This window comes from Micromonospora sp. NPDC047465, from assembly GCF_040643125.1.
Lineage (GTDB): Bacteria > Actinomycetota > Actinomycetes > Mycobacteriales > Micromonosporaceae > Micromonospora.
The window spans coordinates 1-57,671 of sequence record NZ_JBEYTP010000040.1 but is presented as its reverse complement, the minus strand read 5'-3'; the positions used below and the strand labels follow the sequence as shown (position 1 = coordinate 57,671).

40 protein-coding genes (1 of these 40 running past the window's edge) are annotated in these 57,671 nt (G+C 75.3%); 16 read left to right on the top strand and 24 right to left on the bottom strand.

The genetic code is table 11. The features are described from left to right. Positions 1-410: the start of a BTAD domain-containing putative transcriptional regulator gene (locus ABZ793_RS27800; protein ID WP_357462157.1), read on the bottom strand. Its footprint begins 3,052 nt before the window's first position; only the first 410 of its 3,462 coding nucleotides appear in the window; its start codon is at positions 408-410; the stop codon falls past the left edge of the window. 171 nt (positions 411-581) lie between these two features. On the opposite strand from ABZ793_RS27800, the gene ABZ793_RS27795 reads away from it, so the two are divergent. Beyond that, on the top strand, positions 582-1,460 hold the full coding sequence (locus ABZ793_RS27795; RefSeq protein ID WP_357462156.1) for an alpha/beta hydrolase: 879 nt from the start codon (positions 582-584) through the stop codon (positions 1,458-1,460). Positions 1,461-1,570: 110 nt separating this feature from the next. Here ABZ793_RS27795 and ABZ793_RS27790 read toward each other — a convergent pair whose 3' ends face one another. The 6 genes from ABZ793_RS27790 to ABZ793_RS27765 all read right to left on the bottom strand — a co-directional run bounded on the left by ABZ793_RS27790 (position 1,571) and on the right by ABZ793_RS27765 (position 6,906). Next, the gene (locus tag ABZ793_RS27790) at positions 1,571-3,127 is read right to left on the bottom strand and encodes a protein kinase (RefSeq protein WP_357462155.1); all 1,557 of its coding nucleotides are present in this window, start codon (positions 3,125-3,127) and stop codon (positions 1,571-1,573) included. 133 nt (positions 3,128-3,260) lie between these two features. Continuing rightward, positions 3,261-3,464: a hypothetical protein gene (locus tag ABZ793_RS27785; protein ID WP_357462154.1), complete on the bottom strand. Its 204-nt coding sequence runs from the start codon at positions 3,462-3,464 to the stop codon at positions 3,261-3,263. A gap of 2 nt (positions 3,465-3,466) precedes the next feature. Further along, positions 3,467-4,522: a LacI family DNA-binding transcriptional regulator gene (locus tag ABZ793_RS27780; RefSeq protein WP_357462153.1), complete on the bottom strand. Its 1,056-nt coding sequence runs from the start codon at positions 4,520-4,522 to the stop codon at positions 3,467-3,469. 168 nt (positions 4,523-4,690) lie between these two features. Next, positions 4,691-5,539, bottom strand: a complete 849-nt coding sequence (locus ABZ793_RS27775; protein ID WP_357462152.1) for an SAM-dependent methyltransferase — start codon at positions 5,537-5,539, stop codon at positions 4,691-4,693. Between the two features lie 108 nt (positions 5,540-5,647). After that, positions 5,648-6,535 (bottom strand): helix-turn-helix transcriptional regulator, encoded by an 888-nt coding sequence (locus ABZ793_RS27770; RefSeq protein ID WP_357462151.1) that lies wholly within the window; start codon positions 6,533-6,535, stop codon positions 5,648-5,650. A gap of 131 nt (positions 6,536-6,666) precedes the next feature. Then, positions 6,667-6,906 (bottom strand): DUF397 domain-containing protein, encoded by a 240-nt coding sequence (locus ABZ793_RS27765; protein WP_350684094.1) that lies wholly within the window; start codon positions 6,904-6,906, stop codon positions 6,667-6,669. A 266-nt stretch (positions 6,907-7,172) separates the two neighbouring features. Between ABZ793_RS27765 and ABZ793_RS27760 the strand changes: the two genes are divergently transcribed. After that, on the top strand, positions 7,173-7,823 hold the full coding sequence (locus ABZ793_RS27760; RefSeq protein WP_357462150.1) for a GGDEF domain-containing protein: 651 nt from the start codon (positions 7,173-7,175) through the stop codon (positions 7,821-7,823). A gap of 50 nt (positions 7,824-7,873) precedes the next feature. Here ABZ793_RS27760 and ABZ793_RS27755 read toward each other — a convergent pair whose 3' ends face one another. Further along, positions 7,874-8,896 carry a phosphotransferase gene (locus tag ABZ793_RS27755; protein ID WP_357462149.1) on the bottom strand — a complete coding sequence of 341 codons (1,023 nt, stop codon included), beginning with the start codon at positions 8,894-8,896 and terminating at the stop codon, positions 7,874-7,876. Positions 8,897-9,032: 136 nt separating this feature from the next. Between ABZ793_RS27755 and ABZ793_RS27750 the strand changes: the two genes are divergently transcribed. Further along, entirely contained in the window at positions 9,033-9,683 is a 651-nt protein-coding gene (locus ABZ793_RS27750) for an NAD(P)H-dependent oxidoreductase (protein WP_357462148.1), read from the top strand. A gap of 44 nt (positions 9,684-9,727) precedes the next feature. Here ABZ793_RS27750 and ABZ793_RS27745 read toward each other — a convergent pair whose 3' ends face one another. Next, positions 9,728-10,210 carry a type II toxin-antitoxin system PemK/MazF family toxin gene (locus tag ABZ793_RS27745; RefSeq protein WP_357462147.1) on the bottom strand — a complete coding sequence of 161 codons (483 nt, stop codon included), beginning with the start codon at positions 10,208-10,210 and terminating at the stop codon, positions 9,728-9,730. Positions 10,211-10,298: 88 nt separating this feature from the next. Here ABZ793_RS27745 and ABZ793_RS27740 point away from each other — a divergent pair, with 88 nt between their 5' ends. The 6 genes from ABZ793_RS27740 to ABZ793_RS27715 all read left to right on the top strand — a co-directional run bounded on the left by ABZ793_RS27740 (position 10,299) and on the right by ABZ793_RS27715 (position 16,282). Further along, positions 10,299-10,901, top strand: coding sequence for a DUF4291 domain-containing protein (locus ABZ793_RS27740; RefSeq protein WP_357462146.1), 603 nt, complete (start codon positions 10,299-10,301; stop codon positions 10,899-10,901). A 38-nt stretch (positions 10,902-10,939) separates the two neighbouring features. Continuing rightward, positions 10,940-11,602, top strand: a complete 663-nt coding sequence (locus ABZ793_RS27735) for a hypothetical protein (protein WP_357462145.1) — start codon at positions 10,940-10,942, stop codon at positions 11,600-11,602. A gap of 95 nt (positions 11,603-11,697) precedes the next feature. Then, entirely contained in the window at positions 11,698-12,654 is a 957-nt protein-coding gene (gene blaOXA / locus ABZ793_RS27730; RefSeq protein ID WP_357462144.1) for a class D beta-lactamase, read from the top strand. Positions 12,655-12,788: 134 nt separating this feature from the next. Then, complete coding sequence (locus tag ABZ793_RS27725) at positions 12,789-14,279, top strand: glycerophosphodiester phosphodiesterase family protein (RefSeq protein ID WP_357462143.1); 1,491 nt, start codon at positions 12,789-12,791, stop codon at positions 14,277-14,279. A 92-nt stretch (positions 14,280-14,371) separates the two neighbouring features. Then, a complete protein-coding gene (locus ABZ793_RS27720) occupies positions 14,372-14,887 on the top strand; it encodes an NUDIX domain-containing protein (RefSeq protein ID WP_357462142.1) in 516 nt (171 codons plus the stop codon). A 123-nt stretch (positions 14,888-15,010) separates the two neighbouring features. Beyond that, positions 15,011-16,282, top strand: a complete 1,272-nt coding sequence (locus ABZ793_RS27715; RefSeq protein ID WP_357462141.1) for a hypothetical protein — start codon at positions 15,011-15,013, stop codon at positions 16,280-16,282. A gap of 13 nt (positions 16,283-16,295) precedes the next feature. Here ABZ793_RS27715 and ABZ793_RS27710 read toward each other — a convergent pair whose 3' ends face one another. The 14 genes from ABZ793_RS27710 to ABZ793_RS27645 all read right to left on the bottom strand — a co-directional run bounded on the left by ABZ793_RS27710 (position 16,296) and on the right by ABZ793_RS27645 (position 49,525). Next, the gene (locus tag ABZ793_RS27710) at positions 16,296-17,516 is read right to left on the bottom strand and encodes an RNA-guided endonuclease TnpB family protein (protein ID WP_357462140.1); all 1,221 of its coding nucleotides are present in this window, start codon (positions 17,514-17,516) and stop codon (positions 16,296-16,298) included. Positions 17,517-17,638: 122 nt separating this feature from the next. After that, positions 17,639-23,146 (bottom strand): amino acid adenylation domain-containing protein, encoded by a 5,508-nt coding sequence (locus tag ABZ793_RS27705; RefSeq protein WP_357462139.1) that lies wholly within the window; start codon positions 23,144-23,146, stop codon positions 17,639-17,641. Beyond that, positions 23,146-26,265, bottom strand: coding sequence for an amino acid adenylation domain-containing protein (locus tag ABZ793_RS27700; RefSeq protein WP_357462138.1), 3,120 nt, complete (start codon positions 26,263-26,265; stop codon positions 23,146-23,148). Before ABZ793_RS27700 ends, ABZ793_RS27705 begins: the two co-directional genes overlap by 1 nt. After that, entirely contained in the window at positions 26,262-26,450 is a 189-nt protein-coding gene (locus ABZ793_RS27695) for an MbtH family NRPS accessory protein (protein WP_357462137.1), read from the bottom strand. The genes ABZ793_RS27700 and ABZ793_RS27695 overlap by 4 nt, the downstream gene beginning before the upstream one ends. Beyond that, a complete protein-coding gene (locus tag ABZ793_RS27690) occupies positions 26,450-27,403 on the bottom strand; it encodes a TauD/TfdA family dioxygenase (RefSeq protein WP_357462136.1) in 954 nt (317 codons plus the stop codon). Before ABZ793_RS27690 ends, ABZ793_RS27695 begins: the two co-directional genes overlap by 1 nt. Before the next feature lie 32 nt (positions 27,404-27,435). Continuing rightward, the gene (locus tag ABZ793_RS27685; protein WP_357462135.1) at positions 27,436-32,904 is read right to left on the bottom strand and encodes an SDR family NAD(P)-dependent oxidoreductase; all 5,469 of its coding nucleotides are present in this window, start codon (positions 32,902-32,904) and stop codon (positions 27,436-27,438) included. 14 nt (positions 32,905-32,918) lie between these two features. Beyond that, the gene (locus tag ABZ793_RS27680; RefSeq protein WP_357462134.1) at positions 32,919-36,425 is read right to left on the bottom strand and encodes an amino acid adenylation domain-containing protein; all 3,507 of its coding nucleotides are present in this window, start codon (positions 36,423-36,425) and stop codon (positions 32,919-32,921) included. Then, positions 36,422-38,731 (bottom strand): lantibiotic dehydratase, encoded by a 2,310-nt coding sequence (locus ABZ793_RS27675; protein WP_357462133.1) that lies wholly within the window; start codon positions 38,729-38,731, stop codon positions 36,422-36,424. Before ABZ793_RS27675 ends, ABZ793_RS27680 begins: the two co-directional genes overlap by 4 nt. Further along, on the bottom strand, positions 38,728-41,838 hold the full coding sequence (locus ABZ793_RS27670; protein WP_357462132.1) for a thioesterase domain-containing protein: 3,111 nt from the start codon (positions 41,836-41,838) through the stop codon (positions 38,728-38,730). Before ABZ793_RS27670 ends, ABZ793_RS27675 begins: the two co-directional genes overlap by 4 nt. Beyond that, a complete protein-coding gene (locus ABZ793_RS27665; protein WP_357462131.1) occupies positions 41,835-45,305 on the bottom strand; it encodes an AMP-binding protein in 3,471 nt (1,156 codons plus the stop codon). Before ABZ793_RS27665 ends, ABZ793_RS27670 begins: the two co-directional genes overlap by 4 nt. Before the next feature lie 337 nt (positions 45,306-45,642). Beyond that, positions 45,643-46,047, bottom strand: coding sequence for a DUF2267 domain-containing protein (locus ABZ793_RS27660; RefSeq protein ID WP_357462130.1), 405 nt, complete (start codon positions 46,045-46,047; stop codon positions 45,643-45,645). Positions 46,048-46,284: 237 nt separating this feature from the next. Further along, a complete protein-coding gene (locus ABZ793_RS27655) occupies positions 46,285-47,673 on the bottom strand; it encodes a hypothetical protein (protein WP_357462129.1) in 1,389 nt (462 codons plus the stop codon). Then, positions 47,670-48,488 (bottom strand): sugar phosphate isomerase/epimerase family protein, encoded by an 819-nt coding sequence (locus tag ABZ793_RS27650; RefSeq protein ID WP_357462128.1) that lies wholly within the window; start codon positions 48,486-48,488, stop codon positions 47,670-47,672. Before ABZ793_RS27650 ends, ABZ793_RS27655 begins: the two co-directional genes overlap by 4 nt. Beyond that, entirely contained in the window at positions 48,485-49,525 is a 1,041-nt protein-coding gene (locus tag ABZ793_RS27645) for a zinc-binding alcohol dehydrogenase (protein WP_357462127.1), read from the bottom strand. Before ABZ793_RS27645 ends, ABZ793_RS27650 begins: the two co-directional genes overlap by 4 nt. Before the next feature lie 116 nt (positions 49,526-49,641). Here ABZ793_RS27645 and ABZ793_RS27640 point away from each other — a divergent pair, with 116 nt between their 5' ends. From ABZ793_RS27640 to ABZ793_RS27620, 5 genes are read left to right on the top strand one after another with little or no spacing between them, the layout of a single operon-like run. Continuing rightward, complete coding sequence (locus ABZ793_RS27640; RefSeq protein ID WP_357462126.1) at positions 49,642-51,036, top strand: extracellular solute-binding protein; 1,395 nt, start codon at positions 49,642-49,644, stop codon at positions 51,034-51,036. After that, positions 51,033-51,995, top strand: a complete 963-nt coding sequence (locus tag ABZ793_RS27635) for a sugar ABC transporter permease (RefSeq protein WP_357462125.1) — start codon at positions 51,033-51,035, stop codon at positions 51,993-51,995. Before ABZ793_RS27640 ends, ABZ793_RS27635 begins: the two co-directional genes overlap by 4 nt. Further along, positions 51,995-52,861 (top strand): carbohydrate ABC transporter permease, encoded by an 867-nt coding sequence (locus ABZ793_RS27630; RefSeq protein WP_357462124.1) that lies wholly within the window; start codon positions 51,995-51,997, stop codon positions 52,859-52,861. Before ABZ793_RS27635 ends, ABZ793_RS27630 begins: the two co-directional genes overlap by 1 nt. Positions 52,862-52,909: 48 nt before the next feature. Further along, complete coding sequence (locus tag ABZ793_RS27625) at positions 52,910-53,467, top strand: hypothetical protein (protein WP_357462123.1); 558 nt, start codon at positions 52,910-52,912, stop codon at positions 53,465-53,467. Beyond that, on the top strand, positions 53,443-54,048 hold the full coding sequence (locus ABZ793_RS27620) for a class I SAM-dependent methyltransferase (RefSeq protein WP_357462122.1): 606 nt from the start codon (positions 53,443-53,445) through the stop codon (positions 54,046-54,048). Before ABZ793_RS27625 ends, ABZ793_RS27620 begins: the two co-directional genes overlap by 25 nt. A 72-nt stretch (positions 54,049-54,120) precedes the next feature. Here the strand turns inward: ABZ793_RS27620 and eccB are convergent, their stop codons facing one another. Further along, entirely contained in the window at positions 54,121-55,512 is a 1,392-nt protein-coding gene (eccB, locus tag ABZ793_RS27615) for a type VII secretion protein EccB (protein WP_357462121.1), read from the bottom strand. A gap of 237 nt (positions 55,513-55,749) precedes the next feature. Here eccB and ABZ793_RS27610 point away from each other — a divergent pair, with 237 nt between their 5' ends. Then, entirely contained in the window at positions 55,750-56,019 is a 270-nt protein-coding gene (locus ABZ793_RS27610) for a metal-sensitive transcriptional regulator (RefSeq protein WP_350711866.1), read from the top strand. 137 nt (positions 56,020-56,156) lie between these two features. Then, positions 56,157-57,557 (top strand): MBL fold metallo-hydrolase, encoded by a 1,401-nt coding sequence (locus tag ABZ793_RS27605; RefSeq protein ID WP_357462120.1) that lies wholly within the window; start codon positions 56,157-56,159, stop codon positions 57,555-57,557. Positions 57,558-57,671: the final 114 nt, after the last annotated feature.

Here is a 57,671-nt window from a genome sequence, read left to right as displayed (position 1 = left end):
CAGGCCAGCGCCGGGCCGGGCCCGCCCGCTGCCAGCAGCTCGCCCGCCTCGGCGACCGCCGCCTCGAACCGCCAGGAGTCCACCGCTTCGGGCGCGGCACGCAGCGCGTACCCGGGTGGATCGGTCACCAACAGCCGGGCCGGCTGCCGGGGTGGCCGGCCCGGTTCCAGGGCCCGGCGCAGGTCGGCGACGAACGTCCGGATGGCCCCCACCGCGCCGTCCGAGGGCTCCTCCCACAGGTCACCGACGAGCCGGTCGACCGGCACGACCCGGCCCCGGGCGACGAGCAGGCGGGCCAGCACCGCCCGCTGGCGGGGGCCCTTCAGCGCGACGGGACCGAGTTCGTTCACCGCCTCCACCGGCCCCAGCACCCCGAAGGCCACCGGGGGTGCCGCCGACTGCCTGGTCATGGCACCAAATCTAGGCCCGCCCGGGCGCCGGCTCTCCCACGGCCGGGTCCGCGCCACTCACCCGTTGCTGACCGGTCGCTGACCGGCCCCGGGCAGGCTCGACGCCGGACGACGTGGTCCCCGACGACCACCGCGCCCGCCACCTCACCGGCACCGTAGAGAGGACCACCCGTGAACCCGACCATCAGGGGATTCGACTACCAGCGCGTCACCGTCGCCGACGGCGTCACGCTCAATGCGGCAGTCGCCGGCTCCGGCAGCCCGGTCGTGCTGCTGCACGGCTTCCCACAGACCCACCTCATGTGGCGGCACGTCGCCGCCGACCTCGCCGCCGACCACACCGTGATCTGCCCGGACCTGCGCGGCTACGGCGACAGCGACAAGCCCGCCGACCCCGACGGCACCGCGTACGCGAAGCGGACCATGGCCGCCGACGTCGTCGCGCTGGCCCGCGCGCTGGGGCACGACCGCTTCGCCCTGGCCGGGCACGACCGGGGCGCGCTGGTCGCCGTCCGCGCCGGCCTCGACCATCCGCGGGCGGTCACCCACCTCGCCGCGCTCGACGTGCTGCCGACCCTCGACATGTGGGACGTCCTGCACGGCACGACCGCCGCCGTCGGCTTCCACCTCTACCTGATGGCCCAGCCGCCCGGCCTGCCCGAGCAGCTCATCGGCGCCAGCCCGGACGCCTTCTTCGGCCACTTCCTCGACGCCTGGACCCGGGACCCGGACGCCCTTCCCGCCGACGTGCGGGCCGCGTACCTGCGGGCGTCCCGGGAGGCCGTCACCTCGATCGTCGCCGACTACCGCGCCTCGGCCGGCATCGACGTCGAGCACGACCGGGCCGACCGCGCGGCCGGCAACAGGCTGCGCATGCCGGTGACGGTGCTGCAGCAGGACTGGGGCGCGGCCCTCGGCTACGACGCGGCCGGGCTGTGGCGGGCGTGGGCGCCGGACCTGGAGCACCGCACCGTCTCCTGCGGCCACTTCATGGCCGAGGAGTCGCCCGCCGAGGTCGTCAAGGCCCTGCGCGCCCTCCTGGCCAGGTGACCGGCCGGTAGCCGTACCGGGCTGGGGTGGCCCAGCGCACCCCCGCGCGCCGACGGCCGGCCCGGGTGCGGGACCCGGGTCGGCTGAGCGGGGCGTCGGCTCGGCTCGGCTCAGTCGTCGTCCTCGTCGTCGCCCGGCGACCCGATGTCGACCCGGTCGAGCAGGGCATCGAGGCGGGCCCCCGTGTCGGGCGAGATCCGCCCCTCCTCGACCGCCTCGGCGAGGCGCTCCCGCAGGTCCTCGACCCGCTTCGGCCGGTCCTTCGGCTTGCCGCGGCTCAGGTCGGCGAGCTTGTCCCGCAACTGCTCGACCGTCTTCCGGTCGATCTCGCCCCGGGCCTGCGCCTGCACGAGCGCGGCGGCGAACTCGGCGGCGAGCTGGCGCAGGCCCATCGGGGCCGACTGGGCGGTCGACGGCGGGGCGGAGCGGGTGGCCTCCGGCGTCGGCGACGCGGTGCTCGGCTCCTCGGCCGGCGTGGCCACCGACGGGGCGGCGGTCGGCGGCGGATTCCCGTCGTCGTCGAGGGCGAGCACCCCGACGAGCCCGACGAGCAGCGCGACGCCGGCGGCGACCAGCACCGCGATCGGCCGGTTCCCCGAGGCCCGCGAGCCGGTGGCGGGGACGGGACGCGGGCCGCCGGCGGCCACGGGTCGGCCGCCCGCCGGCGGCACGCCGGCCCGGCCGGCGGTCACCGGGGATCCCGGCCGGCCGGTGGAGGCCGCCGCCGAGGTGGGTAGCGAGCGGTCGACCAGCGTGGGCGGGTGCGCCGGCGGGACCCCGCCCGCCGCCGGGGCGGGCAGGGTCGGCAGGACCGCGGTGTGTGGGTCGGCGGGCGCCGCGCCGGCGAAGCGGGCGGCGAGCTGGGCCGAGGTGGGCCGGCGGGCCGGGTCGGCGGCGAGGCAGGACAGGGTCAGGTCGGCGACGTCGGCGGGCAGGCCGGGGATCCGCAGGGGCGGCACGGGCGTGTGCCCGGCGTGCACCTCCAGCGCGTCCTCCCAGGTCCGCACGGGCAGCGGGGCCCGGCCGGTGAGCGTGCGGTAGAGCAGCGCGCCGAGGGCGTAGACGTCGCTGGCCGGGTTCGGCGGCCCGGGCCGCATCCGCTCCGGCGCGAAGTAGGCGGGCGTGCCCATCAGCAGCTCACCGGTCTGCCCGGCCAGCGGGTGGTCCGGGCCGGCGAGCGCGGCGATGCCGAAGTCGAGCACCTTGGCGCCGGTCTCGGTGAGCATGACGTTGCCCGGCTTGATGTCGCGGTGCACCACGCCGATGCGGTGGGCGGCGGCGAGCGCGGCGGCGACCTGACCGGCCAGCCGGACGGCGTCCGGCCAGGCGAGCGGCCCGTCGGCGAGCCGGTCGGCGAGGTTGCGCCCCTCCACCAGCTCCATCACCAGGTACGGCACGACCGCGCCGCCGGCCAGGCTCGCCTCGCCGTAGTCGTACACCTGGGTCACGTGGGGGTGGGTGAGCCGCGCGGCGGCGCGGGCCTCGCGCTGGATGGTGGCCCGCAGCTGCGGGTCGGTGCCGAACTCCCCGGCGAGGGCCTTGACCGCGACGGGGCGGTGCAGCACCTCGTCGTCGGCGCGCCACACCTCGGACATCCCGCCGAGGCCGATGCGCTCGCGCAGGACGTACCGGTCGTGCAACCGAAGGGTGGGCGAGAACGGCGACATAGCCGTTCAGTCTGCCTGGCCCGCCGGGGCGGCCACCACCCGCCATGCCCGGTTGCGCGCCGGCCGTCCCGATGCTGCCGCGACGACCGGCCGCGCGGGTGGCGCACACCACCCGCGCGGGTCCGGCGGCGGGTCAGGAGCAGCGCTGCGGCGCGGGCAGCGAGGGCGGCTGGATCCGGTCGGCGAGCCGGCGCAGGGCGCCGGCGGCGGCCAGCCGGGTGGGGGCGAGCCGCGCGGTGCGGGTGCGCTCCGCGCGGACCGGTGCGTCCGGCCGGGCGGAGTTGACGTGTCGGGTCACCGCGTCGATGGCGACGACGAAGCCGGTGGGCTGTTCCATGGTCAGCTCCTCGGGACGGGTCCGGTGGAGGTCCGGACGACGAGTGCGGTGGGCAGCAGGACGTGGCCGGCCGCCGGGTCGGCGGGCGGGTCGAGCAGCAGCCGGGCGGCGATGCGCCCCTTCTCCTCGGCGGGTTGCCGCACGGTGGTGAGGCCCGCCGCGGCGGCCTCGGCGATGTCGTCGAAGCCGGTGACCGAGACCGGTGGCGAGCCGGCCTCGGCGAGCGCGTCGAGGACGCCGAGGGCGAGCACGTCCGAGCCGGCCAGCACCGCCGTGGGCGGCTGCGGCGCGGCGAGCGCGGCGGCGACGGCCGCGGCGCCCGCCGACCGGCTGTTGCCGGTGGCGGCGAGCACGGTCAGCTCGGACCAGGCGACGCCGACCTCGGCGAAGGCGTCGGCGAACCCGGCGAGCCGCGCCCGGGTGGTGGGGTGCGCGACGTCGGCCACGTCGGCGAGCCGCACCTCGCCCGGGGCCGCGCCGGGCCGGACGGCGTCGCCGAGCAGGGCGACGCGGCGGTGCCCGAGCCCGGCCACGTGCGCGGCGACGGCGCGGGCGGCGGCGCGCTCGTCGATGCCGACGTAGCGGTCGTCGGGGCCCGCGTCGTCGCGGGGCGCGGTGGTGACGACGGGCAGGCCCCGGTCGCGGAGCACGTCGACGATCCAGCCCTCGTCGCCGACGCAGTAGACGCAGAAGCCGTCGACGGCGGCGTTCTCCACGGCCCGCCGCGCGGCCGTCTCGTCGGCGGGCAGGGGCACGAGCAGCAGGCTGGTGCCGTGCCGCTCGGCCGCCTCGGCGACGCCGGCCAGGAAGCGGACCGCGAAGGGGTCGGTGAAGGCGTACGACAGCTGGGACTCGAAGAGCACCCCGACGGCGCCGACCCAGCCGCGCCGCAGGGACCGGGCCGTGGGGTTGGGACCGGGGTAGCCGAGCTGCCGGGCGGTGTCGAGGATCCGCTGGCGCAGCGCGGCGGAGAGCTGGTCGGGGCGGCTGTAGGCGTTGGAGACGGTGCTGCGGGACACGCCGACGGCGTCCGCGACGGCCTGCAGGGTCGGCTTCACCGCGCGCTCCTCTGTATCGATTCAGTCTGGATCGATACAGAGACTAGTGCCGACGGGCGGCGGCGTCAATGCGCCCCAGCGATCGGCGGCGCCGACACGCCGTGACGGGCGGAGACGAGAACGCCCCGCCCGGTCAGGCCGGGCGGGGCGGCGTCGAGGCAGCGGCGGTCAGGGCTTGCGGGCGACCGCGCCGTACATGCTGACCTCCGCCGCGGTGGGCCGGGGCAGCGGGGCGCCCTCGGCGCGCCACTCGGCGACCGAGGTGACCCCGGGCTCCACCACCTCGAGCCCGTCGAAGAACCGGGTGAACTCCGCCAGGCTCCGCAGACTGATCACGCCGTGCGGGCCGCCGCCCCGGCCGGCGGCCCTCGCCTCCCGCGCGACCTCCGGGGGCAGGTGGTCGTAGGTGGCGTGGGAAGCCGCCAGGTAGCTGCCGGACGGCAGCGCCTCGAGCAGCCGGGCGACCACGGCGTACGGGTCGTCGCCGTCGGGCACGAAGTGCAGGATCGCCACCAGCATCAGCGCCACCGGCCGGGACAGGTCGATGGTGCGCAGCAGGTCGGGGTGCTGGAGGATCTTCTCCGGGTCGCGCAGGTCGGCGTCGATGTAGGCGGTGGCACCCTCCGGCGAACTGCTGAGCAGCGCCCGGGCGTGCGCGAGCACGATCGGATCGTTGTCGACGTAGACCACCCGCGACTCGGGGGCGGCCGCCTGGGCGACCTCGTGGGTGTTGTCGGCGGTCGGGATGCCGGTGCCGATGTCGAGGAACTGCCGGATTCCCGCCTCCCGGGCCAGGTGGCGCACGGCCCGCTGGAGGAAGCGACGGTTCTCCAGGGCGGCGGTGCGGATGGTCGGGAAGGCCGCCGCCATCGCGTCGCCGGAGTCCCGGTCGGCCTGGAAGTTGTCCTTGCCGCCCAGCCAGTAGTTGTACCGGCGCGCCGGGTGGGCCACCGACGTGTCGATGCGGTCGCTCGGGTGGGTGGGGCCGGTCGTCGCGCCCGGGGCGTCGGTAGTCAAGGCAGCCTCCACGACTCTGCGCCAACCGTCACCGGTGGCGTCCGTCCACTGTCGCCGGTCGGCGATCATGGTAGCCGCACCGCCGCCCCGGGCAGGGCCCTCGGCCGGTCACGCCGGGTAGAGGTCGTCCAGGATCCGGCCGAGGATCTCCGGCGTACGCTCCGGCGGCTCGGCCTCGACGCAGAGTCGCTCCATCGCCACCGCGTAGTAGTCGAGGTCGTCGCGCTTGTCGAGGTAGAGCGCGCTGGTGAGCTGTTCGATGTAGACGATGTCCGGCAGGTCCTGGTCGCCGAAGCGCAGGATCGTGAAGGCGCCGCCCGCCGCGGCGTGCCCGCCGGCCGCGAACGGGATGACCTGGAGTCGGATGTGCGGCGACTTGGTCGCCTCGATGAGTGCCGCCACCTGGCCGCGCATCACCTCCCGGCCGCCGATGGGCCGGCGCAGCGCGGCCTCGTCCACCACCGCCCAGAGCAGCGGCGGGTTCTCGCGGCGCAGCAACCGCTGGCGCTGCATGCGCAGGGCGACCCGGCGCTCGATCTCGGCCGGCGCGGCCGCCCCGTGGCCGAGCAGCACCACCGCCCGGGCGTACTCCCGGGTCTGGAGCAGGCCGGGGACGAACTGGACCTCGTAGGAGCGGATGAGTGCCGCGGCGGCCTCCAGGCCGAGGTACGACTGGAACCAGCTCGGCAGCACGTCGCCGTAGCGGTGCCACCAGCCCGGGCTGTTGGCGTCCCGGGCGAGCTTGAGCATCGCCTCGCGTTCCTCGGGCGCGGCGACGCCGTAGAGGGTGAGCAGGTCGGCGACGTCGCGCTCCTTGAAGCCGACCCGGCCCAGCTCCATCCGGCTGATCTTCGACTCGGAGGCCCGGATCTCCCAGCCGGCGCCTTCCCGCGTCACCCCGCTGGACTCGCGGAGACGACGCAACTGGGCGCCGAGCAGCATGCGCAGCACGGTGGGCCCGGTGGCCGGGCCGCCCTCGGCGGGAACCATCGTCACTGCCGACCTCCGCATGCCGGATCGTGTCGGCCGGGAGCCCCAGCCCCGGCCGACGTGTAAGCATGCCATGGACCGTGAGTGAGGAGAACTCCCAGGGAGAGGGCCGTCGGTACCGCAGGCGGGACGAGCGCTCAGCCGATGAGATGGTCGAAGTCGCCGTCGCGGGCCCCGAGCACGAAGGCGGCGATCTCGTCCATCGTGTAGATCAGCGCGGGTCCCTCCGGGTGTCGCGAGTTGCGCAGGGCGATGCCGGCGCCGCCGGGCAGTTGGGCCAGCTCGACGCAGTTGCCGCTCGGGTTGCTCCGGCGGCTCTTCTGCCAGTTGAGCGGGGGCAACTGGTTGGCGGGAACGCCGTTCGGTGGCTGCTGCATGGGGCGTCTTTCTGTCCGCGGGCCGCCGCTGCCGGGCGGGCGGGGCTGCGAAAATTCGCACGGCATCGACGAGAGGGGTTGGCTGCACGTGCATCTGCTCTTGCATCTGCACCGGCCAGCGAGCATGATAACGCACGTGTGCGGTGCCGCCCCGCTCACTCTGCGTCACCAACCGCTGGGCTGCCACCAGCGACGACAGGGCCCCGGGACGGGGCGCGGCACGCCGCGCGCCGGGGCCACGGGGCATCGTGGCGATGGGAGGTCTCGTGCCGGATCCGCTCACCGTCGCGTCCGGCATCTGCGCCGCGGGGGCCCTCGTCACCACCTGGCAGCTACGCAGCCGCGCGCTGCGCGCCGAGGCCGAGATCAGGCACCTCCAGGCCGAGCTGGCCGCCGAACGGCACGCCGCCAGCCACGACCCCCTCACCGGCCTGCCCAACCGCCGCGGGTTCTACCGGATCGCCGCCACGCTGCTCACCGACGCGGCCGGACAGCCGCTGATCGCCGTGGTGCTCGATCTCGACGACTTCAAGCAGATCAACGACCGATACGGGCACGCGGCCGGCGACCAGGTGCTGATCAGCGTGGCCCAGCGGCTCGCCGCGTTCGCCGGGGACAACCTGGTCGCCCGGCTCGGCGGCGACGAGTTCGCCGGGCTGCTCACCAGCCCGACGGTGGACCAGCGATGGATCGAGCACGCCACCCGCCGGCTCTGCGAGAGCCTCGCCGCGCCGATCCCCCTCGGCGGGCTCAGCGTGCGGGTGACCGCGTCCGTCGGGCTGGCCCCGGTCACCGGGCCGGCGCAGCTCACCGAGGCGCTCGACCGGGCCGACGCCGCCATGTACCGGGCCAAGAGCCTCGGGTCGGCGGACCCGCCCCGGCAACTCGTCGACACCGCCCACCTGGCGGAGTGCTGACCCGGCGGAGCCGCCCGGCCAACCGCGGCGACCGGCCCGTCGGGCGTCGGTCAGCGCTGGCGGGTCAGGTCGGCCAGCGCCGCGTCGGCGAGGGTGACCAGACCGTGGGGTGACACCAGCCCTCGCACGATGTCGAGCGCCTGCCGCCGGTCGGCCTCGGCGGAGGCGAGGTCGAGCACCTGGCAGGACCAGTCGCCGATGTCGTCGAGGGCGCGCACGCTCAGGAACCAGGCCAGCCGGGTGGCGTCGACGTCGACCCGGCCGTAGCCGGCGAAGGCGGCGGCCTGCTGCGCGGCGGTGACCGGAGCGAAGGCCAGCACGCCGCCGATGAGGAACATCAGGTCGCACTCGCGCGGGGCGAGCACGGCGTCGTCCCAGTCGATCAGCCACACCCGGCCCCCGGGCCCGAGCAGCAGGTTGCCCAGGTGCGGGTCGCCGTGGCAGACCACCGCCGGCCCGGGCCGGTCGCGCAGCTCGTCGCCGAGCCGCTCCACCCCCCGGGCCAGCGCCGCCACCGTCCCCCGTGCCCCCGACCAGATGCGGGCCAGCTCGTCCACCAGCGGATCGCCCTGCTCGCCCGGCCGGGGAGCGCGCAGCCGGGCGTCGACCCCGCGCGCCGCCGCCACGATCGCCGCGTGCGCGGCGCCGCCCGGAGGCAGCAGCGCGGCCAGGTCGTCGGTCACCGCCACGTCGTGCACCGCCGCCAGCAGTTCGCCGTACGCGCGCCAGTGCTCAGCCGTCATCGCGCCGCCGAGCGCCCGCGCGTCGGAGACCCACGGCACCAGGGACAGCCGGCGCCCGCCCCGGTCGCTCCACAGCCGCCCGTCCCCGGTGCGCAGCGGAACGGCGATGCCCGGCACGCCCCGCGCCCCCAGGTACGCCGACACGACCAGGCCGGCCGGACTGCCGCCGCCGCTCAGCTTGACGGCGTACCGCGTACCGTCGGCGGCCCGGGCTCGCCACAGCCGCGCGTGCCGGTCCGCACCGTGCCCCACCGCCTCGGCCCCGGTGAGGTCCACCCCGAAGTCCTCGCGGACCCAGGCGCGCAGGGCCTCCGGCGCGTCGTCGGTCATCCCGGCACCCTGCCATTCGCCGCACCGCCCGATCCACCCGTTTACGGCGCCGGCAGAACGTGGTTTCGACGTGTCTCGCGCCGCCTGTCGGGTATGCCGACAGGGTCAGCGCAGCGCCGGCGGAGAGGAAACGCTCGTGGCCACCATCCGGGCCCTGGTCCTGAACTGCACGCTGAAGCGGTCACCGGCCCCGTCCAGCGCGGAGGTGCTCGGGCGCGAGGTGCTCGAGGAACTCGCCGAGCAGGGCGTCGAGGGCGAACTGGTCCGGGTCGTCGACCACGACGTGCGGTTCGGGGTCTCCACCGACGAGGGCGACGGGGACGGGTGGCCGGCCATCCGGGCCAAGCTGCTGGCCGCGCAGATCCTCGTCGTCGCCACACCGATCTGGCTCGGCCAGCCGTCGGCCGTGTGCAAGATGGTCCTCGAGCGCCTCGACGCCGAGCTGTCCGAGACCGACGCCGAGGGTCGGCTGCTCACCTACGGCAGGGTGGCCGGCGTCGCCGTCGTCGGCAACGAGGACGGCGCGCACCACACCATCGGCCAGGTGCAGCAGGCCCTCAACGAGGTCGGGTTCACCTGCCCGGCCGCCGGCGCCACCTACTGGGTGGGCGAGGCACTGCACAAGGTCGACTACATCGACGCCCGGCCGAAGCCGGACACCACGGACCGCACCACGAAGGCCCTGGCGCTCAACAGCGCACACCTCGCCCGGCTGCTGGCCGAGCAGCCGTACCCGCCGCCGGACGCGAAGGGCGCCGGGGTCGGGCCCAGCCGGGAGCCGGCCTGACCGTCAGCGCCCAGCGGCCGTCGGCACCGGCTGAAGCCGAGCGGTCAGCGCCAGCCGTAGCCGGCGCGCAGGGCCTGCCCGACCCGGTCGAAGCGGGCCCGGTCCAGCACCGCGCCCTCCCGGCGGATGCTGTCCTCCCGCATGGTCAGCACGCGGTCCAGGCGTACCCAGCTCGGCCGGTTGTCCCGGTCCCACTCGCCCGGGCCGAGCGCGAGCCAGTGCCGCTGGCCGTCGCGCTCGCTCTGGCTGGAGAGCATCAGCCCGAACAGGGTCCGGCTGTGCCGGCCCACCACCAGCACGGGGCGGTCCTTGCCCTGGCGCGGGTCGTCCTCGTACGGCACCCAGGTCCAGACGATCTCGCCCGGGTCGGCGTGCCCGTCGAGCTCCGGCGCGTACGCCAGCACGCGGCGCTGCAGCGCGGCGACCTGGCGGCGCCGGGCGACCTGCGCCGGAGCGGGGCCGGGCCGCCGGGGCGACGGGACGACACCGCCGATGCGCGCCGCGACACTCCTCAGAAGACCTGCCACGAGCGGCAGCCTATCCTCCGCCGCGCGGCCCGGCCGGACCGGGACAATCCGGTGGACCCGGGGCCGGTGGTCGATCAGGATCGGCGGCATGACGGTCCCCGCCCACCAGATCCGCGCCGACTTCACCGCCGACACCGTGACCGTGTACCAGGCGTACCCGCCGGAGATCGCCCGCGCGGCGCTGGCCGCCGGCCGCTTCGTGCCGCCGTTCAAGCGCGAGCGGATGACGTGGATCAAGCCGTCGTTCCGCTGGATGATGTACCGCTGCGGCTGGGCCACGAAGCTCGGTCAGGAACGGGTGCTGGCCGTTGAAATCACCCGGTCGGGCTTCGAGTGGGCCCTGGCCCACTCGTGCCTGAGCAGCTTCGACCGCGACCGCTACCCCGACCGGGAGACCTGGTCGCGGCGGCTGCGCGCCAGCCCGGTGCGGGTCCAGTGGGACCCGGAGCGGTCGCTGCGGCTGGCGCCGCTGCCGCATCGGTCGCTCCAGGTCGGGCTGGCCGGCGAGGCGGTGCGCCGGTACGTCGACGAGTGGTTGGTCGCCCTCACCGACGTGACCCCGACGGCCCGCGCGGTACGCGCGGCACTCGACGCCGGCGACGACTCGGCCGCCGAGGCGCTGCTGCCGCCGGAGCGCCCGTACCCGCTGCCGCCGGACGTGGCCGCCGTCGTCGGCGCGGCGATCCCGTGAGGGTGTTCCGCGTCCGGGCGAGGCGTGGCGCCGATACCGTGCCGGGGCGACCGGCCGCCGCGCGGCCCGTGCCGATGCTCCAGCCGGTGCTGGAGGTGGGTGGCCTCGACGGCTTCACGTTGTGGCCGGTGGCCGAGGTCGGCCCCTGGCTGGCGCTCTCCGGTGCGCTGAGCGCCGCCGAGGTGGGCACCGCCGTGGCGCGGATCGCGGCGTACAACCACGTCGACGACCGCACGGTGTGGCCCGAGGACGACGATCCGCTGACCGCCGTGCTGCCGGTGGCGGCGGCCGGACCGGAGCCGGGTTCCCTCGTGGTGCCGGGCGGCCTGCGCCTCACCGACCCGGGCACGGGGGCGCGGATCGACCCGGGCTGCTGCAGCGGCCTCGAGGACTGGCGCGCGTGGTACGAGATTCCGTCGGGCGCGTCGCCGGACCAGGGCCACGACCCCGACCCCTGGGTGGAGCATCGCGCGGACGGCACGATCCGGGTCTGGGCGGACGAGGAGCGCGGAGCGCATGTGGACGTCCAGGTCGACGAACTGATGCGACTCGTCGACGGCGTCCGGGCGGACCTCGCCGGTTTCCTGTGGGAGCTGCGGGCGTGGGCCGACGAGGTCGTACCCGCCGCCGCCGACGCGTTGGTGGAGGGCCTGGACCGGCACCTCCAGGTCTCGGCACCGGGGGCCGGGGCGGCGCCCTGAGCCGGCCGACGGTGGGTGGGCGGGCGTCGGCCTGCCTCGTGGTGCGGCACGTGCTTAACTGAGGTGTCGATGCCGGTGCATGGAGGCGGTGACAGGTGACCTTCGAGGTGCGGGGCCTGCCCGACGCCCGCCGGTGTGAGCCGTACCGCCCACGAGGTCCGTGGCCGGCTCGCCGCAGGCGGAGCGTCGCGGGCGCGACGGTTCTCGCCCTGGCCCTGCTGGCCGGCGCGGCCGGTTGCGCCGGGAGCGAGCGCCCGCAGCCCCCGCCGACCGGCGGCCCGTCGGCCACCGCCGCGTCGCCCTCGCCGGCCGCCCCGGCGGTCGAGACCCGCGACGACCTGGCGAGCCTGTTCCGGCAGGCCGGCCTCCAGGGCACCTTCGTCCTGTACGACGTGACGGCGGCGCGCGTCGTCATGGTGGACCGCGCCCGGGCCGAGCGCCGGTTCATCCCGGCCTCGACGTTCAAGATCCCGCACAGCTTGATCGCGCTCGAGACCGGCGTGGTGCGCGACGAGCACGAGAAGGTCCCGTACGGCGGCCGGCCCCAGCGCGTCGCGGCCTGGGAGCGGGACATGGGGCTACGTGACGCGGTCCGGGTGTCCAACGTGCCGGTGTTCCAGGAACTGGCCCGGCGGATCGGGCCGGAGCGGGAGCGGGAGTGGCTGCGCCGGCTCGGCTACGGCAACGGCGAGGTCGGCGGTGAGGTGGACGGGTTCTGGCTGCGCGGGCCGCTGACGATCTCGGCCGACGAGCAGGCGCGGTGGCTGGCCCGGCTGGCCCGGGGCGAACTGCCGGCCGGCCGGGGGCACCAGGCGACCGTCCGAGACATCCTGCGCCTGGAACGCACCACCACCCACACCCTCTACGCCAAGACCGGCCAGACGGACGCCACCGAGCCGGGCACCGGGTGGTGGGTCGGCTGGGTCGAGCGCGGCGACCGGCTGTACTGCTTCGCGCTGAACGTGGACATCCGCACGAACGCCGATGCGGACGAGCGGCTGCCGCTCGGCCGGCAACTGCTGCACCGCCTCGGCGCCCTGCCCGCCGCCTGACCGTCCCGCACTCGTTACTCAGCGGCGGCGGCTCGTGGCCGGCTGGTCACAGCGACCGACCTTCACCCGATCGTCAGGCGGCGTCAACGCCCGGTACGCGTAGCGCGCCTGGTCCGGCCCTAGGTTCGGCGATCATGAACCGATCGCCCCTCAACCACGCCGTACGCGTCGCAACCGCGTTCTCCCTTGTCGCTGCCGGCGCTGTCGCCGGAGCAGCGCTCACGACCGGCCGGCAGGCACCCGCCGCCCTCGCCGTCGCCGCCAGCGGCGTCGGCACTCCTCCCCCGGCGCTCCGCTACGGCGGGCCGGGCCGGGGTGGCGGCACGCCGGCCGAGCGCGCCTACCATGACATCCTCGACCACGGTCCGAAGGCCAAGATCCTCACCGCCGCGCACCGCGGCCAGTGGCGTGACGCCCCGGAGAACTCCCTGCCCGCGATCGCGGCTGCCTACGAGGACGGCGCTGAGATCGCCGAGATCGACGTGCGGCTGACCAAGGACGGTGTCCCCGTGCTCATGCACGACACCACCGTCGACCGCACGACGAACGGAACCGGCGCCGTCGCCGACCTCACTCTCGCCCAGGTCAAGGCGCTCCGCCTGAAGCAGGGCCTCGGCGGCGCCCAGGCCGCGGTCACCGACGAGCAGGTCCCGACTCTCGCCGAGGCCATGGAGGTCGCGAAGACGCGTGGTCTCGTCAATCTCGACAAGGGCTGGCCGTTCCGCGAGGAGATCTGGAAGGTGCTCGTCGAGACCGGGACGGTCCGCAACGGGCTCTACAAGAGCGCTGCGCCGGTGGCTGAGGTCCAGCGGTTCCTGGCCGGCCACGAAGGCGCGCTCTACCTACACATGATCGGCGACGCCAATCTCGCCGACGTCGCGGCGTTCGGCGGCGACCAGCCGGTCGGCTACGAGGTCAACTTCGACAGCCAGTACGACGTCGTGGCACGTAAGCCGTTCCTCGACCGGCTGGCGGCGAACAGCAGGGTCTGGCTCAACTCGATGTGGAACGGTCTGGCGGACCACTTCACCGACGAGGCCTCGCTCATCGATCCTCGTCGAGGCTGGGAGGGGCTGGTCACCAGCTTCGGCGCCACCGTCATCCAGACCGACGACGTCGAGAAGCTCGAGCGGTGGCTGCAGACCGGCGACGGCGACCCGGTGCCGAAGGGTAGCGTCCGGGTCCAGGCCGAGGACTTCCTTCCGGGCGAGGGCGTGGGCTACCACGACCTCGACGCCGGTAACCGCGGCGGGCTGCCGATGCGCCCCGGCGAGGACGTGGACATCAGTGACGCCGACGGCAACGTGCGGCTCTCGTGGATGCGCGGCGGCGAGTGGCTGACCTACGCCATCGAGGTGCCGCGTAGCGGCAGGTACGCCGTTTCGGCACGGGTGTCCTCGCCGTACTCCCCGGCCGGCACGTACACGCTGTCGTTCGACGGAGGCCCGGAGAGCGAGCGGGTGGCGGTCCTGAACACCACGAGCCACAACAAGCAGGTGCTCCAGCCCAGTGGCGTCGTCCAGGAACTCGCGGCCGGCCACCACACCGTGCGGGTGAGCCTGCCGGCCGACGCCTACCAGAACTGGAACCTCGACTACCTCCAGTTCGACCCGGTCCGCCCCTGAGGCGGCGGGTGACGTGCGCCGCGGAGGGCGGTGGCGAAGTGTGACCAGCCCGCCCTCCGCCAGCGCGCGTCGTCGCGGGGCATGATGGGCGAATGATCGAACTGCCGCGGGATCTGCCGGTCGTGGAGCGCAGCGCGGTGCGGGTGGTGGTGCTCGACGCCGACGACCGGGTGCTGCTGTTCCACACCCGCGACCCGGACCATCCCCGCCTGGGCACGTGGTGGGAGCTGCCCGGCGGCGGCGCGGACCCCGGTGAGACGTACCTGGACACGGCGGTGCGGGAGCTGCGCGAGGAGACCGGGATCGTCGCCACCGCCGCGCAGATCGGCCCGCCGACGTGGCGGCGGCGGGCCAGCTTCGTGCACCGGCAGCGGCGGCACCTCCAGGACGAGGTGATCGTGCCCGTACGGCTCGCCGGAGCGGGACCGGACGTGGACGAGGCACACCGGCTCGACTACGAGCGGGAGGACTACTTCGGCTTCCGCTGGTGGCCGGTGCCGGAGGTGGTGGCGAGCCGGGAGCGGTTCTACCCGGGCCGGCTGCCGGAGCTGCTGACCCCGTTCCTCGGCGGCGAGGAGATCGAGGAGCCGTTCGAGCTGTGGTCCTGACATGCTCCCCCGCCGCGCCGCGCCGCGCCGCGCCGTGACGCGGGCGGGCCACCGGGCGCGGACCATCGCCGGGCGGGGTCGGCGGGTGGTGACGGCGGCGTCGCGAACGGGCACAGTGGAGCGGTGACGATCGACATCCGCACTCCCCTGGCCCGCTACGCCGACCGACTGCACGCCGTGATCGGCGACGGGCACCACGTCGCCTCCCCGCTCGGCGCGTGGCTGCTGCTGGCGCTCGCCGCGCCGGCGACCACCGACACGACCCGCACGGCGCTGGAGGAGGCGCTCGGCACGGACGCGAAGACGGCCGCCGAGGCGGCCCGCGCCCTGTTGGAGGCGCCGCACCCGCTGGTGCCGTCGGCGACCGCGTTCTGGCACCGGCCGGGGTCCGGGACCGCCGGGCTCGACGGGTGGCGGGCAACCCTGCCCGGGCCGACCGCCACCGGGCCGCTGCCGGAGCAGGCCGGGCTCGACGCGTGGGCCCGCGAGAACACGCTCGACCTCATCGACGCGTTCCCGTTGACGGTCACGCCGGAGGTGCTGCTGATCCTGGCCAGCGCCCTGGCCACCCGGGTCTCCTGGATGGACCCGTTCGAGGTGGTGCCCGCCGACGCCCTCGGTCCGGGCAGCGCCTGGGCCGGCCGGCTGGGCCGGGCGCTGCGCACCCCGGAGTACGGCCACCGGTGCTGGATCACGGACACCGCGCGGGCCGGCACCGTCGCCGTGCACGCCGCCGCCGCCCGGCCGGCGCGGACCGCCGACCGTGTGGCCGGGCTGCTGGTGGTCTCGGTCGCCGCCGCCTCCGACGTGCCCGCCGGGGACGTCCTCGCCGCCGCCCACGAGGTCGCGGCGGTCGCCGCCGCCACGCCGGAGGACCACCTGCCGGCGTCCCGGCGTTCCCTGTACGACCTTCCGCTGGGCGACGCTCCGCTGTGGACGCTGCGGGAGGAGCCGGGCGAGACGTTCGCGCCGGGCGGCCGGGAGGAGCGGGCGACGGCGGTGCTGCCCTGCTGGTCGGCGGAGAGCCGGCACGTGCTGGCGGCACCCGAGCTGGGCTTTCCCGCCGTCGCGCGGGTGTTCGGCGAGCTGCTGGGTGCCGCGAGGCTGGGGTTCGAGGTGGCGCAGGCCGCGATGGCCCGCTACGGCCGGTACGGCTTCGAGGCGGCCGCGGTCACCGGCTTCGCCACGCTCGATTGCCTGCCGCCGCAGGGGGTCGTCCGGATCGCCGAGCTGCGCTTCGGCCACCCGTACGCCGTGGTGGCGGTCGCCACCGACGGTCGGGTCGGCGGCGGCGCGGCCGGCCCGTGGGACGGGGTGCCGGTCTTCTCGGCCTGGGTCGCCGACCCGGAGGACGTGCCCGAGATCGACCTCGCCGACCGGTACGACGGCGATTGACATCCTCCCCCGCCTAAAGGCAGAGGAATCCCACCCTCACGGGTTGGGGTTCCTGGTTCACCGCAGACCGCACGGAAGGAGATCCTTCGTGTCTGACGTCCGCTCCGCAGGCGTTTTGCGTCTCGACCAGCCCGGCCGCGACGGCGATGTTCTGCGCGGCGTTGACGTCCCGGTCATGCCGGGTGCCGCAAACCGGACACGTCCAGTGGCGTGTGCCGAGAGAGAGTGTGGCGAGCAGGTGCCCACACGCCGAACACGTCTTCGACGACGGGTACCAGCGGTCGACGACGGCGAGGGTGCGGCCGTTGCGGTGCGCCTTGTAGGCGAGCAGGGTGCGGAACTCGGCCCAGCCGGTACGCGAGATGGATCTGGCCAGGGAGCGGTTGCGGACCATGTTCGCCACCGCCAGGTCCTCCACGGCGATGGCAGCGAACCGACGCACCAGGGCGGTCGACTGCTGGTGGAGGAAGTCCCGGCGGGCGTCGCGTACCTGCGAATGTGCCCGCGCGACCTTCCGTTTGGCTTTGGCGCGGTTGGCGGAGCCTTTCTGTGTGCGGGCCATCATCCGCTGGTACCGCTTGAGTCGGCGTTCGCGCCGTTCCATGTGTTTCGGGTGGGGGATGCGCTCGCCGGTGGACAGCACCGCGAAGTCGGTCAGGCCGAGGTCCACGCCCACCGCTTCGCCGGTGGGTTCGGGTGCGGCGGGTGTGTCGACGTCGACGGCGAAGGTCACGAACCAGCGGCCGTCCGGGTCACGCGACACCGTCACCATCGTCGGATCCAGTACCGTCACGTCCACGCCTGGCCACGACCACACGAACCGCAGCACACCCGGTGTCTTCCCCAGCGTCAGGTTTCCGTCGCGCATGCGGAACGCCGACCTGGTGTAGGAGGCGGACTGGCGGCCGTGCCGCGACTTGTAGCGCGGGTACCGGGCCCGCTTGGCGAAGAACGCGGTCATGGCGGTGTGCTGGTGCCGCAGGGTCTGCTGCAATGGCACCGACGACACCTCACCCAGAAACGCCAGGTCGGGCTGCTTCTTCATCTCCGTCAGCGCCCGATCCGTCTCCGCGTAGGAGGTGGACTTCCGTTCGGCGCGCCAGCGGGCGTGACGGGCGGCGAGAGTGCGGTTCCACACCACGCGGATACAACCGAACGTGCGGTTCAGCACCGCCGCCTGCTCCGGGGTCGGATACGCCCGACACCTGTACGCCGTCCGCACACGACCAGTCATACCAGAAAGGACAGACATGGCTGACAACACGTCCGCCATTCCTCCCCGCCCTGAAGGACGGGGCATCCTGGCGGTGACCCGGTGACCCGGGGACCCGGCAGACCGGGCCCCCGGGGAAACACTCACGCCGCGACCGGCACCTTCTCGCCGTCGCGCTCGGCGGCACGGGCGGCGAGCCGCTTCTCCCGCTCCTGCGCGCCGATCAGGTCGTCGGGCAGCGAGTCCTCCACCTCGATGTCGAACCGGCGCAGCAGCCGGATCGCGAAGCCGCCGAGGGTGATCAGCACCAGCGCCGCGCCGAAGCAGACGTACGCGAAGCCGATGCCGCGGCCCGGACCGGTGCCGATCACCGCGCCCACCGACCCGGCGAGCGACCCGCCCGGGGCGAGCATCGGCTCGAACAGGGCGGTCGCGCCGGGGGCGATCAGCGCGAACCCGATCGGCAGGGTCGACCAGGAGATGGTCTGGTTGAGGCTGAACACCCGGCCGTGGAAGCGCTGCGGCACCTTCACCTGGACGATGGTGGCGTAGATCGACTGCGCCGTGGTCATCGCCATCGCCAGCCAGAACGCGCCGACGCAGATCATCGCCACCGAGGCGTCGAGGCCGATCAGCATGCAGCCGACGGCCGTGCCGAGGTTGCCGATCAGCACGCCGATCATGCGCCGGTGCCGGGGGCCGCCCCAGAGCGACATGAGCACGCCGCCGGCGACCGCGCCGAGCGCCTCGGCGAGGGCCACCTGGGCCACCTGCGTCGCGGTGCCGAACGAGAGCACCAGCGGCGTGGTGAGCACCAGGGCTGGCGCCAGGAAGATGTTGCCCAGCGCGAAGTAGCCGAGCATCAACCGGAAGCCCCGGTGCTGCCAGGAGTAGCGCATGCCGTTGGCGATGGCCACCAGCAGCCGCTCCTTGGGCCGCCACCCGAGCAGGTCGGGGAAGCGGACCACGGCCAGGGTCAGCACCGCCACCACGTAGCTCGCCACGTCGATGAGCAGGATGCCCTTGAGCTCGATGGCGGCCAGCAGGCCGGCGGCGAAGACCGGCATCAGCAGCATGGCGAAGCCGTTGGTGAGCTGGGTGATGCCCATCGCGTGGCCGAGGTAGCGCTTCGGCACGAGCTGCGGCACCGCCGACTGGAACGCGATGCGTTGGAACGACCCGGCGACCTGGCTCAACGCCACCAGCAGGTAGATGTTCCACAGCTGGAGGTTGTCGGTCCAGAGCAGCGCGGCCAGCACCAGCTGGATCGAGCCGGCGCTGCTGCTGGCGATCATCATGATCTTCCGGCGGCTGACCCGGTCGGTGATCGCCCCGGCGATCGGCAGCATCAGCACGCCGCAGATCAGGGCGAGCGCCCAGAGCAGCCCGAGGTTGGCCACCGAGCCGGTCTGCGTGAACAGCCAGATCGGCAGGGCGAACGCGGTCAGCGCCGACCCGGTGGTGGAGACCAGCTGCCCCGCGGTGACCGCCACGAACCTGGCCATGGACGGCTTGACCACCGTCTTCTCCGGCCGGTCGTCGACGCCGACGCGCTGGTGGTCGGCGACCCACCAGCCGGCGTCCTCGCCCCGGGCGGCCGGGGTGAGGGCCGAGACGTCGCCGGCCACGACCGCCGGGTGGACCCGGGTGACGATCTCGGCCAGCTCCTCGGCCCGGTACTTCAGGAAGAAGTGCCCGGCCTGGTCGAGCACCACCAGGCCGAGGGTGTCGCTGAGGAACTGCCACTCCGCGTACCGCTCGGTGTGGTAGTCGGTGACCGGGTCCTCCGAGCCGACCACCGAGATGATCGGCACGCGCAGCTTGGCCGCCTGCCGGTCCAGCAGGCCGGTGAAGTACTCCTCCGAGGCCCGGGAGTCGGCCCGCATGTTGCTGATGATCCGGTCCGCCTGCTCCGGGTCCAGCTCGTCGGTGTCGACGCCCATCGACTTGAGCCAGCTCGCGTAGTGCCGGTTGCTGCGCAGCTGTTCCAGCCGGTTGCGCAGGGTGGCGAACGCGCCCTTCGGTCGGGCGAACGGGAACATCGCCCCGATGTAGAGCGCCTCCAGGTTTCGCCCGGCCGCCTCGACCTTGCGGGCCACCTCGGCGACGATCGCGCTGCCGACGCCGCAGTGGCCGTACAGGGCGATCGGCCCCTCGACGCGTTCCAGGATCTCCTCGGCGACCCGGCTGGTCAGCTCGTCGAAGGGCAGGCCGTCCTCGCTGAGGCCGACGTCGTGGCCGGGGATGGCGAGCGACCACAGCGCGTGCCCGGCCGGTAGCGCGTCGGCCAGCGGCTGGTAGACGATCGCGCTGCCGCCGCCGTAGGGGACGCAGACGTACGAGAGCACGCGCTTGGCCGCCGGGATCGGCTTGGTCAGCTCGTAGAGCAGCCGGCGCGGCCCGTCGGCCTCGGCGCTGCCGGACATGAAGGCCGCCAGCTCGCGGATGGTCCGCTGCTGGAACAGGTCCATCACGCCGACCGGCCGGCCGCCGTGCTCCGCCTTGCGGATCTTCGCCACGACCTGGGTGGCGAGCATCGAGTGCCCGCCGAGGTCGAAGAAGTCGTCGTCGATGCCGAGCGTGTCGACGCCGAGCACCTCCGACCAGATCCCGGCCAGCAGCCGCTCGGTGTCGTCGCGCGGCTCCACCAGCGCCACGGACGCCTCGCGGGTGACCACCGGCGCGGGCAGCGCCCGGCGGTCGAGCTTGCCGTTGGGCGACAGCGGCAGCGCGTCGAGGGTGACGAACGCGCTCGGCACCATGTACTCGGGCAGCGTCTCCTTCAGCGCCGACTTCAGCGCGGCGTGCTCCGCCCCGCCGACCACGTACGCGGTCAGCCGCTTGTCGCCGGGGCTGTCCTCGCGGACGATCACCGCCGCCTCGGCCACGCCCGGCTGCTCGCGCAGCGCGCTCTCGATCTCGCCCAGTTCGATCCGCAGGCCGCGCAGCTTGACCTGGTGGTCGATGCGGCCGAGGAACTCGATCACCCCGCCGTCGCCGCCCGGCGCGGGCCGCCAGCGGGCGAGGTCACCGGTGCGGTACAGCCGCGCCCCGGGCTCCGCGGAGAACGGGTCCGGCACGAACCGCTCGGCGGTCAGCGCCGGCCGGCGGTGGTAGCCGCGGGCCAGCCCGACCCCGCCGATGTGCAGCTCGCCGGCCACCCCGACCGGGCACTCCTCGCCGCGCTCGTCGAGCACGTGCAGCCGCAGGTTGGCGATCGGCGCGCCGATCGGCACGCTGGTCAGCCCGGCCAGCAGGGCCGGGTCGCAGTGCCAGGCGGTGACGTCGATGGCCGCCTCGGTCGGGCCGTACAGGTTGTGCAGCCCGCACCACGGCAGCCGGGCGGTGAAGTCCAGCGCCGAGGCCAGCGGCAGCTCCTCGCCCGAGCAGATCACCCGGCGCAGCGCCGTCGCCGCCTCGACGCCGTCCTCGGCGAGGAAGACGGTCAGCATCGACGGGACGAAGTGGGTGGTGGTCACCCGCTCGGCGACCAGCAGGTCGCGCAGGTAGCCGGCGTCCTTGTGCCCGCCGGGCTTGGCGAGCACCAGGCGGGCGCCCTCGCGCAGCGGCCAGAAGAACTCCCACACCGACACGTCGAAGCTGGCCGGGGTCTTCTGCAGCACCGCGTCGTCGGCGCCGAGCCCGTAGGTCTTCTGCATCCAGTCGAGCCGGTTGACGATGCCCCGGTGGGTGTTCGGCACCCCCTTCGGGCGGCCCGTGGAGCCGGAGGTGTAGATGACGTACGCCAGGTGCCCGGGGCCGGCGACCGGCGACGGGTCGTCCGCCGGCTGGTCGGCCCACACCCGCTCGTCGTCGAGCGCGAGAACCGTGGCGCCGGTGTCCGGCAGCACGTCACGCAGGTGCTCCTGGACCAGCACCACCGGCGCGGCCGCGTCGGTGACCATGAAGGCCAGGCGGTCGGCCGGGTACTCCGGGTCCAGCGGGAGGTAGGCCCCGCCGGCCTTGAGCACGCCGAGCAGCCCGGCGACCAGCTCCACCGACCGCTCCGCGCAGACCCCGACCAGGGTCTCCGGGCCCACGCCGGCGGCGCGCAGCCGGTGCGCGACCCGGTTGGCGGCGGCGTTCAGCTCGGCGTACGTGACGCCGCGGCCCTCGAACGTGACGGCCACCGCGTCGGGGGTGCGGGCGGCCCGCTCCTCGATCGGCCCGTGCAGCGTCTGCGCGGCCGGGAAGTCGGCGGTGGTGTCGTTCCATCCCGCCAGCAGTTCCCGCTCGTCGGCGGGGAGCAGGTCCAGCGCGGAGATCGGGGTGTCGGGGGCGGCCACCACCGCGCGCAGCAGGGTGCTGAACCGCTGCGCCATCCGCTCCACCGTGTCGCGGGTGAACAGGTCGGTGTTGAAGACCAGCTTGCCGTAGAGCCCGTCGAGGATCTCCACCGCGTGGAACTCGAAGTCGAACCGGGTGGCCCGCAGCTCCATCGGCGTCCAGTCGAAGGTGACGTCGGTGGCGTCGGAGACCTCGTTGAACCGGCCGATCTCGTAGTTCTGCAGCACGAACATCGCCTGGAACACCGGGGAGCGGCTCACGTCGCGGGGCAGGCCCAGCTCGTGCACCACCTTGGCGAACGGCACCTCGCCGTGCTCCAGCCCGTCCAGCACGCTGCGCCGGGTGCGCTCCAGCAGCTCGGCGAAGGTCGGGTCGCCGGCCAGCTCGGCCCGCAGCGGCAGCATGTTGATGAACATGCCGACGATGTTCTCCAGCTCCGGCGCGGAGCGGCCGGCCACGGACGCCCCGACGGCGAAGTCGTCCTGGCCGGCGTGCCGGGCCAGCAGCACCTGGTACGCCGCAAGCAGCGTCATGAACAGGGTGCCGCCGTAGGAGCGGGTGAGCGCGTTCAGCCCGTCGGCGGCGGCCCGGTCCAGCCGGAACTCGACGAAGTCGCCGGCGTAGGTCTGGGTGGCCGGGCGGGGCAGGTCCAGCGGGAGTTCCAGCGGGGTGATGCCGGCCAGCCGCTGATTCCAGTAGTCGAGGTGCCCGCGGGCCTGCGGCCCGTCCAGCTCCTGGGCCTCCCAGTGGGCGAAGTCGCCGTACTGGATCGGCAGGGCGGGCAGCTCCCCGCCGCGATAGAGGGTGATCAGGTCGCGCAGCAGCACGTCGACCGACCAGCCGTCGCCGATGATGTGGTGCTTGCCGAGGAACAGCACGTGCTCCTCGTCGGCCAGCCGGATCAGCAGGGCGCGCAGCAGCGGGCCCTCGGCCAGGTCGAACGGCTCGGCGGCGGCGGCGTCCACCAGCGCCTGCGCGGCGGCCTCGTCGGGGGCGTCCACGATGGTCAACGGCACCTCGACGGAGTCCGCGACCACCACGGTGGGTCGGCCGTCGGCGTCGGCCGGGAACCGGGTGCGCAGCGACTCGTGCCGCCCGGCCAGGCCGGCCAGCGCCCGGCGCAGCGCCGCGACGTCGAGCGGCCCGCGCACCCGCAGCGGCACCGCGATGTGGTACGCCGCCTCGCCCGGAGCGAGCTGGTCCATGAACCAGACCCGCTCCTGGGCGTACGACAGCGGCACCTCTGCGTCCGGCGGACGCGGGGTGATCCGGGCGGTGGGCGCGGCGGCCTGCCGTTTACGCAGGCGCTGCGCGATGAGCGCCTGCCGGGCCGCGTCCCGGGCCGGATCCTTCAGGTCGGTCATCAGGGAGTGTCCTTCTCCGCCGCGAGCAGCGCGGCGACCTCGGTTTCGGAGAGCTCGTCGAGTTCGGCGGCGATCCGCTGCTCGATCTGGGCGGCCAGGTCGGCCACCACCGGGGTGCTGAACAGCGCCCGCATCGGCAGGTCCACGTCCACCTCGGCCCGGATGCGGGCCATCGCCCGCATGCCGCGCAGCGAGTTGCCGCCCAGGGCGAAGAAGTCGTCCAGCGCGCCGACCTTGTCCACCTGGAGGATGTCGGCGTACACCTCGGCGACGAGCGCCTCGGCGTCGGTGCGCGGGGCGACGAATGCGTCGGCGGCCGGGGCGGTGGCCGGGGCGGGCAGCGCCGCGGCGTCCAGCTTGCCGTTCGGCGTCAGCGGCAGCGCGTCGAGGCGGACGAACGCCGCCGGCACCAGGTGCGCCGGCAGTTCCCGGGCCAGGTCGGCCGCGAGCGCCGCCTCGTCGGCCGCGCCGACGACGTAACCGACCAGGGTCGGCTCGCCGGAGTCGGTGCGCACCACCACGGCTGCCTCGCGGACGTCCGGCCGGGCCAGCAGGGCCGACTCGATCTCGCCCAGCTCGATCCGCATGCCACGGATCTTGACCTGGTTGTCGCGGCGGCCGAGGTAGTCCAGCGTGCCGTCGGCCCGCCAGCGGGCCAGGTCGCCGGTGCGGTACATCCGCTGCCCCGGCGGCCCGTACGGGCAGGGCAGGAAACGCTCGGCGGTGAGGCCGGGCCGGCGCAGGTAGCCCCGGGCCAGCTGGTCACCGGCGACGTACAGCTCGCCGGCCACGCCCGGCGGGACCGGGTTCAGCGCGGCGTCGAGCAGGTACACCCCGGTGTTCCAGGTGGGGCGGCCGATCGCCACCGCCCCGGCGGGCAGCTCCTCGCCCGGCGCGACGCGGGCGGCCACGCAGCCGACGGTCGCCTCGGTCGGGCCGTACTCGTTGATCACGGCGACACCCGGGTGGGCGGCCCGCCAGTCGGCGAGCTGCTCCGCGGTCAACGCCTCGCCGCCGATGACCAGGTCGGTCGTCGGCGACAGCTCGGCGTCGAGCAGCGGCAGGTGGCTGGGCGTGACCTTGAGGAACGCCGGCCGGTCGCCAACGCGGGCCCCGGCCTCGTCGATGGCGGCGAGCCGGACGGTGCCGCCGGCGGTGAGCGGGCCGAGCAGGCCGGTGACGGTCAGGTCGAACGACACCGGCGAGTGCAGCAGCGCAGTGCCGGCCAGCCCCGGGTAGGTGTCCCGGGCCCAGGCCAGGTAGGCGGTGACCGCCCGGTGCTCCACCACCACGCCCTTCGGGCGGCCGGTGGAGCCGGAGGTGTAGAGGACGTACGCGGGGTGCCCGGGACGCAGCGGGGCAACCCGGTCGGCGTCGGTCAGGTCGGCGTCGTCGCCGTCGACCGGGCCGTCGAGCACCAGCGCGCCGGCGAGCACCAGCCCGGCGGTGTCGGGCGTGGCGAGCACGAGCGCCGGCTCGGAGTCCGCCAGCAGGTAGGCGATCCGCCCGGCCGGGTAGCCGGTGTCGACCGGCACGTACGCGGCGCCGGACTTGAGCACCGCGAGGATCGCCACCACCAGCTCCACGGAGCGGGGCAGCGCCAGCGCGACCCGGGTCTCCGGTCCGGCGCCCCGCGCCACCAGGGTGCGCGCGAGCCGGTTCGCGGCGGCGTTCAGCTCGGCGTACGTCAGCGAGACGCCGTCGCGGACGAGGGCGGTGGCGGTCGGGGTGGCCGCCGCCTGCCGCTCGAACTCGGCGACCAGGGTGGTCGGCGGCACCTCACGGGCGGTGTCGTTCCAGCCGGACAGCACCAGCTCCCGCTCGGCGTCGTCGAGCAGCGGCAGGGCGGAGATCCGCCGGGTGGGGTCGGCGACGGCCGCGGTGAGCAGCCGCACGTACCGGGCGACCACCGCCTCGGCGGTGGCCCGGTCGAACAGCGCGGTGCGGTAGACCAGCCGGCTGGCGCCGGTGGTGATGTCGAACGCGAGGTCGTCCTTGGTGGTGCCCAGCCGCACCGGGTCGAGGCCGGAGTCCGGGATGAAGTTCAGCGCGGTCTGGAAGATCGGCTGCACCGACGGGTCCCGCTGCGGGGCGACGGTCTCGACGATCTTCTGGAACGGGGTCGAGCCGTGCTCCATCGCGTCGACCAGCCCGCCGCGCACCCGGCCGAGCAGCTCCGCGAACGTGGGGTCGCCGGTCAGCTCGCAGCGCAGCGCCACCGGGTTGACGAACATGCCGATCAGCGGGGTCACCTCGGCGGTGTCCCGGCCGGCGGTGGAGACGCCCACCACCACGTCGTCGTCACCGGAGATCCGGGACAGCAGCGCGGTGAACGCGGCGAGCAGCACCATGTACGGGGTGGCGGCGGCGCCGGCGGCGAGCTTCCCGACCCGGTCGAGCAGGCCGTCGGGCAGGTCGAAGTGCACCTCGTCGCCGGCGAAACCGAGCTGCGCGGGGCGCGGCCGGTCCAGCGGCAGGGCGGTCACCGGCGGCGCACCGGCCAGGTGGTTCCGCCAGAACCCGAGCTGCCGGTCCAGCTCCGCGCCGGTGAGCTGGTCGCGCTGCCAGACCGCGAAGTCGGCGTACTGGATGGGCAGCTCAGGCACGTCGGCGGGCGCGCCGGTCAGCGCGGCCCGGCTGAACGCGGCCAGCTCGTTGGTGAACAGCACCGCCGAGTGGCTGTCGAAGACCGCGTGGTGCACCACGAACAGCAGCGCGACCTCGTCGTCGGCGAGCCGGACCAGCCGGGCCCGCCACAGCGGCGGCGCGTCCAGCGGGATCGGCGCGCGGGCCAGCCCGCTCAGCAGCGCCGCCACCTTCTCCTCGCGCTCCGGCCCGGCGAGGCCGCGCAGGTCGTCGACCGGCAGCGCGACCGGCTCGGCGGCGCGGACCACCTGGGTGAGGCTGCCGTCGTCCATCCGCAGGTGGGTGCGGAGGGACTCGTGCCGGGCGACCACCCGGCCGAACACCTCGTTGGCCTGCTCCGGGGTGATCCCGGCCGGGAACCGCCACGGGTTGGAGACGTTGTAGACCGGCGAGCCGGTGTCGAGCTGGTTGGCCATCCACACCCGCTCCTGGGCGTACGAGGCCGGGAAGGTCCACTCCTTCGGGGTACTCATGCGCCGGCCTCCCGCACAGAACGCGGGCGCATGTCCGTCCAGACGGTGTCGATGTGCGCGAGGCACTCCTCACGGCTGCCGGCGAAGCCGGCCTCGTGCCAGCCCGCCGGGAGGTCGCGGTCGGCCGACCAGATCGAGTACTGCTCCTCGTCGTTGCGAACGACCAGGAATCGGGTTTCGGCCATCACTTCTCTCCAGCGCTCTCGGGGGTGTGCGGTTCGGCCATCGCGACGGCGATCTTGCGGGGGCCGGTGAACGGCTCCCGCCCGTGCGCGGCGGTCATGTTGTCGACCACCAGCACGTCGTCGCGCTGGTAGTCGAAGCGGACGCTGGCCGCCCGGTACGCGGCCCGCAGGTGGTCCATGACGTCGGCGGGGATCTCGCCGCCGTCGCCGTAGTAGGTGTTCGACGGCAGCCCCTCGGGGCCGAACATGGCCAGCAGCCCCTCCTGGTAGTCCTTCGGAAGGGTGCTCAGGTGGAAGAACGTGGCGTGGTTGAACCAGCGGGGGGTGTCCGAGCCGGGCCGGTGGTGCACCACGTCGCGGACCGCGCGGGTGCGCAGCCCGTCCTTGCCGAGCCACTCCAGCTCGATCCGGTTCGCCGCCGCGTACGCCTCGACCTCGGCGCGGTCGTCGGTGTTGAACACGTGCTGCCACGGGGTGCCGAAGTCGCCGTGGAAGTTGCGCACCAGCATCCAGCGGCGGCGGACGAACTCCTCGCGCACCGCCGGGTCGATCTCCTCGTACACCCGGCGCACGTCTGCGAGCGGGGTGGCGCCCTGCGTCTCGGGCGGGGTGATGCAGTAGAAGAACAGCGTCAGCGGCCAGCGGGCCTGGTACGAGTTCTCGTTGTGCAGGAAGATCTCCTCGTCCGGCGGGTAGTCCGTCGAGGTGTAGACGCGGCCGGCGATGGCGTGCCGGGGCGACGAGCGTTCGGTGTAGACCAGCGGCTCGCCGGACAGCGCCCGCACCACCCGGTCGAAGCCCTCGACGCCGCCGACGTCGAACCCGCGGAACAGCAGCCCGCCGTGCTCCACGAGGCTCGCGCGCAGTTCCGCGCGGCGGGCGGCGATCAACTCGGTCAGCTCCCGGCCGTCGTTCTCGACGACCACCGGCAGCGTGGCGATCGTGTCGCTCATTGCTTCCTCACTACTCCTGTTGTCGCTCGTCGTCACGCGCGGGGCAACCGCGGGATGGCGGGGATGGTGGCCGGCGCGGCCGGCTCGTCGGTGGGGGCGGCGGTGGCCCGCAGCTCCTCGATCCGGGCGGCGAGCCCGGCGACGGTGGGCGTCTCGAAGAGGCTGCGCATCGGCAGCCGCACCCCGGTGGCCTTGCGCATCGCGGCGATCAGCTGCACCGCGACCAGCGAGTTGCCGCCGAGGGCGAAGAAGTCGTCGTCGACGCCGACGTCGGCCACCCCGAGCCCGTCCTGCCAGACCCGGGCGATGGTGATCTCCAGCTCCGTGCTCGGCGCGGCCGAGCCGCCCCCGGTGCCGGCCGGCGCGGAGGTGCTGGCCTCCGGCTCGCCCTCCAGGCTCTCCGTGGTCACCCGGCCGGCGCGGTGGCGGATGTCCTCCACCGTCCGGGTGGTGATCACGACCTGGGCGCCCAGCCCGGCGGTGAGGCTGCGCCGGAACGCCTCCGCCCCGTCCACCGGCCGGATGTCCTCGGTCGGGCCGGCGGGGGTCGCCGCAGTGTCCGCCTCGGGCGCGGCGGCGAGCCCGCCGGTCACCGCGCCCTGGTCGACGCGCCGCAGCACGAAGTCGCTGATGGCGACGAGTTCCCGGCCGTCGGCGTCGCGCAGCGACAGGTCGGCGGCGACCACCTCGTCGGTGGCGCTGTCGCGGTGCCGCAGGTGGCTGTGGAACTGCGCCGGCAGCGACCCGCGCACCACGATCCGCCCGTACGACAGCGGCAGGTAGGTGCCCGAGCCCTGGCCGCGGCCGAACGCGGTCGCCACGTCCAGCAGCGCCGGGTGCAGCCCCCACGACGGCAGGTCCCCGACCGCCTCGGCGGGGGCCTCGACGCGGGCCAGCTCCTCGCCGTCGCCCAGCACGTGCTCGCGCAGCGCCGTCCAGCGCGGCCCGAAGGTCAGCATGCTGGTACGGCCCCGGCCGAACGACGAGTCGTCGTCGACCCGGCGGCCCGCCACGGCCGGCGGCGCCGCCGGCGGGGCCGGCTCGACCGTCCAGCCCGCCGCCCCGCGCACGTGGGTGCGGGACACCCCGGCGGCGAGGCTGCGCACGGCGAAGTCGACGCCGTCGTCGGTGGGCGTCAGCTCCACCCGGTACTGGGCGACCGTGCCGTCGGGCACCGAGAACGGCTCCAGGAACACGACGTCACGCAGCTCCACGGCGGCGTCCCCGGCCGGGGCCGGCAGCGCCGCCGTCACCGCCGCCCGGACGGACTCCAGGTGGGCGGTGCCGGGCACCACGGGCACCCCGCCGATGCGGTGCTCGTCGAGCAGCCAGTGGCTGGTGGCGGAGACGAGACCGTGCAGCACCGTCCCGTCCGCGCCGGTGACCTTCGTGGTGAGCACCGGGTGGTCCACCGGGCTGGTGACCGTGTCCCGCCCGGCGGCCCGGAAGCCCGCCGGGGAGTTGGTCTCCACGGCCATGCCCACCTCGGCCCAGCCGCCCCAGTTCTGCGACACCACGGGCGCGCGGAAGCCGGCGCCGGCCCGGGCGTACGCGTCGAGGAAGTTGTTCGCCGCGCAGTAGTCGACCTGGCCGAAGCCGCCGATCACGGCGGTGATCGAGGAGCAGAGCACCACGAAGTCCAGCGGCAGGTCGCCGAAGACCCGCGCCAGCGCGAGGGTGCCGGCGAGCTTCGGCGCGAGCACCCGCTCCGCCTCGGCCCGCTCCTTGATCTCGGCCATGCCGCCGCCGGGCAGGCCGGCCGCGTGCACGATGCCGTCGATTCCGCCGTACGCCCGCTCGGCCTCGGCCCGGACCCGGGCCAGGTCGGCCGGGTCGGTGACGTCGGCGGCGAGCACCAGCACCTCGGCGCCGGCCGCCTCCATCCGGCGGATCGCGGCGATGGCCCGGCCGGCCCGGTCGCCGCCGTGCACGGCCAGGTGGTCGTCCCACTCCTCGCGGGCGGGCAGCCCGGAGCGGGCCAGCAGCACCAGCTTCGCCCGGGCCCGGGTGGCGAAGTCCTCGGCGAGGGTGATGCCGATGCCGCCGAGGCCGCCGGTGATCACGTACCGGCCGCCCTCGCGCAGCGCCCCCGGCTCGCCCTCGGCGTCGACGGTCACCTGCTCGTAGCCGGTCACCCAGCGGCGTCCGCCGCGCAGCGCCACCTCGGGCCGCTGCGCGTCGACCGGGCGGCGCAGCTCGGCCGCGAGGGCGCGCTCCCCCGCGTCGGCCGGGCCGGCGTCGACCAGCCGGACGGTCAGGCCGGGCACCTCGGCCGGGAGCACCCGGGCCAGGCCGGCCAGGGTGGCGTGCTCCGGCCGGGTCAGGTCCGCGCCCGTCACGTCGCCGATGCCGGCGGTGACCAGGTCCAGGGTGAACGCCCCCTCCTCGGCGGTCAGGCCGGCGCCCGCCAGGGCCTGCACCAGGTGCAGCGCGCTGAAGAAGCCCCGGTCCTGGGCGGCCCAGGTGGCGGCGATGTCGGCGCCGGTCGGCTCTCCGTCGAGGGCGAACGCGTGCACCAGCCGGGTCGGCACGCCGTCCGCGGCGAGGGCCGCGACCAGCGCGTCGTAGTCGTCCCGGACGCCGGGGCGCAGCCGCCAGCCGTCGCCGTCGGCGGCGAAGCCCTCGCCGGGGCGTACGGTCACCGGCTGCTCCCCCGCCGCCCGCAGCGCCGCCACCAGCGCGTCGCCGCGCGGGCCGTCGGCGAGGACCAGGCAGCGGCCCAGCGGCGCGGTCCGCGGCTCGGGAGCCGCCTGCCGCCAGACCGGCACCGCGAACCACTCGGGCAGCGGCCGGGGCCCGGTCTCGGCCGGCGCGGCGGCGCCCGCCTGCACCGGGTCCGGGTCGACCCAGTAGCGGCGCCGCTCGAACGGGTACGTCGGCAGCGGCACCCGCCGCGCGTCCGGGTCGGAGCCCAGCCGCACCGCCGTGCCGGCGCACCACAGCGCCGCCGCCGTGCCGAGCAGGGTGGCCAGGTCGCCGGTGGGCTCGCCCGGACCCGGCAGGCTGCCCAGCGGGACGAGCTTGCGCTGCGCCTCGGACGCCTTGGCCACCTGCATCCGGGCCAGGTTCGCCAACTGGCGGCCCGGGCCGCACTCCACCAGCGACCAGGTGCCCTCGGCGAGCAGGGTGGCGACGCACGCGCCGAAGCGGACCGGCTGGCGCAGGTGCGCCGCCCAGTACGCGGGGTCGGTGGCCTGCTGCTCGGTGATCCAGGTGCCGGTCACGTTGGACAGGAACGGGATCGCCGGCGGCCGCAGCGTGACCGTGGCCATCAGGGCGGTGAACTCGGCGAGGATCGGCTCCATCATCGGCGAGTGGAAGGCGTGCGAGGTGCGCAGCGCCTTGGTCTTGGCGTCGATCGTCTCGGCGAACGCGGCGACCGCCTCGCTCGGGCCCGCCACCACGCAGGTGCCCGGGCCGTTGACGGTGGCGATGGCCAGCCCCTCGGGCAGCCGCTCGGCGACCACCGACTCGTCCAGCGGCACGGCGAGCATCGACCCCGGCGCGACGGACTGCATCAGCCGGCCCCGGGCGGCGACCACCCGCAGCGCGTCCGGCAGGCTCAGCACCCCGGCGACCGTGGCGGCGACGTACTCGCCGATCGAGTGGCCGATCATCGCCGCCGGCCGTACCCCGGCCGACTGCCAGAGCACAGCCAGGGCGTACTCGACGACGAACAGGGCAGGCTGGGTGTAGCGGGTCTCGGTGAGCTTCTCGCCCGCCTCGGGGTCGCGGCCGAGGATCAGGTCGCGGACGTCCAGGCCCAACTCGGGGCGGAGCAGTTCGGCGCACTCGTCCACCACCGCCGCGAAGCCCGGCTCCTCGGCGTAGAGCTGCGCGCCCATCCCCGCGTACTGGGAGCCCTGGCCGGAGAAGAGGAAGGCCGGCCGGGGCGCGGGGCCCTCGACCACGCCGGCCTGCCGGCGGCGCTTGGTGCGCAGCGCGGCGACCGCGTCGGGCAGGTCGGTGGCGACCACGGCGACGCGGTGCGGGTACTGCTGGCGGCCGACGCGCAGGGTGTGCGCGACGTCCGCGAGGTGCTCCGGCCCGCGGTCGGTGGCGGACTCCAGGTGCGCGGCGAGCCGCTGCACGGCCGTGTCCAGCGCGCCGGCGGTCTTCGCCGAGACGTGCAGCAGCTGCGCCGGGCGGACCCGCCGCTCCCGGTACGCCGCCGGCGCCTCCTCCAGGACCACGTGCGCGTTGGTGCCGCCGATGCCGAACGAGCTGACCCCGGCGCGGCGGGGCGTGCCGTCGGTGTCCCACTTGGTCAGCGTGTTCGCCACGTAGAACGGGGTGTCGGCGAACTCGATCGCCGGGTTCGGCGTCTCGTAGTTGATGGTCGGCGGGATCAGCCCGTGCTCCATCGCGAGCACCGTCTTGATCACGCTGACGATGCCGGAGGGCTGGCTGAGGTGGCCGATGTTGGACTTCACCGAGCCGATGCCGCACCAGCCCCGCTCGTCGGTGTCCTTCGTGTAGACGGCCGAGAGGGCGGCGATCTCGATCGGGTCGCCCATCGCGGTGCCGGTGCCGTGCGCCTCGACGTAGCTGATCGTGCGCGGATCGACGTCGGCCATCGCGACGGCCTGGGCGACCGCCTCCATCTGCCCGTCGACGCTCGGCGCGGTGAAGCCGACCTTGCCGGCGCCGTCGTTGTTGATCGCGTTGCCGAGCACCACGGCGCGGATCGCGTCGCCGTCGGCGATCGCGTCGGAGAGCCGCTTGAGCAGGGTCACGCCCGCGCCGCTGCCCCAGACGGTGCCGTTCGCGGCCGCGTCGAACGGGCGGCACCGGCCGTCGGGCGAGGTGAAGCCTTCCATGCCGAGGTAGCCGACGTGCGGCAGCTCGATGTTGACGCCGCCGGCGAGGGCCATGTCGCACTCGCCGTTGCGCAGCGCCTCGCAGGCCAGGTGGAACGCGACCAGCGACGTGGAGCAGGCGGTGTGCACGGTCAGGCTCGGCCCGCGCAGGTCCAGGCGGTACGACACGTTGGTGGCCACGTAGTTCGGGGAGTTGCCGGTGGCCAGCGAGACGGTGCCGTGCGGGTTGCCGCCGACCCGCTTGTTGCGCAGCACGTAGCGGTGCAGGTAGGTGTTGCCGCCGGTGCCGGCGTACACGCCGACGGCGCCGTCGTAGCGGGTCGGGTCGTAGCCGGCGTCCTGGAGCGCGGTGTAGCAGGACTCCAGGAACAGCCGGTGCTGCGGGTCGGTGATCTCCGCCTCGCGGGCGGTCATCCCGAACAGCTCGGCGTCGAACTCGTCGTACCCGTCCACGAGCGGGGCGCGGTTGACCCAGCCCGGGTCGTCGACCTCATCCACGGTGGCGCCGCGGGCGAGCTGCTCCTCGCGGGTCAGTTCGGTGACCGACTCGACCCCGTCGACCAGGTTGCGCCAGAACTCGTTCACGTCGGCCGCGCCGGGCAGGCGGGCGGCCAGCCCGATGATGGCGATCGGCTCGATGCCGTCGCCCTCGGGCAGGTCGGTTGCGGTCGGGTTGCTCATCAGGCTGTCCTTCGTCACGCGGTGCCGCCGGGGCGGCGGGGTGGGTTGCGGCGGGTACGGCTGCGTCGGGCGGCGGCGCGCAGTGCGGCGCGGGCCAGCTCGGGCCGGTCGGCGGCGCCGTCGAGGCTGGCGGCGAGCGCCCGGATGGTGGGGTGCCGGAAGAGGTCGAGCATCTTGATCGACCGGCCGGTGGCGGCGGTGAGCCGGGCGTGCACGGCGGCCAGCGCCAGGGAGTGCCCGCCGATGTCGAAGAAGTTGTCGGTGACGCCGACCTGGTCGCGTTCCAGCACCTCGCGCCAGATGCCGGCGATCAGCTCCTCCGTGTCGGTCAGCCCGTCCGGGCCGGCCGGCAGCACGGCGCGCGGGGCCTCGCCGGCGGCGACGGTCATGGCGCCGAGCTGCGGCGTGGCCACGGTCGGCCGGGGCAGCTCGGCGGCCACCCGGTCGGTCGGCGTGTCCGGTGCGGCGACCAGCGCGCCGACGAGGGCAACCAGGTCGGCCAGCAGGTCGTCGATCCGCCCGGCGTCGAACAGGTCGGGGTTGTAGACCACCTCGACGCCGCACCGGCCGGCCCGCTCCACCACGTAGACGGTGATGTCGAACGGCGAGCCGGGCTTGGGCACCGCGACCGGCTCGGTGTCCAGGCCGGTCAGCGCCAGCCGGGGCGGGGCGAAGTTGAGCACGTTGAACAGCACCTGCACCAGCGGCGCACGGGACGTGTCCCGCCCGACGCCGAGCGCCTCCACGATCCGCTCCAGCGGGGCGCCCGGGTGGGCGGTCGCGTCGTGCAGCTCGCCCGCGCACCGGTCGACCAGCTCGGCGAAGCTGGCCCCGGCGCCGCGCACCCGCACGGGCACGGTGTCGATGAAGAAGCCCACCACGTCGTCGAAGGCGGCCAGCCGGCGGTCGGCGACGATCGCGCCGACCACGTGGTCGTCGCGGCCGGTGAGCCGGCGCAGCAGCTCGCCGAAGCCGGCCAGCAGCACCGCCGCCACGGTGGTGCCGCGCCGCTCGGCCAGCTCCCGCACCCCCCGGTCGCACGCCTCGGGCAGCCGCACCGCCGCCTCGGCGCCGGCGTAGGTGGCCACCGCCGGCCGGGGCCGGTCGCGGGGCAGCTCCAGCACCGTCGGCACGTCGCGCAGGTGCGACACCCACCAGTCCAGGTCGGCCGCGCCGCGCCGCCGGTCCCGCTCCGCCCGCCAGACGGCGTAGTCGGCGTACGTGGCGGGCAGTGCGGGCAGCGCCGGAGCGCCGCCCAGCAACGCCCGGTCGTACGCCGCCGCGAGGTCGTCGTAGAGCAGCTTCTCCGACCAGCCGTCGAACACCGCGTGGTGCAGGGTGATCGCCAGGACGTGCTCGTCCGGCCCGAGCCGGTAGACGGTCACCTGCCAGGGCGGCCCGGTGGCCAGGTCGAAGGAGTGCGCCGCCCCGGCGGCGAGCATCCCGGCCAGCTCGGCTTCGGCGTCGGCGCTGCCGCTCAGGTCGACCACCGGGACGGCCACGTCGGTCGGCTCCTCGCAGACCGCGTACGGCACGCCGGCGGTCTGCGGGATGCGCCAGCGCAGCACGTCGTGCCGCTCGACGACCGCCCGCAGCGCGGCGCCGAGGGCGACCGTGTCCAGCGGGCCGCGCAGCCGGTGCGCCACCGCGATGTTGTACGGGGCGCTGGACGGAGCGAGCTGGTCGACGAACCACAGCCGGCGCTGCGGCGGGGAGAGGGTGGGCGGGTTGCCGGTGGTCAACCCGTCGCCGTCGGCCGGGGCGGCGGCGGTGATCCGCTGCACCAGGCCGGCCAGGGTGCGGCCGGTGAACACGTCCCGGGTGTCGACGTGCCGGCCCAGCTCGGCCCGGAGCGCGGCGACCAGGCGCATCGCGGCGATGGAGTTGCCCCCGGCGGCGAGGAAGTCGGTCTCCGGGGTGGGCGCCGCGCCGAGCAGCCGGCCCCAGATCCGGGCCACCGCCGCCTCGACCGGCTCGTCGACGTCGACCGGCCCGGCGGGAGCCGGGGCGGCGGCCGGGGCGGCCAGCGCCCGCAGCGCCGGCCGGTCCAGCTTGCCGGTGGTCGGGCTGACCGGCAGGTCGTCGCGGCGCAGCACCCGGGCCGGCAGCATCGCGGCGGTCAGCCGGGGCAGGGCGTACGCCCGCAGCCGCTCGTCGTCCGGGGCGTCGGCCGGGGTGAGGAAGGCGACCAGTTCGGTGCCGGCCGGGCCGGGGACCGCCTCCACGGCGACCTGCCGGACGCCGGGCAGGCCGGCCAGCACGGCCTCCACCTCGCCCAGCTCGATCCGCTGGCCCCGGATCTTGACCTGCCGGTCGAGCCGGCCCAGGTAGACGATCCGGCCGTCCGGGTCCTGCCGCACCAGGTCGCCGGTGCGGTAGAGCCGCTCCCCCGGGTCGCCGAACGGGTCGGGGACGAAGCGCTCGGCGGTCAGGCCGGGCCGGCCGAGGTAGCCGTCGGCCAGGCCCGGGCCGCCGATCAGCAGCTCGCCGGCCTCACCCGGGGGCACCGGGCGCAGCTCGGCGTCCACCACGTACGCGCGGTGGTTGGGCAGCGGGCGGCCGATCGGCACCGGGTCGGTCTCGGCGGCGGTCAGCTCGCCGCTGACCGCGAGCACGGTGGTCTCGGTCGGGCCGTACCCGTTGAGGAAGAGCCGGCCGGGGGCCCAGCGGGCGGCCAGCTCGGCCGGCACCGCCTCACCGCCGCAGAGCACCACCCGCCAGGCCGGCAGGTCGGCCGGGTCCAGCATGGACAGCACGGTCGGCGTGATGAAGCCCCAGTTCACCTCGTGCGCGGCGATGAACCGGGCCAGCCGGACGGGGTCGGCCCGGTCGTCGGCGCCGAGGAGCTGGACGGCGCCGCCGAGCAGCAGCGGCACGAAGAGGTCCATGGTGGCCGCGTCGAAGCCGAGCGAGGCGATGCCGAGGCTGCGCACGCCCGCGTCCGCGCCGGTCATCGCGGCGCAGCCGGTGACGAACTCGACCACGTTGCGGTGGGTGGTGAGCACGCCCTTGGGCCGGCCGGTGGAGCCCGAGGTGAACAGCACGTACGCGGGGTCGCCGGGGCGGGCCGGGCACGGGGCCAACGGCGCCGGCCCGGGCAGGCCGAGCGCCTCGACGCCCGGCACGTCGCCGAACTCGGCCACGGCGGCGTCGCCGACGACCACGGACACCCCCGCGTCGGCGGCGATCTCCCGCAGCCGCTGGCGGGGGCCGCCCGGCTCCAGCGGCACGTAGCAGCCGCCGGCCAGCAGCACCCCGAGCACGGTCGCGACGAGGTCGGGGTTGCGGGCCCCGCAGACGCCGACCCGGGCCTGCCGGCCGACGCCGCGCCCGCGCAGCGCGGCGGCCACCCCGGCCGCCCGGCCGAGCAGCTCGGCGTAGGTGAGCCGGGTGTCCCACTGGCGCACCGCGACCGCGTCCGGGGTGCGGGCGGCCTGCGCGGCGATCAGCTCGGCCAGCGTCGCGTCTGGCCACGGCAGGGTCTCCCCGTGGACGGCGCTGATGGACAGGATGTCGGTCACCCGTTCTCTCCCCGGTAGCTCACTGGATCGGTGATCTGCAACCGCAGCTCGCTGACGTAGCCACGCCCCTGCGCGTCGGTCACCCAGGCGTCCGCCGGGTCCGGCAGCAGCTCGCTGACCGTCACGGTGACGTCGGGGCCGCTCTTCGTGGCGGCGTCGACCATGGCGCAGAGGGACTGGGCGTGCAGCGGGGCGGTGAGGTCGACGTAGCAGGGCTTGATCTCGGTGCCCACCTTGACGAAGACCCGCTCGGGCAGCCCGAGCCGGGCCCGCCAGCGGCGGACCGCCAGGAACCGCTCGGCCTCGCCGGTGACGCCGGCCAGGCCGGTCTCCGCCACCGTCGTCCGCCAGGTCTGCCGCGCCACGACCAGCCGGTCGATGGTGATCCGGGGGGTGTGCGGGGCCGGCGCGAGGAGCTTGAAGCTGTCGAGCAGCAGCGCGCCGAGCAGGTTGGCGAAGATCTCCATCAGCGGCCAGCGGCTGCCGTCCGGCAGCACCGCGAGCCACTCGTCGCCGTCGTTCTCCACCCGCGCCTCGGTGGCGCGGACCAGCCGGTCGATGTCGGCGCCCCGGGCCGTGTCGATGCCGAACTGGCGGTCCAGGGGACCGTTGAGGGCGTACGTGATGCGGGTGGTCATCCGCGGGAAGCTCTCCGGGTAGAGCACCCGCGCCCGGGCCGGCCCGAGCTCGGCGTCCAACGCGGCCCGCAACGCCGGCTGGTCGGGGTGGAACGGGGTCAGCACCGCGCTGTCGAACGGGACGTAGGCCGGGTGCAGCTCGCCGAGGACGAGCAGGAAGTCCCCCCGGTTGAGCGCGTCCAGCCCGGCGGCGCTGATCTGCACGTCCGGACTGTGGATGCGGGCGGACGGCCAGCCGGGGCGGTCGGCGGCGAACAGGGTGCGGGCCCGCCCGGCCAGGTCGGCGCTGCGCAGCCGCAGCTCGGTCTGCCCCGGGACCACCGCGTCCAGGCCGATCAGCTCCGCCCAGCGGGCGGTCAGCCCGGCGCCGGCCCGGGCGATCGGACCGTCCGGGGCGAGCAGCAGCCCCTGGGCCAGCGCCCAGACGTCGGCCAGCCGCGCCGGCCCATCGCCGCGCAGCTCGGCGTGCAGCTCCGCGAAGATCCGCTCGCCGGCGGCGCCCACCTCGGCGGTCAGCCAGCGGGCGGCCGTCAGCACGATCGCCAGCGGCTCGGCCAGGGCGTCCAGCACCCGGGAGCCGACCGTGAAGTCCAGGTCGCGGGCGGTCTCCTCGTAGAGCACCGTGCGGCCGGCGTACATCTGCCCGGCCTGGCGGGTGGCGGGCCGACCGGTGACCTCGGTGAACTCGGCGTTCAGCGCGGCGAGCGCGGCGCCGAGCCGTTCGGGGTCCCCGGCCGCCGCGGCCACCGCGTCGCGCGCCGCGCGCAGCCGGTCGAACGCGACCGCCACCTCGGCGCGGACCTGTGCGTCGCCGATCGCGTCGATCCGCTCCACCAGCACGCGCTCGGCCTGCGGGCTGACCGGCAGGCCGGCGTCCCAGGTCAGCAGGTCCCGCTCGACCAGCCGGTCGAGCAGCAGATATCCGTCGTCGGCGCTGCGCAGACCGGTCTCCCCGTCGGCCAGCAGCCGCTCGACCAGGGTGACCGCCGGAGTGCGCCCGTCGCAGGCGGCGAGCAGCCGGGCCTCCACGGCGGTCAGCTCCGTCGGCGGGAGCAGCGGCCGGCTGAGCTGCCGGTCGGACAGGCTCAGGTGCGGCGGCAGCGCCGGCGCCCACCAGCGCCGCACCGCCAGGTCGTCGGCGAGCCGGTCGGCGTACGCGATCAGCGCCCACGCCTCGAAGTGGACCTCGCGCCGGGACACCAGCGCCGGCCCCGGCCGCAGCCGCGTGGTCGGCTCGTCCGGGTCGAGCCGACCCCAGCAGACCGGGCCGAAGAAGCCGATCGTCTCCGCCTTGCCGCAGTAGCGCTGCCAGTAGCGCAGCAGGCTCAGCTCGCGCTTGCGGCGGCGGACGTTGCGGACGGCCGGGTCGGTGCGCAGCAGGCCGTCCAGCGCGATGAGCATCTCCGCGTTCTGCCAGGTGACCGCCTCGCGCAGCAGCGGGTCGGCGGCGATCTCGTTGGCCACCGCGGAGCCGTCCAGCAGCGCCGTCGCGAACGCCTTGTCGAACGGCTCCGCCTCGCCCTCGCCGCGGAGCAGGGCGTCGGCGGCGGCCGCCGCCTCGGGCGCGGTGAAGGCCGCCAGCCCGGCCGCCGGGAAGCCGGCGGTACGCAGGACGACGTCGCGCCACACCGACCAGCCGGTGTCGCCGAGCGGGATCTTGTGGCTCATCGGCCACCCTCCCGCTCGTCTGCGTCCACGATGTGCAGCCGCAGCTCGCTGAAGTAGCGCCGGCCGGCCGCGTCGGGCACCCAGGCGTCCGCCGCCGTGGGCAGCATCTCGCTGACCGCCAGCGAGGTGTCGTCGCCGCCGTCGGTGCGGGCGGCCCGCACCATGGCGCAGAACATGTTGGCGAACGCCGGACTGCTGAGATCCACGAAGCAGGGCTTGGTCTCGGTGCCGAGCTTGATGTAGACCTGCTCGGGCAGCCCGAGGCGGCGGCGCCAGTCCCGGACCGCGAGGAACCGCTCCCGCTCGCCGGTGACCGTGGCGAGCCCGCTCTCGCCGACCGTCGTCCGCCAGGTCTGCCGCGCCACCACCAGCTCGCCGACCGTGATCCGGGGCGTGTACGACGCGGGGCTGACCAGCTTGAACCCGTCGACGGCGTGCGCGCTGAGCAGCGGGGAGAACAGCTCGGGCAACGTCCAGCTCTGCCCGTCCGGGGCGGTGGCGACCAGCCGGCCGCCGGACTCGGCGACGGTCAGGTCGACCGTGGGCAGCACCCGGTCGGGGTCGGCGCCGGGTGCGGGCGCGAAGGCCAACTGCCGGTCCGTCGGCCCGGTGAGCGCCTCGGCGACCCGGCTGGTGCGCCGGGGCCAGTCGTTCGGGACGAGCAGCCGGATCCGCCGCTCGCCGAGGTCCTCGGTCAGCGCGTCGCGCAGCCGGCCCACGTCGGGGTGCGACGGGGTGAAGACCTGGCAGTCGAAGGACGCCCAGGCGGCGTGCAGCTCGCCGAGGACCACGGTGTAGTCGCCGCGCGCCAGCGCCTCCGCGTCGGCGGCGCAGATCTGCAGGTCGGGGCTGTGCAGCCGGGCGTTGGGCCAGGCCGGCCGCTCGGCCGGGAATGCCTCGGCGATCCGGGTGGCCAGGTCGGCCACCGGCAGCCGGACCTCCGTCGTCCCGGCCGGCAGCGTGGCCAGGCCGAACAGTCCGGCCCAGCGGTCGGCGAACTCGGCGGCGACCGCGTCGACCGGCCGGGCGCCGTCGCCCCAGAACATGCCCTGCGCCAGGAACCAGAGGTCGGCCAGGGACACCGGGCCGCCGCCCGCCTCGGCGCGCAGTTCGTCGTACAGCTCGCGGAACGCCGCGTCGTACGCCCGCTCCAGCGCGTCGACCAGCCAGCGGGCCGCCTGGAGCAGCACCGCGAGGGGGGCGGCGATCCGGTCGAGCAGCGGCTTGCCGAAGACCACGTCGAGGTCCCGGCTGGTGTCCTCGTAGCAGAGGGTGCGGCCGGCGTACATCTGGCCGGCGCGGCGGCGCGGGGGCTGCCCGGTCAGCTCGGTGAAGGTCGCGTCGAGCGCGTCCAGGGCGGCGCCGAGCCGCTCCGGGTCGCCGGCGGCGGCGGCCACGGCGTCCCGGGCGGCGCACAGCCGGTCGAAGCCGGCGCGGGCGTCCTGCCGCGCGGGCTCGTCGCCGATCTCCTCGATCCGCCGCCGCAGCACGTCCTCCGCGTCGGGGCTCACCGGCAGCCCCGCGTCCCAGGTGATCAGCTCGCGCTCGACCAGCCGGTCCAGCAGCGCGTAGCCGTCCTCCGCCCGGCGCAGCCCGATCGTCGGGTCGGCGACCAGCTCGCGGGCCGGGCGCCGGCCGTCGGCGGCGGCCAGCAGCGCCGCCTCCACGGGGGTGAGCGGCACCGGCGGCCGGCCGGGCCGGTGGACGGTGCGGTCGGCGAGGCTCAGCTGCGGGCAGAGCATCGGCGCCCACCAGGCGCGCACCGCCACGTCCCGGCCGATCCGGTCGGCGTAGGCGCTGAGCGCCCAGGACTCGAACCACACCCAGCGGCGCCGGGTCAGGCCCGGGCCGGGGCGCACGTCGGCGGTCTCCGGGCGCGCCGGGTCGAGGGTGACCCAGCAGCTCGGGCCGAAGAAGCCGACCGTCTCGTTCTTGCCGCAGTATCGCTGCCAGTACTTCAGCAGGGCACGCTCCCGGTCCCGCCGCCGCACGTTGCGCGCCGGATCGGGGCCGCCCCGCGCCAGGCCGTCCAGCGCGACCACGGCGCCCCGGTTCTGCCAGGTGACCGCCTCCCGCAGCAGCGGATCGGCGGCCAGCTCGGTGATCCGCCGCCCGGTCGCCGTCAGCGCCTCGGCGAACTCCTTGTCGTACCGCTCCGCGCCGTCGCCGGTGGCGAGCAGCTCGTCGGCGGCCGCTGCGGCCTGCGGAGCGGACAGCATGGTCAGTCCGTCGGCGGGAAAGCCGGTGGTACGCAGGATGGCGTCCCGCCACACCGACCAGCCGGTGTCGCCGAGCGGCACCCGGTGCCCGCCCGCCACCGCGCCGGTCCCGACCGTCGCCGCCGGCGGGACGGCAGCCGCCGGCTCCGGGTCGGCCGCCACGGCCCCGTCGAGGTCGGCACGGATCGCGGCGAGCAGGTCGGGGAGCCGGTCGTTGAGGAAGAAGTGCCCACCCTCGATCTCGTGCAGGGTGAAGCCGGCGGCGGTGTGCTCCCGCCACGCGTCGCTGTGCTCCCGGCGGACGGCGCGGTCGTGCCGGCCGCTGAACGCCACGATCGGCACCGGCAGCGGCTCGCCCGGGGTGTAGCGGTAGCTGTCGACCCGGCCGAAGTCGGCGCGCAACAGCGGCAGCAGCAGCTCGACCAGCTCGGGGTGCGCCAGCAGCTCGGCCGGCAGCCCGCCGCCGTCGCCCAGGCGGCGCAGCAGCTCGTCGTCGTCCACCCTGGACAGCCCGTCGAAGAGGCTGGGCGCGGTGACGTGCGGGGCGCGGGCGCCGCCGACGTAGAGCCGCAGCGGCAGCGGACGGCCGGCGCGGCGCAGCTCGCGGACCACCTCGAAGCCGACCCGGCCGCCCATCGAGTGGCCGTAGATCGCGTACGGGCCGCGGACCCGGTCGGCGATGGCGGACGCGACGTCCCCCACCCGGAACTCCGGGTCCTCGCTGATCCGGTTCTCCCGCCCGGGCAGCTGCACCGGCAGCACCTCGACGTCCGGCCCGATCTCCTCCTGCCACCGGCGGAAGACGCTCGCGCCGCCGCCGGCGTAGGGCAGGCAGAACAGTTGCACCGGCGCCGGTTCACGACGGCCGGCGGAGACGAACCAGTTCACCGCGCACCTTTCTGAGGGGGGTCGATCCAGTACCGCTGGCGTTGGAACGGATAGGTGGGCAGCCCGGTGCGCCGGACCGAGCCCTCGGGGTGCAGCGCCGCCCAGTCCACGTCCCGGCCGGCGACCCAGGCCGTCGCCAGCTCGCGCAGCTCGCCGGGCTCGCCGGCCAGCCGGGCGTCGGTGGCGAGCAGTTCGTCCAGCGCGGCGACGGCGCCGGCGGGGTCGGCCGCCACCACGGCCGCCCGGCAGCCGAAGGCGCGCCGACCCAGGGCGAGGGTGGCGGCCACGTCGGCGAGCGCCGGGGCGGCCCCGGCGAGGTGCTGCCGCAGCCGGGTCAGCGCCGCCCGCAGCGCCGCCGGGGTCCGCGCCGACACCGGCAGCAGGTACGCGGGCGCGTCCGCGCCGTCGACCGGCTCGGCCGGGGGCGGCTGCTCGACCACCACGTGCGCGTTCGTGCCGCCCAGCCCGAACGAGCTGACCCCGGCCACGCGACGGGTCGCCTCGGGCCAGTCCCGTGCCTTGGTCGGCACGTAGAACGGACCGCCGGTCAGGTCGATCTCCGGGTGCGGGCGGGTGAAGTGCAGGTTCGGCGGGATGACGCCGTGCTGCACGGCGAGCACGGCCTTGATCAGCCCGGCGATGCCGGCGCCAGCGTCGAGGTGGCCGATGTTGGTCTTCACCGAGCCGAGCGCGCACGTCTCGGCGGGCCCGGCGCCGGCGTACACCTCGTGCAGCGCGGCGACCTCGATGGCGTCGCCGAGCGGCGTGCCGCTGCCGTGCGCCTCGATGAAGCGGACCTCACCAGGGGCGACCTCCGCCGCGGCGAGCGCGCCGGCGACGGCGGCGGCCTGCCCGGCGGGCCCGGGGACGGCGAACCCGGCGCGGTCGGCGCCGTCGTTGGTGACGGCCCAGCCGGGCAGGATCGCGTAGATCCGGTCGCCGTCGGCCTGGGCGTCGGCGAGCCGGCGCAGCGCGACCACACCGGCGCCGGAGCCGAAGCCCGCGCCGGCGGCGGCCTCGTCGAAGGCGCGGCAGCGGCCGTCCGGGGAGGCCAGACCGCCCGGGGTGTGCCGGTAGCGGGGCCAGGTGACGTTCACCCCGCCGGCCAGGGCGATGTCGCACTGGTAGTCGGCGAGGCTCTGCGCGGCGAGGCAGACCGCGACCAGCGAGCTGGAGCAGGCGCTCTGCACGGCGACCGCCGGCCCGGTCAGGCCCAGCCGGTAGGCCACCTGCCCGGGCAGGTGGTCGGTGAACTGCCGGCCGACGAGCCGGGCCTCCCAGTCGTCGGGGTCGACGTCGCCGACCACGGCCGGGTTGTCCATGAGGTGGAACAGGAAGTACCGGTTGGCGGAGGTGGCGGCGTAGACGCCGACCAGCCCGGGGAACCGGGCCGGGTCGTGCCCGGCGTCCTCCAGGGCCTCCCAGGCCGTCTCGAGGAAGAGCCGGTGCTGCGGGTCGGTGCGGGCCGCCTCGTCGGCGCCGAAGGAGAAGAACTCGGCGTCGAAGTCGGCCACCCCGTCCAGCCGGCCGGCCGCCTTGACGTGCCGGAGGTCGGCACGCAGGCCGGGGCCGATGCCGAGGGCGGCCAACTCCTCGTCGCTGTGGTCGTGGATGGAGTCCACGCCGGCGCAGAGGTTCCACCAGAAGGTGCCGACGTCGGGCGCGCCCGGGAACCGGCCGGCGAGGCCGACCACGGCGATCTCGTCGCCCGTGTACTCCCGGGCGGCGGTCGCCGGGGCGACCGGGGCGGGCACAGCCGGCGCGCGGACCGGCTCCGGCGGGGTGTCGACGAGCCGGGCCTGGGCGGCCACGGTCGGGTGCTCGAAGAGCCGCAGCATCGGCAGCCGCACCCCGAACCGCTCGGCGAGCCGCTGCTGCACCCGACCGAGCAGCAGCGACTGGCCGCCGACGTCGAAGAAGCTGTCGGAGCGGCCGACGGCCGGGCGGCCGAGCACCTCGCACCAGATGTCGTGCACGATCCGCTCGGTGGGTGTGGCCGGCGCCTCCCCGGCGGGCACGTCCCGGGCCGGGTCGGGCAGCGCCCGCTCGTCGATCTTGCCGGTGACGGTGAGCGGGAACTCGTCGACCACCACCACCGCGCGCGGCAGCGCGTACTCCGGCAGCCGTCGGGCGAGGGCGTCGCGCAGGGCCACCGGGTCCAGCGCGGCACCGCCCGGCCGGGCGTACGCGAGCAGCTCGCCGTCGCGCGCGATGGCGCGGACCCCGGCGACGCCCGGCTGGTCGGCGAGCACGGCCTCGATCTCGGTCAGCTCGACGCGGAACCCGCGTACCTTCACCTGCCGGTCGAGCCGGCCGAGGCAGACGAGGTCGCCGCCGGGCAGCCACGCGCCGAGGTCACCCGTCCGGTACGTCGGCACGCCGTCTGGGTCGACGGCGAACCGGTCGCTGTCCTGGCCGAGGTAGCCGGGGGCGAGGTGCCGGCTGCGCACCACGATCTCGTCGCCCTCGCCGAGGCGCAGCTCGTACCCGGGCAGCGCGGTGCCGATCGGCAGCGGCCCGGTGGCGGCGGGGTCGGCGTCGGCGAGCGGCAGCGCGTACCGGGCGGCGAAGGTCATCTCCGTGGCGCCGTAGCCGTTGACCAGCACGCAGTCGGGGGCGAAGCGGTCCCGTCCGCGGGCCGCGTCGGCGTGGGTGGCCTGCTCGCCGCCGAGCAGCACGACCCGCACCCGGTCGAGGCGGGGGCCGGGGGTGTCGAGCAGGAAGCGGTAGACGGTCGGGGTGGAGTGGTAGACGGTGACCCCGTGCCGGGCGAGCTGCTCGACGGCGTGGGCGAGGCCGTGCCGGCGCAGCTCCACCGGGACGACGGCGGCCCCGGCGAGCAGCGCCGGGTAGAGGTCGGGGATCGCCGCGTCGAAGCTGAACGAGGCGAGCAGGCTGAGCCGGTCCTCCGGGCCGATCTGGAGGGCCGCGATCTGGTTGTCCACCACGTGCAGCAGGTTGCGGTGGGTCTGGCCGACCGCCTTCGGCACGCCGGTGGAGCCGGAGGTGAACAGCACGTACGCCAGCGCGTCCGGGTCGACGGGCACGGGCCGCAGCGGCGCGGCCGCGAGGTCGTCGACGGTCAGCACCCGGACGGCCGGCCGGTCGGCGGTGAGCCGACGGGCCAGCCCGGCGTGCTCAACTCCACACAGGACAGTGTGAACCTCCGCGGCGGCGAGCATGTGCCGCAGCCGCTGCTCCGGGAAGCCCGGATCCAGCGGCACGTACGCGCACCCGGCGGCGAGCGTGCCGAGGATGGCGGCGATGGTCGCGGGCCCGTGCCCGGTGAGCAGGGCGACCCGGTCGCCCGGCCGGCACCCGGCAGCGGCGAGCGCGGCGGCGTGCCCGCCCGCGGCGCCGGCGAGCGCGGCGTAGCTGAGCGGAGCGGCCTCGCCGAGGACGGCCGGCTGGTCGGGCCGACGGGCGGCGACAGCGCTGAAGCGGTTGATTACCGTCGGTTCTGCCATGTCAACGCTTGGCGGCGGACCCGCTGATGGACAGCGTGCAGCGTTTGACAAACGCAACCATCGATCCCCCCCAGGACTTCGCAATGGAAGCAGCATAAGGCTCGATACCTGGCGGGAAAGATCATCGTTTAGAGTCCAGCCGAACAGTCGACGGACCCCTCACGCAACGGATGGGTAAAACAGTCCGATCATCCCTCTGGCGCGTAGAGGAGTTTCCGTCTACTTGCGAGCCGGCCGGTGATTCTCCGGCCAGAAGGCGCGTGAACCTTCAGTCTTCCTGCGATCGGGGTCGATGTCCACAGACGACTTTGTGAACGACGGATGACAGGCTGGGTCGTCAGCTGTCATATGGCGGGCGAGGGATCGGCTGGCTCGTGCCGTCGAAGTCCCCGGGCAGCCGCGCGACCATGTCGCGGAACTCGTCGACGGTGACCGCCTCCCGCAGGGTGGCGAAGACGGCGCCGGTGCCGACCCGGGCGGTGGCCTCGTCCACCCCGGCCCGCTCCCCGACGCGGCGCAGGAACTCCGCCGGTCCGAGGGGGGCCGGTCGGCCGTCGGCCGGGTCCGGCCCGGCCAGGTAGCCGTCCAGCTCGTCGGGGAGGTGCCCGGCCAGGTCGCCCGACCGGCCGCCGGTCATCCGCTCCACCATCGTCTGCAGCACGGCGCGGGCGATCGTGGCGGACTGCGCGGTCGACAGCCCCGCCCGGCGGGACACCGCGTCGACGAATAGGGGAAACCGCACGGCGCCCTCCTGTCGTCACCGGCCCCGCGCATACCCGCGCCCGCCGCCGGCAAACGACCCGCCCGCGCGGGCCACCGCCTGACTGCCACCCGCGGACGACCCGGTGCCGCCCACGCGCGCCACCGCCTGCCCGCCCGCCATCGGCCGCCTCCGCGGTGGGCCGAGGACGACGCCGGGTCACGCCGGTGCGCACGGTGCCGCGCGCCCGGGTGGCGGGCGGGCGCCGAGCGGCAGGGCTCAGCCGGTCCGGTCGTCGGCGAGGACGTCAAGCAGCAGCGCGGCGGTCCAGCCGAAGGCGGGCGAGCCGAGCCCGGCGCCGGTGTCCGGGTGGAAGTACTCGTGGCAGCCGGAGAGGGCCACCAGCTCGATCATCGAGTCGCGCAGACCGGCCGCCAGGTCGGGACGGCCGTGGGTGAGCAGCCCCCGGCGCACCAGCCAGTTGACGTTCATCCAACTCGGCCCGCGCCAGTAGCGCAGCGGCTCGAAGTCCGCCGCCGTGCGGTCGTGGCTGGGCAGCGGCCGGTCCATCCGGGCGGCCAACCCGAACCGCGGCGAGCACGCCTCGGCGACCAGCGCCGTGGCCTGCCGGGCGGGCAGGTCGGGCAGGATCAGCGGGAGGAGGCCGAGCACCGTCCGGGCCGGCACGAGGCGGTCGGCGCGCAGGTCCCGGGGCTGGAAGGTGCCGGTCGTGGGGTCGTACAGCCGGCGCACCAGGGCCTCGGTGATCCGGGCGGCGCGCTCCCGGTGCGGGCCGGGGTCGGCCCCGACCACCGGCGCGATCCGGGCCAGCGCGTGCTCGGCGGCGCCCATCGCCGCGTTGAGCAGCGGACACTCCACGAGGAACGGATGGTGGGCGGCCAGTTCCGCGTCGCGGTAGCGGTGCTGCCGGTAGGACGCCACGATCGCGACGTAGCGCGCGTAGTCGAGGTCGGTGGGGCGGTGCGCCGCGTCGGCGTGCGTGGTGTCGTGCCGGCGGTACGCGCGCATGACGGCGGCGTCGGCGGGCACCGCCGCCATCGGCGCGTCCCAGGCGGGGCTGTTGTCCAGCCCGGACTCCCACGGGTGGACGATGCAGGCCAGCCCGCCCCCGCCGACGTCCCGGCGGGTGGCCAGGTAGCGCTGCTGCGCCACCAGCCCGGGATAGAGCCGGCGCAGCGCGGCCCGCCCGTTCTCCGAGGGGCACCGGCGGTACGCCAACCACGCGGCGGGCGCGTGCACCGGCGGCTGGACCAGCCCGGACGTGGCGGCGGCCGGGGCGCCCTCGGCGAGGGCCGAGTCCCAGAACTCCGGCCCCGGGAAGTACGAGCCGACCCGCAGCGCCGGGTTGAACACGATGTGCGGCACCCGCCCGTCGGCCCACTGGGCCCGGAACAGGCTCGCCAGCTCCCGCCAGGCGCGGTCGGGTCGGACGTGGGCCCAGCCGAGCGCGATGAACGCCGAGTCCCAGCTCCACTGGTGCGGGTAGAGGGTGCGCGAGGGCACGGTGTGGTCGTGCTCCCAGTTGCCGTCGAGGGTGGCGACGGCGAGCTGGCGCAGCGCCGCGCCGTCCCGGGCGCCGCCGTCCCGGGCCCCGCCGTCGGCGGCCGTCCCGGTGTCCGGGCCGCCGTCCGCGGTGTCGGTGCTCATGCCGCGGCCTGCCGGGGCTGCGCGTGTCGGAGCACGGCGGCGGCCTGGTGCAGGGCGCGGACCGGATCGCCCCGCAGCCGGCACTCCAGCGCCAGCCAGCCCCGGTAGTCGATCTCCAGCAGGGTGCGCACCAGGGCCGGCCAGTCGAGGTGGCCGGCGCCCGGCTGGTAGCGGTTGGAGTCGCTGACCTGGACGTGCCCGAGGTAGGGCGCGGCGGCGCGCAGGGCCCGGTGCACGTCGTCCTCCTCGATGTTCATGTGGAAGGTGTCCGCCACCACCCGCACCGAGGGCAGCCCGACGGCCGCGCAGAGGGCCACCGCGTCGTCGAGCCGGTTGACCATGTGGTCCTCGTACCGGTTCAGCGGTTCCAGGAAGAGGGTGACCCCCTCGGCGCGGGCGTGCTCGCCCAGCTCGCCGAGGGCGTCGAGGAGCACCTGCCGGTCGCCGGCGGGCGAGCGGGGCGGCTCGAACGGCGGCAGCCGCCGGGAGAACATCCCCCACGCCGCCGGGGTCATCGCGCCGACGCCGCCGAGCTCGGCGATCACCGAGAGCTGCGAGCGCAGGTTGCGCACCGCGTCGCGGGACCGCTCGGGGTCGAAGTCGCCGATGAAGTGGTCCATCTCGACACAGACGGTGGGCATGACCACCCCGGCCGCCCGGGCGCGGCGCAGCTCGGGCAGCCGGCGGGCGAGACCGAGGTCGCCCCGGCCGCGCAGCTCGATCGCGTCGTAGCCGAGCGCGGTGGCGAGCGCGTACTTCTGGATCAGGTCGGTGCCCGGCAGGAGCTGCTCCTGACAGGCCAGGGGAATCGTCATGGGAACCTCAGCACCACTTGGAGGGCGTCTGCGTCACCGCGGTCGAGCAGCGCCAGCGCGTCGGCCACCGCGCTGGCGTCCACGACGTGGCTCACCAGCGGCAGCGGGTCGACGCTGCCCTCGGCCACCAGGTCCATGAAGGTGTGTGCGACGCGGGCTCCGGTCCACCGGCCGGCCATGCCGGGCGCCGGGGTCGGCCCGGATACCTGGGCCGCCACCAGCTGGATCCGGTTGTGGTGGAACTCCTCACCCAGGCCGAGCCCGTCGGCCTGCCCCTGGTAGAAGCCGGCGGCCACGACGCGGCCGGCGTGGGTGGTGGAGCGGATCGCCTCGTGCAGCGCCGGGTAGGCCCCAGACAGCTCCAGGCAGACGTCCGCGCCCCGGCCGCCGGTGGCCCGGCGCAGCACGGCCGCGGCCGACTCGGCGCCCGCGTCGACCGCGATGCGCGCGCCGAGTCGGGTGGCGTGCGCCAGCCGGGCGGGCACCCGGTCGACGGCGACCACCCGGGCGCCGGAGAGGGCGGCGAGGCGGGTGGCGAGCAGCCCGATGACGCCCTGCCCGAAGATGCCGACCCAGTCGCCGAGGTGCAGGTCGCCGGCGAGCACGGCGGTGAGAGCGATCGCCCCGGGGCGGGCGAAGACGGCCGCGAGCGGATCCAGCCCGGCGGGCAGCGGGTGCACCGCCTCGGCGGCCACGACCGCCTCGGCGCGGTGCCCCCAGATGCCCCAGACCACCTCCCCCGCCCGCCGGTCGGCCACGTCGGGCGCGACCTCGACGACCTCGCCGACCTCCTCGTAGCCGAAGCCCACCAGCGGGTACGGCACGGAGGCCTGCCGGGGCACGAACATCCGGCTGACGTCGTCCCAGTCCTTGCTCAGCCGGGGGTTGCTGCCCCGGTAGAGGGTGAGCTCGGTGCCGGCCGAGATGCCGGAGTAGCAGGTGTGGACGCGGACCTGACCGGGCCCGAGCGGATCCGGGGGGCAGGGCTCGAGGCTGATCCGTCGGGGCCCGGCCAGAGAGACAACCCAGTTGACCATGAGTCACATCCCGGTAGCACTGGGCTTCATCGTAGGCAAAAAATCGGCATATGTCTTGTAATTGATCAATCGAAGGCGTTGAATCCCTTGTATACCCTTCGAGAGGAGTGCCACCGATGTCAGCACCTCCGATGCGGATACTCGCCGCCACCCTGATCATGGCAGTCACCGGGGCCAGCCTGCTGGCCTGCGGCGACGAGGAAACCGACAGCGACAGCAAGAAGATCACCGTGTGGAGCCTGGAGGACGTGGCCGACCGGGTAACCGCCACCAAGGCGATCGTCGCGGACTTCACCGCCAGGACCGGGATCACGGTGGACCTGGTCACCGTGAACGAGGACCAGTTCCCCTCGCTGATCGCCTCCAGCGCCGCCGCGGGCGAGCTGCCTGACGTGGTCGGCTCGGTGTCGCTGGCCGGGGTGCGCACCCTCGCCGGCAACGAGCTGCTGCACCCCTCGGCGAACGCGGAGGTCGTCGAGGCGCTCGGCCGGCAAACGTTCTCGCCGCGCGCGCTGGAGCTGACCGCCGACGACGGCAAGCAGCTCTCCGTGCCCAGCGACGGCTGGGGTCAGCTGCTCGTCTACCGCAAGGACCTGTTCGACGCCGCCGGGCTGCCCGCCCCCGACACGTACGAGAGGATCGCCGCCGCCGCCACGAAGCTGAACACCGGCGGCGTCGCCGGCATCACCGCCGCCACCGCCCCCGGCGACGTGTTCACCCAGCAGACCTTCGAGCACCTGGCGCTGGCCAACAACTGCCAGCTCACCGACGACTCCGGGGCCGTGAAGCTGGACTCCCCCGAGTGCGTCGAGGCGTTCCGGTTCTACGGCGACCTCATGCGCACCAGCTCCGTGAAGGGCGCGCAGGACGTGGACACCACCCGGGCCACCTACTTCGCCGGCAAGGCGGCCATGCTGATCTGGTCGCCGTTCATCCTCGACGAGCTGGCCGGGCTGCGCAACGACGCCAAGCCGACCTGCCCGCAGTGTCAGGCCGACCCGACGTACCTGGCGAGGAACAGCGGGTTCGTCACCGCGATCAAGGGCCCGAACGGCGCCGAGCCGGCCCAGTACGGCGAGATCAGTTCGTGGGCGGTGCTCGACGGCGCCGCCGCCGACTCGGCCAAGTCCTTCGTGGAGCACATGCTCGGCGACGCCTACCCGCGCTGGTTCGGCATGTCCCCCGAGGGGCGCTTCCCCGTACGCAAGGGCACCGCGACCGAGCCGGAGAAGTTCCTCACCGCCTGGAACGCCAGCCAGGCCGGGGTGGACGCCAAGAAGCCGCTCGCCGAGGTGTACGGCGAGGAGGTGCTCGCCGGCCTGCGGCGCAGCCCGGACACCTTCCAGCGCTGGGGCCTCGCCCAGGGCCAGGGCAAGCTGGTCGGCGCAATCCTCGGCGAGCTGCCCGTGCCCAGGGCACTGAACGACGTGGTAGCCGGCAAGACCGACGCCGCCGCGGCCGCCGGCCGGGCGAAGAAGGACGTGGAGGCGATCAAGGCGGGCGTCAATTGACCACCGCCGCGCCGGGCACCGGCCGCTCCCCCACCCGGGATCGGCCGACCCCGGCCCCCCGCCGGCGACCGCTGACCCTGCGCCGCCGGGAGGCCCGCGCCGGGCTGGCGCTGGTCGCCCCGACCCTGCTCGTCGTCGTCGCGGTCATCGGCGTCCCCGTCGTCTGGACCGTCGTGCTGGCCTTCCAGCGGGTACGCCTCGCCACGCTGCGCCGCACCGGGCTCTTCGGCGAGTTCACGATGGACAACGTCGAGCGGGTCCTGAACACCCCGGGCTTCGCCGACACCCTCTGGACCACGCTGGTCTACAGCGTGGCCAGCACCGCCGGCTCGATCGTGCTCGGCCTGGTGGCGGCGCTCGTCGTACGCCGGCCGTTCCGGGGCCGCACCCTCGTGCGCGCGTCGATGCTGCTGCCGTACGTGGCGCCGGTGGTCGCGGTCACCTTCGTCTGGCAGGTGATGCTCGACCCCCAGCTCGGCGTCGTCAACGACTGGGGCCGACGGTTCCTCGGCTGGGACACCCCGGTGCCGTTCCTGTCCCAGGAGTCGACGGCCCTGGCCACGGTCATCGCGTTCGAGGCGTGGCGCTACTTCCCGTTCGCGTTCCTGTTCCTGCTCGCCCGGCTCCAGGCGGTGCCCGGCGAGCTGGAGGAGGCCGCCCGGGTGGACGGGGCCACCCCCACCCAGCGGTTCCGGCACATCCTGCTGCCGCAGTTGCTGCCGGTGATCGGCCTGCTGGGCGTGCTGCGGTTCATCATGACGTTCAACAAGTTCGACGACGTCTACCTGCTCACCGGCGGGGCGGCCGGCACCGAGGTGGTCAGCGTCCGGGTCTACGAGTTCCTGACCGCGCGGACGGACATCGGCGCGGCGGCGGCGCAGGCGGTCGTGCTCGCGGTGGTGCTGATCGTGTTCGTGCTGGTGTACCTGCGCTTCTTCGGTGGACGGAGGGTCGACTGATGGACCGGGACCGGATCGAGACGGTGGGCCTGCGCTGGCTGCGCCGGCTGGTGATCGCCACGTTCCTGCTGGTCACCGTCTTCCCCTTCTACTACATGCTGGTGCTCTCGGTACGCCCCATCGAGCGGCTGCTGCTCGACCCCGGCTCGCTGGTGGTGGGCCTCGGCGAGCTGACCTTCGACACGTACGCCGAGGTGGTCAGGGCGGCCGACGACGGCGGCCAGGGCTTCCTCACCTTCATGCGCAACAGCGGCCTGGTCGCCGTCGCGGCGACCCTGCTGACGCTGGCCGTGGCGATCCCCGGCGCGTACGCCGTCGCCCGGCTGCGGTTCTTCGGCCGACGGCAGGTCGACTTCCTCTTCCTGGCGGTCTACCTCTTCCCGTCGATCGTCATCGCGATCCCGCTCTTCGTGGTCTTCACCCGGGCCGGGCTGCGCGGCTCGCTGCTGGGCCTGGTGCTGGTCTACATCTCGCAGACCCTGCCCGTCTCGGTCTACATGCTGCGCAACTACTTCGAGACCATCCCCGTCAGCCTGGAGGAGTCCGCGGCCATCGACGGCGCGGGGCGGCTCGGCATCATCCGTCGGGTCAGCCTCCCCCTGGCGGCGCCGTCCATCATGGCGGTCGCCCTGTACGACTTCATGATCGCCTGGAACGAGTTCCTCTTCGCCCTGCTCTTCCTGGTCGACAAGCCGAACCGGTGGACGGTGTCGCTGGGGCTGGCGCAGCTGGCGGACGGGGTCGAGGTGCCGAAGACGGTGCTGATGGCCGGCTCGGTGATCCTCACCCTGCCCATCGTGATCCTCTTCTTCGCCAGCGAGCGGTTGCTCACGGAGGGGCTCACCAGCGGCGCCGAGAAGGGCTGAGGCGGGCGGGGTTGCCGCACGGCGGGCCGCTGGCCAAGGATGTCCCGGGTGGACGCCTCCCCCGACATCGACACCGAGGCCGGCGTCCCGCCCGCGGCGGCCCCGCCCCGCGTCGGCCTGACCGGCGCGGAGCCGCCCGCCGCGGCCCCGGTCGACGCGGCCCCGGTCGACGTCGCGCCGGTCGGCGTCGCACCGGTCGGCGTCGCACCGGTCGACCGGAGCCCCGGTCGCCGCGCGGCCCGGCTGGTCACGGAGGTCCTCGCGCCCAGCGTGCTGGTCACCGTCATGCCGCTGGTGGTGGCGGCACGCGCCACCGGCAGCCTCGGCGGCGTGCTGCGCTGGGGCGGCACCGCCCTCGCCAGGGAGACGTCGCCCGGCCGTCCGCTCGGCGGATGCGGGACCCGCCGGCCCCGGACGCCTGCGCGGTGCACCCGCCCGTCGGCACCCGCCGCACGCTGCACCCGCCGCACGGTGCACCCGCCGCGAGGGTGCAGCCGCCCTTCGGCGCCCGTGAGCGTGATCCCGTCGGTGCAGGTGTGCCCGCCGCCGGAGGGCCGGCCGGATCCGGCTACGGTGGCGGCATGGGAAAGCCGACCCGTTGGGTGACCGAGACCGGTCCGGAGCACTCGCAGTGGTACATCGACCGGTTCCGCCGGCTGGCCGCCGAGGGGGCGGACCTGGCCGGCGAGGCCCGGCTGGTGGACGCCCTGGTCGCGCCGGGATCCCGGATCCTCGACGCCGGCTGCGGCACCGGCCGGGTGGGCGCGGAGCTGGCCGCCCGCGGGCACGCGGTCGTCGGCGTGGACGCCGACCCGGCGCTGGTGGAGGCCGCCGGCGCCGACCACCCGGGCCCGCGCTGGCTGGTGGCCGACCTGGCCGAGCTGGACCTGGCGGCGGCCGGGGAGCCGGAGCCGTTCGACGCGGTGGTCGTCGCCGGCAACGTGCTGGCCTTCGTGGCCCCCGGCACCGAGCGGGACGTGCTCCGCCGGATCGCCGCCCACCTGCGACCCGACGGCGTGGTGGCGGTGGGCTTCGGCACCGACCGCGGCTATCCGCTCACCGACTTCGACGCCGACGCCGTCGCCGCCGGGCTGCGGCTGGAGCACCGCTTCGCCACCTGGGACCTGCGCCCCTGGCGCGACGACGCCGACTTCGCCGTCACCGTGCTGCGCCGCCCCGCCGCCTGAGCCTGCCCCGCCGCCTGAGCCGGGGCGTCGCCTGAGCCTGCCCCGCCGCCTGAGCCAGGCGTCGCCGGCCAGTCAGGCGGGAGTGGCGACGACCCGCGCGACGGCGGGGTCGAGCGTGGCGCCGGCGGGCACCAGGCTGACCAGGCCCGCCGGCAGCCGCAGCGGCCGGACGTCGCGGTAGCCGAGCATCCCGCGCACCTCTCCGCCGGCGAGCACGTACCGCCGTCCAAGGTCGGTCACCACGGAGACCGCGCCGCCGGGCGCGCCCGGCGCCGCGACCGATTCGACCACCGCGCCCCGGCCCGGCTCCACCACGACGTGGTCCGCGCGCACCCCGCCGCCGGACGCCGGAGGCGGGGTGCGCGGCGCGGCGGCGAGGTCGGGCAGCCCCACGCCGAGCCTGACCTCGGTCGCGCCGCCGTCGTCACCGACCCGGACGCAGAGCGCGGACCCGTCGGGCGCGGCCAGGCGGGGCGGCGCGGTCGGCGGAGCGGTCGGGCCGGTCGGCGCGAGGTCGGGCAGCTTCGGCAGCGCGGCGAAGCGCCCGAGGGTGATCGGCTCCGGTTCGCCCTGACCGGTGCGGGCGAGCAGCAGGCCGGCCTGCAACTCGGTGATGCCCGCCAGGCCGTCCCGCAACGCGACGGCGTACTGCCGGCCCCCGCCGGAGTTGCGTACCAGGTAGACGTCGCCGATCCGCGCCCCGGACACCCGCGCCGAGCGTTCCCCCTCGGCGGGCAGGGCCAGCGGGGCCAGGTCGGCGCCCGCGGGCAGGCTGTTGAGCAGCGCCGGCGCCGCCGGGACCGCCCGGGCCCGGGTGGCCGCCAGGGCGGCCAACACCCGGTTGGGGTCGCGCAGCAGGTAGCGACGCTGGTGCCAGACCAGGTGCAGCGCGCCGTCGGGGTGGCGCAGCAGCAGCGCGTCCTCGCCGAGCGCCCGGCCACCGTCGCCGGCCACGCCGATCAGCAGCGCCGACCGCGGCGTCGACCGGTTGTCCTCGGGGGCCGCCACGGAGCAGACCGTCCACGGCGCGGTCGACAATCGTCCGGGCGCGGGCAGCGAGTCGGGGGCGTCGGCGATGCCCAGCGGCAACCCGCGCGGCACCCCGTCGATGGCGCGGCGGGAGACGAGCACGGTCTTCGGCCGGTCCGCGCCGATGATCAGCAGGGCCGACGCGTAGTTGAGCACCGGGTGCAGCTTCTGCTCCCGGTAGACGAAGCGGGCCCCGGACTCCTTCTCGACGATCACGGCGCCCGGGTCGCGCCAGCTGCTGCCCCCGCCGGCGAAGAGGCCGTAGAGGGCGAAACCGCCCAGGCCGATGGCCGCGACCAGGACGCTGGCCAGGGCCGCGCCGGCCAGCCGCCGGAACGGCGACTGCGCCGGGTCGGTCTCCCGCATCACCAGGGCGGCGACCGCCCGCTGGACGGTGAACTGGTACGAGTGCAGCTGGTCCTGCCGCGACGGCATGGGGTCCCTTCCGGTGGTGCGGTCGGGGCACAGGATAAGCGTTCCGTCGATGTCCCGAGGACCCTGCGTCGCGGCGGCACGGCCCCCGCCGTCGCCGGCGTCACCCAGGGTGGGCGCTCCGGCGGATCAGGCCAGGCCAGGGGGCACCCCCGGGGACTGGCACCCACTATACCCCCGGGGGTAGCATGGCGTCATGGGGTACCCCCGGGGGTATAGTGGGTGACGAGGAGGTGCGGAGTGAAGCTTCGACCCGAGATGACGAGCGACGCGCTGACCCGCCTGAAGCGGGCCCGGGGGCAGCTCAACGCGGTCATCGAGATGATGGAGACCGGCCAGGACTGCCGCGACGTGCTGACCCAGCTCGCCGCGGTGTCGAAGGCGATCGACCGGGCCGGTTTCAAGATCATTGCGTCCGGGATGCGGCACTGCAACGCCGCCCGCGAGCGCGGCGAGGCGCCGGAGATGACCGAGGAGGAGCTGGAGAAGCTCTTCCTCTCGCTGGCCTGAGCACACCGGCACGGAGCACCGCCACCCACGTCGCGTGACAGCGACGTGGGTGGGTAAGCAGTGCGCACACGTCGACAACCGCGGACGTGTGCCCGTCGGATACCCCCCGGGGTATGAATCCCACAAGGAGCACGGCAATGGCAGTTGAGGTGTCCGTCATCGCGACGTCCTCGCTCGGCGACCGCAGTTACCTGGCCTCCGACGGCGCGGTGGCGATCGTCGTCGATCCCCAGCGCGACATCGACCGGGTCATGTACCTCGCGGGCGCCAAGGGCGTGCGCATCACCCACGTGGTGGAGACCCACATCCACAACGACTACGTCTCCGGCGGCCTGGAACTGGCCCGGCTGACCGGCGCCGACTACCTGGTCGCCGCCGACGACGAGGTCGGGTTCGACCGGACCCCGGTCGCCGACGGCGACACCGTGCCCGTCTCCGGCACGATGCGGCTCCGGGTGGTGGCCACGCCGGGGCACACCTTCCACCACCTGTCGTACGCGCTCGACGAGGCCGACGACGGCGGCTGGCGGCCGGTCGGGGTGTTCACCGGCGGCTCGCTGCTCTTCGGCACCACCGGCCGCACCGACCTGCTCGGCGCGCAGCACGCCCACGAACTCGCCCACCACCAGCACGCGTCGGCGAAACGGCTGGCCGACCTGCTGCCCGACGGGGCCGAGGTGTGGCCGACCCACGGTTTCGGCAGCTTCTGCTCGGCCAGCCAGTCCGACGCGCCGGAGTCGACCATCGGCCGGGAGAAGCGGGCCAACCCCGTGCTGCGGCTGGCCGCCGACGAGTTCGTCACCGAGACCCTGGCCGGGCTCGACGCCTACCCGGCCTACTACGCCCACATGGGCGTGGCGAACCTCGCCGGTCCGGCGCCCGTGGACCTCACCCCGGTCGCCCGGGCCGACGCCGCCGCGCTGCGCGAGCGGATCGCCGACGGCCAGTGGGTCGTCGACCTGCGGCACCGCAAGGCGTACGCCGCCTCGCACCTGGCCGGCACCGTCAGCCTCGGGCTCGACGGTCCGATGTCGACCTGGCTCGGCTGGCTCGTCGACTGGGGCACACCGATCACCCTGCTCGCGGAGACCGCAGCGCAGGTCGCCGACGCCCAGCGCGAACTGGTCCGCATCGGCATCGACCGGCCCGCCGCCCAGGCCACCGGGACGGCCGAGCAGTGGGCCGCCGACCCGGGGCAGCTGCGGGACCTGCGGACCACCGACTTCCCCGCGCTGGCCGCCGCCCGCGCCGGCAACACCCCGGCGGGGCTGCCCGCCCCGGACGTCGTGCTCGACGTCCGGATGACCAACGAGTGGCGCGCCGGCCATGTCGAGGGCGCCGTGCACATCCCCCTGCCCGACCTGCCGGCGCGGCTCGCCGAGGTGCCCCCGGGCGTGGTCTGGGTGCACTGCGGCTCCGGGTACCGGGCCACCGCCGCCGCGTCGCTGCTGGCGAACGCGGGCCGCGAGGTCGTGGTGCTCGACGACGCGTTCGCCCGGGCCGAGGCCGCCGGCGTCGCCATGGTCGGCGGCGCCTGACCTGAACCTGGCCGCCGGCCGCCGCCCGCCGCGCGCGGCGGACAGCCCCCCAGCGGCGGGGGGGCCCCCCGAGAGGCGGTGGGAGGGGAGCACCCGGGGGTGGGGGGCGCCCGG

Coding starts and splice junctions, on each gene's coding strand:
- ABZ793_RS27790 (WP_357462155.1), bottom strand. CDS start 3,127: ATGTCGCCGTTCTCGCCCACCCTTCGGTTGCACGACCGGTACGTCCTG.
- ABZ793_RS27785 (WP_357462154.1), bottom strand. CDS start 3,464: ATGGAACAGCCCACCGGCTTCGTCGTCGCCATCGACGCGGTGACCCGA.
- ABZ793_RS27765 (WP_350684094.1), bottom strand. CDS start 6,906: ATGCAGCAGCCACCGAACGGCGTTCCCGCCAACCAGTTGCCCCCGCTC.
- ABZ793_RS27755 (WP_357462149.1), bottom strand. CDS start 8,896: ATGACCGACGACGCGCCGGAGGCCCTGCGCGCCTGGGTCCGCGAGGAC.
- ABZ793_RS27740 (WP_357462146.1), top strand. CDS start 10,299: ATGACGGTCCCCGCCCACCAGATCCGCGCCGACTTCACCGCCGACACC.
- ABZ793_RS27725 (WP_357462143.1), top strand. CDS start 12,789: ATGAACCGATCGCCCCTCAACCACGCCGTACGCGTCGCAACCGCGTTC.
- ABZ793_RS27720 (WP_357462142.1), top strand. CDS start 14,372: ATGATCGAACTGCCGCGGGATCTGCCGGTCGTGGAGCGCAGCGCGGTG.
- ABZ793_RS27710 (WP_357462140.1), bottom strand. CDS start 17,516: ATGACTGGTCGTGTGCGGACGGCGTACAGGTGTCGGGCGTATCCGACC.
- ABZ793_RS27705 (WP_357462139.1), bottom strand. CDS start 23,146: ATGACCGACCTGAAGGATCCGGCCCGGGACGCGGCCCGGCAGGCGCTC.
- ABZ793_RS27700 (WP_357462138.1), bottom strand. CDS start 26,265: ATGAGTACCCCGAAGGAGTGGACCTTCCCGGCCTCGTACGCCCAGGAG.
- ABZ793_RS27695 (WP_357462137.1), bottom strand. CDS start 26,450: ATGGCCGAAACCCGATTCCTGGTCGTTCGCAACGACGAGGAGCAGTAC.
- ABZ793_RS27690 (WP_357462136.1), bottom strand. CDS start 27,403: ATGAGCGACACGATCGCCACGCTGCCGGTGGTCGTCGAGAACGACGGC.
- ABZ793_RS27685 (WP_357462135.1), bottom strand. CDS start 32,904: ATGAGCAACCCGACCGCAACCGACCTGCCCGAGGGCGACGGCATCGAG.
- ABZ793_RS27675 (WP_357462133.1), bottom strand. CDS start 38,731: ATGAGCCACAAGATCCCGCTCGGCGACACCGGCTGGTCGGTGTGGCGC.
- ABZ793_RS27665 (WP_357462131.1), bottom strand. CDS start 45,305: ATGGCAGAACCGACGGTAATCAACCGCTTCAGCGCTGTCGCCGCCCGT.
- ABZ793_RS27655 (WP_357462129.1), bottom strand. CDS start 47,673: ATGAGCACCGACACCGCGGACGGCGGCCCGGACACCGGGACGGCCGCC.
- ABZ793_RS27650 (WP_357462128.1), bottom strand. CDS start 48,488: ATGACGATTCCCCTGGCCTGTCAGGAGCAGCTCCTGCCGGGCACCGAC.
- ABZ793_RS27645 (WP_357462127.1), bottom strand. CDS start 49,525: ATGGTCAACTGGGTTGTCTCTCTGGCCGGGCCCCGACGGATCAGCCTC.
- ABZ793_RS27640 (WP_357462126.1), top strand. CDS start 49,642: ATGTCAGCACCTCCGATGCGGATACTCGCCGCCACCCTGATCATGGCA.
- ABZ793_RS27630 (WP_357462124.1), top strand. CDS start 51,995: ATGGACCGGGACCGGATCGAGACGGTGGGCCTGCGCTGGCTGCGCCGG.
- ABZ793_RS27620 (WP_357462122.1), top strand. CDS start 53,443: ATGGGAAAGCCGACCCGTTGGGTGACCGAGACCGGTCCGGAGCACTCG.
- eccB (WP_357462121.1), bottom strand. CDS start 55,512: ATGCCGTCGCGGCAGGACCAGCTGCACTCGTACCAGTTCACCGTCCAG.
- ABZ793_RS27605 (WP_357462120.1), top strand. CDS start 56,157: ATGGCAGTTGAGGTGTCCGTCATCGCGACGTCCTCGCTCGGCGACCGC.